The sequence below is a fragment of the Shewanella hanedai genome, from assembly GCF_007197645.1.
GTDB lineage: Bacteria > Pseudomonadota > Gammaproteobacteria > Enterobacterales > Shewanellaceae > Shewanella > Shewanella hanedai.
In genome coordinates, this window is record NZ_VKGK01000034.1 from 1 (window position 1) to 57,671 (window position 57,671).

A 57,671-nucleotide genomic window follows, 5' to 3' on the forward strand; every position below is an offset into this window, starting at 1 on the left:
CTTATCCACTTAAGCACGTACGTGCAATGCCTACCTCGATGTCGACCCGCCGCTAAGCGGGCTCCCCAGTTCAGCGACTTCGTCACTTCTCGCTACAAAGCAGCTGAATGCTGCGCATCCACAGCGCAACTTTTTCGCCCCCATGTGTCCCCTTCGGGGATAATAAAGAGTAGGGCGAATATTGCGATAGCGATGTGCTTATGAGTGCGAAGCTTTAACGTAGCTGGCCATGACAGGCGCCTATTTATTCTCGAAAGAGAAGCGATAAAGCCCGTTGCTAACGCAACGGGCTTTTTTCGTTTTGACTGAACGAACATGAGGAAACTTTCGTAATAGATGGCGATCGTAGCTAATACCAATCAGTATAAGAAGTTGATCTACTCAGAGTGTTTTTTGGCAAACTAATTCAAGGCGAATGGATGACATAATGGTTGTTCCCTTATGAGTTCATTCAACGCAGAACTAGGCAGCCAAAAACACTCCTTACAGGCGAGTTTTAGCGGTTCTGATGCTGTGTTAACGAGCTTAACCGTAGAATAACTATGCTCTTCACTCGTTGCCTTGCCTCAGGACCGCTAAACTCTCGCTGAGCGATCAAATCTTTATACTGATTGGTATAATTCTGATCTACAGAAGGAAGTGGCGGGTAAGAATAAGGAATCCGCTAGACTCCTTCTCTGTTTATGTTCGTTGGTACAGCATGTCGAGATGTGGGATCCCATCTTCTAAATAGACATCTGAGACGGGTTCGAACCCTAATTTTTGATAGAAGGCTTTAAGGTATTCCTGCCCTCCAAGTTGAATATTGTTCTCGGGCCAGTGTTTGTTTGCTAAAGCGATTGCTTGATTCATTAAAGATTTAGCACTTCCGCCACCTCTGGCCTTTTCGGCTACGAGGACGCGGCCGATACTCGAATCTGGATAACTGACACCTGGGGCAAGTACGCGTGCATAAGCGACGATTTTGCCCAGCGGATCTCGACCAATAAGGTGGCGAGTGTCGGGATGTCTATCTTTGTCGTCTAGCTCTGGGTAGGGACAATTCTGTTCGACAATAAAAACGTCTACTCTCAGTTTTAATACGTCGTATAGCTCATCAAGGCTGAGTTGTTTAAACGACAAATCACTCCACTTCATATCTTCCCCTAAGGCATAAAAATTCAGTGTATCACCACTGGGCTATAGCGAAAAGTCACATGAATATGAGATTTTATGAAGCAAAATCAAATTTTATTAAATTAAAAAACGCTAGTGTGCAAAAAAGCTGATAAAGCTGCTAATATTGCAGTCAATTTTTTAGTCTTAATGAGAAAGAGTGAGATGGGAAGAGCATACCAGAACAAGAAAGAATCTATGGCCAAGACGGCAGGACAGAAGACCAGAATTTACTCTCGCTATGGTAAAGAGATCTATGTTTGCGCTAAGAGTGGTGGTTTCGATCCTGACGGTAACCTTTCACTGCGTCATTTGATTGCTAAAGCTAAGAAAGATCAAGTTCCTGCTCACGTTATCGAACGTGCTATCGAGAAAGCTCGAGGCGGTGGTGGTGAGGATTATGAGACTGCCCGTTATGAAGGTTTCGGTCCAGGTGGTTGTATGGTTATCGTCGATTGCCTCACTGACAATGTGAAGCGAACCTTTACTGAAGTACGTCAAGCATTCGTCAAGAACGATGCTAAGTTGGGCGGCCCTGGTACCGTAGGTCATATGTTCGAGCATCAAGCTATTTTTGTCTTCAAAGGTGAAGACGAAGATGAAGTGTTAGAGATGCTAATGATGGCTGATGTTGATGTGACTGACGTTGAGCTTGAAGATGGCATGATCAGTGTTTATGCCCCACACACCGAGTTTTACAAGACTAAAACGGCATTAAGTGAAGCAGATCCTGAAGCTGAATTTGAAGTGGAAGAGATCACTTTCATTCCACAGACGATGACTGAACTTGATGATCCTGAAGTGATTGAGCAGTTTGAAAAGTTCTTAGCCGCACTTGAAGATTGTGATGATGTGCAGAACGTCTACCACAACGCTGAGCTACCAGAAGATTAGTTCGTAGAATCACATTGAACGAATGATATAAGCTCAATCAGGACCAATGGCCTTGATTGAGCTTTTTTATATCGATTAACCTAGCTTGACTACTTTGTAGCTATTTTCTTTGGTGTATCAAGATAGGTATCAAGGAAGTCGACATAGGCTTCTGATGCTGTGATACGGTTATTTTTCTTACGGAAACCGTGCCCTTCATCATCAAAGACGACATACTCTACTGGCACACCATTTTGCTTCACTTTCTCTACCAGCTCATCACTTTCAATCTTAAGTACCCTAGGGTCGTTGGCACCCTGAATAACCATCAGTGGTTTAACGATATTTTGAGCATGGAAGAGTGGAGAGATAGCTCTATGACGTTCTGCATCTGTTGCAGGATCGCCCATCTCATCATACAAGGCTTGTTTAAATGATTCCCACCAAGGTGGAATTGAGTTTAAGGTACGCACCCAGTTAGTGACCCCGAAGATGTCGATGCCGACTTCAAACTCTTCAGGTTCAAATACGAGTGCTGCTGCGGTCATATAACCGCCGTAGCTGCCGCCCATGATGCCTATCTTATCTGCGTCTATCCAATCTAGTGTCTGCAGGTAGTTTTTCCCGTAGATGATGTCTTGTAGGTCATTCTCACCGTGATTTTTATCATCTAAATGGAAGAATGTTTTACCGTAGCCAGAGCTGCCTCTGTTATTGACAGCAAAAACAGCATAGCCATGATTGATCAGGTGTTGGCGCATAGCACTGTAGCCTGTGCGACTCTGACCTCCTGGTCCCCCATGGACAAAGACAACCGCTGGTTTCCTATTTTCAGCGCTCGCACCTTTAGGTTTAAACAGCAATCCTGGGATCTCTAAGCCATCAAAACTCTTAAAGCGAACCACTTCACTTGCCACTAAGTCTTTGGGGTTAATCTGAGGGTTTAAAGCCTGAGTGAGTTGTTTGGCAGAGCCACTGTCCATTTTCCAGACGAAGAGGTTAGAAGGAGAGATGTCTGAGTTAATATAAAATGACAGAGTCTGTTCATCTTTAGAGAAGTTGACGCTACGCAGGTCGCCAGCGGGGAGTTCAGGTAAGGTTAACTCTTTGCCCGTAACAGTGTCTAAGATACTGATGAGTGTACTGGCATCGGCATTGACGCCAGATACTCGATATCTGCCTGATTCAGAGAAATAGACAAAGCTGACATTCCAATCTGCTGCAATCGCTAAACTGTGCTTTTGTGATTCGAGATCATATTGCCAAACTTGCGAAAACTCGCCTTTTGCATCTGTGCCGTAATAGAGCTGCTTACTGTCAGGCGAAAATGTCATTGGGCGGTAGTTTGCTGGGTCTTTATGTTCGCTAATGAGCGTAGGTTTAGCGGAGCGTTTTCTCAAATCAAGTAGGTAGGTATCACTGTCTCTATTTGTGTGTGCTTTGGCTAGTGCGACGAACTGCCCATCTGACGAGACTTCTGCTACTTCAAATCCCTGTACATTTTTAAAAGCCAATGTGCGCTGATAAGTTTTTGCATCGTAACGGTAGAGATCCATAAATTTAGGATCGCGCTCATTGGTCGTTGCATAGAAAAACTGGCCGTCATTAGTAAAATTAACAAAGTTGGCGCGAGTATTATCAGTATTGGTTAGGTCGTTAATTGTGCCATCGGTTTCACGAACGAATAGGTGATAAAGCTCATTACCGCCGTTATCTTGGGTTAGCAATACGCGGTCATCGTTAGGGAACCAAGACACAGGGTAAGTGGTGTCTTTAAAGTCGGTTAGTGCGACTTGTTCGCCAGTGCTTATGTCCATTTTATACAGATTAAAGATCCCACTTTGATCTGAACCGATTAAAATAGAACTTCCATCGGCAGAGAATGATGAACCGAAATAAGTCGTAGTTTCAAAAAAGGTTTTGGCATTGTATTTTGGTACAGACATCGATACTTGAGCTGATTCACTTACTGCAGCACTGCTGACGTTATTTGTTGAGTTTGAACAAGCACTCAGACCTAACCCTAAGGTTACGGCTAGTGCTAGGGCACTCAGATGAAGAGATGTTTTCATATTTCCCTCTTTAATATCCCAAATATTAGTTCGAAATAGTTAGTTAAAATCCATGTATTTTGTTTTATAAATCATTCTTTTCATTAGAGCTCTTTTCAAAACCTCTAACGGTAGAATATAAAATAGACAGACCTAAACTAATCGAAAATGGAGCTAAAGGCGAATGAGTAATATGAAATAAGAGTCGTAGCTTGGAATATGTAAACCTTAAGGCAACAAAAAAGGGCCCCGAAGAGCCCTTTAGTCTTAGTTAATCAATTGAGATGAGAGTGACAGCCTGCAGGGTAGCCATATTCCATCTCAACTGATCATGTTCAGATGACCTAAAGTGCGCGGTCGAAAATGTGGAATTTCTCTATGCCATATGACTTACCTTCTGCATGACAGGTTGCACAAGATTCAGACGTTGGCAATGTGTACCAATCCTCTAGCTTGACGGCATTAATTTCACCGCCTTGTTGGATCATATGATTCTTCGCTGAAGTATCGTTATGACAAGCAAAGCAGTTGGCGGTAATTGGGCTACTCATTACACCGGATATGCCACCATTGTACGCTTTTGATAATAGGTACTGATTCGGAACCGCATCTAGATCGATACCATCTGCGTGGCAAGTTACACAGTTTTCAGCGTTTAATCGATCGGCTGAATTGGCTTCACCATCAGGATCTGTCGCGGTATTACCGACACCCCAGTGCATGCTATGCACCATAGGGCCAAAACCTGGTGCTGAGTTCTTCGCACTACGATCTTGTCCGTTGTTGTGACAGGCTACACAGTCTTTACCACCTTCATTGTAACTGCCATTCTTATGGTAATTAGTCTCGTTGGTATGGCAACTTGTACAGCTGTTTGCGGTCACACTATGACGCCGTTCAAACGCTTGAGTTTTAATGCCATCATGGTCGACGACATCTGAATAACTGGTGAAGGAGACACCGTCATACCCGCCATCATCATCTTGTTGTTTAAAGGTCACGCGTGTACTTGCGGTAAGACCAGCTAAGCGATAATCAGTTTTTAATCCATCAAGGTGCGGATAACAGATCGAACGACTGCCATCGATATTCTCAATGTATTGCTCTGATCCGCGTGGGCTTGGGCGACCTACAAGGGAGTCATCATGATAACCATGGATATAGGCGCCCGCGTATGTCAGGGTTCCATTGGCATATAAGGTAGCGATGTTTAACTGAGATTCACTCTCCTCTTCAGTATTGAACAGAGCGATATCAGTACACCACCCTCCGTCAGGGAAGCTGTCCCACTCTAAGTTTTCATTAATATAAGGTGCAGCCGTTGTTGTGTAGTGATGCTCACGAAGTTCGGCACGAGTCGTCACTTGCTTATGGAATAAGCGGGCGTCTTCACCATTGTTGAAAGCATCAAGCTGCGCAGCTAAACCATTGGCACCAATACCTGCTGCATCATGACAATCTGTACAAGTTGTCATGGAATAAACGGTCGTGATCGGCTTTTCATGGCAGGTGTAACAGTTGGATGGGGCAAAGTCTTTTTCAAAGGTTTGGTGATTGATATGACCAATCTTTTGCATGGTATTTCGCGCGTAACCGCCATCATCACGGGCGATATTGCCATGACATGTCATACAACCTGCAACTAGGTCGGTTTCACCTTCAGGATTAATCGCCGTATAACTCGGATGCTTTAAGTGTGATGCAGCATAATCAGTATGACAAGCGTGGCAGGTCGCAGTTGAGGTGGTATGAATGTCGTCACTCTTTGCGACGACCATATAACGAGATTTAGCAATGTTATCACCGCCACCAACGGCAAGACGGATTAGACCTTCTGTGGCGCCATTGACTGAAGCCATAGGGGCTATAAATTCATAGTGACCCGGTTCTATCTCTGTTAGCGTCGCTCCCTCGCTGGCTTCGCTCGCACTGCCGCCTAATATTGTTCCTTCAAAATCATCACGACTACGACCAATGCCTTTATCGGTTAATTCAGCTACTTCAGCATTGGCTTTTTCAAGGCCTGTAATTAACATCTCTGCTTCATTGGTGATCTCAAATTCAAACTTAACTTTTCCCTCTTCGAGAGTGTGTGAAATCACCTCAACATTTGTCACTTGAGATGAATCTACCGTAGGAGGCTTTGGACTTGTTCCATCCTCCCCGTCACTGCCATCTTTACCATCGCTGCCACAGGCGCTAAGTCCTATGGAACCGGCTACAACTAAGGCTAAATATTGCTTATTTAACACTTTCATCGTCACTCCCAAATATCATTTTTATAATTAAAGTCTCTTGGTCCCCGCAAATAACCTTAACGATTTTAAGTAGATGATAATGAAGAAACACTGGGATTATTGACTCGGGTCAAAGGTTTATTGAGTAAAAATCAGACTGATAACTTACTTTTAAAAGAGTGTTTAACGGCTGGGTACATGCGAGCTATAAAAATATACAAACTAGTAAGGGGTGATGACTTTTTATACATTTGTCTCTATGAATGTACACTGAAATTAAGCTGAAAAAATCATCAGTATCTGAAGTTGATTTTCTAGATAAATATTTAAATTTAATTTAAATATAGAAGGTTAGCGTATGCTGTGCGGGATTATTATGATGTAAAATGAAAGGAGCACCGACTGTTGGTACCCCTTATTGATAAGGGCGTCTTTTATTGAGAAGCTTATTCATTAACTTGGTGTCAGCGCAACTACTTAATCCATTGTGCTAGCAAGGATGAACATTTGTATTGGCTTTACCAAGATACAAACAGTGACATATAAACGCCGATGATCAAATCGATGCAGGTGTTGTAAGCTGGGTATAAGTGATTAGTGGTTCACTAAATCCTTATCGCTTCGCCTGTCTTGAGCTTATAAGTTTATTTGCCTGGTTCTTATTTTACGTACGCAGGCCGATGCTACCTGTTTTTTTACACGGTTAAGTGTATCTCGTGATACCTAAAGGTATGTTGAGAGATTTCAGAATCTTTGTATCGATTCCGAATGCTGTTAGTTTAACCAAAGCTAATTAAATCAAAATTAAATTAAGGTTAATGGATTCTCTGTGAACCGCTTGTACTCTAGTATTCTGTCAATATTGAAGAGGTGAAATTTGTTACGTTATATTGAACCCGTATTTCGTCCGCCATCTGAGTGGAAATCATTAATTCTGCAAGTAACCAATGGTTGTAGTTGGAATCGTTGCACATTTTGCGACATGTATACGGCGCCTCAGAAGCGATTTCGTGCGCAGAAAATAGAGAGCATTTTAGCCGATATAGAGACCGTTGCTGGCACTGGCCAAGATGTCTGTCGGGTTTTCCTTGCTGACGGCGATGCGATGAGTCTGCCATTTGAACGTTTAGAAGCCATCTGTTTATTGATCCGTGAACACTTGCCTAATGTGACGCGAGTGAGCAGTTATTGTTTGCCTAGAAACCTAAAAAATAAGACACCTGAGCAATTGACGAGATTGAGAGAGCTAGGTCTTTCACTGCTTTATATCGGTTGTGAAAGTGGCGATGATGAAGTGCTTAAGAGAATTGATAAGGGTGAGACCTATGCTTCGTCATTAACTGCGTTACAGAAGATTAAAGCGGCGGGAATAAAGTCTTCGGTGATGATATTAAATGGATTAGGTGGCAGTGAGCTTTCAGAGCAACATGCTATTAACTCGGCGCGCTTGATGAATGCCGCACAGCCAGAATATCTGTCGACTTTAGTGGTCACTTTGCCTTTAGGTACTGAGCGGATGGATAAGGCTTATGATGGACAGTTTTCATTGCCAAATCAGGCTGGGCTGTTCAATGAGATGCACACATTGCTTAGCCATCTTACCCTTGAGAAAACCATTTTCCGTTCTGATCATGCATCTAACTATCTCGTTCTTAAAGGTATATTAGGCAAGGATAAGTCGCGGTTAATCTCTGAGGTTGAGCAAGCCATTAACCACCCTTTACAGATTAGCTTGAGAAAGGAGTGGCAAAGAGGGCTTTGAATTAGCTTATTAGGGGGTCATTACTTCTTGCTCTTTGAATCCGCCGACTAACATCAGGCAGTTGTTTTTAAACCATTGCACTAATGGATCTTGGTGGACTCTGGCATGCCAATAAAGGGTACTCTCGACTTCTGGCAGATCGTCATGACTGATAATGGCGAGCTTTTTTTGCCAATAAGGATTTTGGCTAATAATGTCAGAGATAAAAGCAATGTGTTTCCCAGCTAATAGTCCATTGCACAGCACCAACATTGAGCTGGTTGAAAAGCTGACCTTACGGCTTAGATTATTTGCTTGAGCTAACTGGGTTATTTGTGGTTCTGCGGCATTTGAGGCTGAGTATTCAGCCGTATCGAAACTGAATATATCAGCCAAGTTAAGATTGGCTATTTGGTTGATAGAGTGGCTCGGACTCGATGCGATAGAATACTTATCTAGGCTGAAGCGACGCCCATGAATATTGGCAGGTGGCAGCTCTGTACCACCAATACAAAGATCTAACTCTCCTGATTCAAGCATAGAGAACATGTTTTTAGGTTTATGCAGGAATTCCAGCTCAACATTTGGGGCTGCTTGCATGACCATTTCAAGGATTTTAGGGACAAGTTCGGAGGTCATGGCGTCGATAAATGCAATGCGCACGACGCCGTGCACTTCCTTGGGATCGAACGACTTCTGTAAAATGAGTCTGCTACTCATCTCGAGCCATTCCTCTAATCCTGGTCGCAGCAGTTTGGCCTTCTTTGTCGCCTTAATGCCTTGTCCATGTTTAATGAACAGAGGTTCATCGAATAAGCTACGTATCTTCTTCAGGTTTTGACTCATGGCAGGTTGAGATATATCGAGTCGCTCAGCACTTTTAGAAACACTCTCCTCCTTAATTAATACTGCTAGACTGAGCAGTAAATTAAGGTCACAGCCCTGTATTATTTTCAGATCTGAGTGGTTCATGATGTTGTATCACCTAGCTGTTTTATTAAGATTGAGGAGAGCAGTTTTCTGAACCACTTTTGCAGTTCAAGGTTTCGGTTATGTTCGTTCCAACAGCATTTCAATTCAAGTTCTATGGTATCGCCTAACCAGATAAAATCTTCCACCTGATGATGCTCAAAAATTCTGACCGAGTAGTGCGGAAGTAGCATGATAGTGCATGGCGCTGTCATTGCTTGAGTCAGGGTACTTAAGGAGCCTGAGGTCATAGAGTATGAGGCGTCTTCCGCGTTGATTGTTTTGAGCGCGTTAATCATATGAATTTGATTATGCTCTTGATATTGATACCTCAACAGCTTAAATGGGCTCTCCTCTATAATATGATAACCATTATTTAGCATGTCTATATATTCGGGGGCGCTGTTATCTAATGTGACTAATTGCCAAGGATATTTGGCAATGACTTGACTACGGATTGGCTTAGGCACGGAATCATAAAAGCCCACAATTAGATCTAAATGCCCGCGTCTTAGCATTTTAAACCCCTCTGTTTGCTGGGTCATGTATTCAAGTTCAATGCCGGGAGCATGCTGGTCTAATTCAGCAATCAGTTCTGCGATACACATCTGTGCAAGTACATCATTCATCATTACCCTGATTCTGCCTTGCGCTGTGGCAGGATTAAATGTGTCCCCTTCCAAAATAGTGAGCACGCGATTGAGTATCGGCTTTAGCTCCAGTTTTATGGTGTTTGCCTTATTGGTAAGCGTCATGCCATTGTGACTTTTAACAAGTAGGGGATCTTCAAACATCAGACGTAGACGCTTGAGTATCTGACTCATGGCCGATTGAGATAATCCAAGTTCCTTAGCTGACTTAGTAACATGCGCTTCTTTTAGCAATACAGATAGAGCGATGAGCAGGTTGAGATCGCAATCTTTTAGTTGTTCGATTTTATTCTCTAAAGGCATGTCGTCGTTCTAACTCTATGGTGGGGAGTAACGAGTCGACTATAGATGAAATGCTGGCATCGGCAAAGGGGGAGGAAGTAAAAAGGCCTTCCTTGGCCTTTGGGATCACAAACTGGTTTGTTAATCTAAGTAAATTAACTGACAAAATGAGAGTATTACAGGCTGTAATGCTCTCATTCTGTTAAAGGGTCCGTCCTATATCAAGGTGTCTAATCCTTAGACTTAATGACGTGACTTAAGTGTTGAATGCTATTTATCTCTTGAGCTTTAATACCAGAGGATCCAATCCTTAGACGATTCGGGTCCATATTACTCTGATAGTAAATGTGCGCTAACACGATCAATCAAAGGGGCATTCAAGCAAGCTTAAATTGGTCTTAAGATGCAACAACCTGAACTTCACTGGTTAGAGTGATAGTCACGCGACGCTCTAGAGCGTGGTCAGCAAGGGTGTTGCCTTGTGCGCCTTCTGAACCCGTCGCTTTGGTTTCTAATTTCTGAACTTCTACGCCGTGAGTCGTAAGGTAATCTTTTACCTGTTGAACACGAGCTTCAGATAGTTTCTGGTTGTAAGCAGAAGGACCTTGGTTATCTGCCTGACCGTCTAGCATGATCACATCATTGTCATTTAACTTTGAAACGCGGATAACTTCATCGAGCTTAGCTTCAGCTTTGCTGCTTAACTTTGAAGAATCGAATCCGAATAGCACTGCAACACTACTTTGCTGAACTTCAGTTGCATAAACAACTTCTGGAACTGGAGTGATGATAGCTTCTTCTACGACAACAGGGATAACGGCTGGTAGAACAGCTGGTGCAATGTGAGCTGGTTTAACACCGAAACGGTAAACCATTTGTAGACCAACAGTCTGTGCATCCATGTTGGCAGTGTTCCAAGCTGTTTCATCGACGTTAGCGAAACGACGGTACTTAGCTGACACTTCTAAAGCATCGGTGATCTTGTAACCTACACCGGCACCAAAGTAAGGAGCAGTGTCTGTTGCACTGACATATTTATCAGCACTCATCTGGTGAGCTAAATGATATTGGTAAGCACCGGCTTCACCAGTTAAGAACCATTTTTCATTGAGTGGAAGTGTACCCACTAGGCCAAGAGTAAAACCATCTACTTTAATTGATTGAGAACCATCAAGTCCGCCCCACTGATGAGTATCATCATCGGTGCCAAGATCTTGCCAGCCAGCTTCGACTGCGAAATATTTGTTTAATTGATAACCTACTATAGCGTTCCATGCTAAGTCGCTATCATCACCTAAGTGACTAACTGCATCGACTGATTCGTAATTGCTTTGACCTGCACCAGCACCTATATACCAAGTGTTGTCTACGTCAGCAGCGTTTGCGTATGAGAATGTGCTCATTAGTGCGATAGCTAGAATTGATTTTTTCATCTTTGTGCTCCCTATGGAAATTAAAAATCTTTTTTTTCTATGGGGCGTATCTTGATGAGTTTATTGACTTGAATCGAGACTGTATTACTTATAATGATTATTCGTTTTACTTATGTTTATTGTGTGTCTAACGACAACAATTAAAATTGAGTTAGGCTTTATGGATAATTATAGTCACCGATATACCAGTCCATATTCCATTTATTGATGTATTTTAACTAAAGTTAAAACATTAATCTTTATTAATTTAAATGGTTGCAGTGTGTTTCTTGTTCTGGAAGGCTATTTAAAGGAGAACATATGGTGCGATACGTTGAGGATGTTAGTTACATTGATTAATAAGTATTTTGAATTATCGTGGTAATTTGTCATTAGGCAGAACAGAGCGTTGTTAGCTTTGAACTGCCCATTAATACCTTTAACTCTCTATATGGATCTCTCTTACAGGGCAGGGAATCTCAATATTAGCCGCCAATAGAGCCCGATAAATGGCTAGGTTAGCGTGGTATTTATCTTGGTAGTACGTATCAGTAGGTACCCAGTAACGTATGCTTATCTCAATTCCGATACTGTTAAAGTCATTGATACCAATAAGCGGGCTTTGTTCATGATAAACACGAGGGCATTGAGTGACAGCCTCTGTTGCTAAGGCGATGACTTCATCGGGATCTGACTTATAGCTGATATTAAACTTGGTCTCGACCAACTTGTTGGCAAAAGAGTTATGCAGTATCTCACCGACAATGTGTTTATTGGGGATGTTTATCTGTTCTCCCTCTTCATTTATAAGCACTGTCATCCCGAGGTAAATATCCTTCACAACCCCGGTAACGTCTTTAATGCTGATGGTATTGCCGACGACAAAGGGACGAGTGACAATGATGGTGATCCCAGCCGCATAGTTAGAGAGCATTCCCTGTAGGGCTAAGCCAGCCCCTAATGATGCCGCACCTATTGCTGCGACCATAGGCGTAATGCTTATCCCAAGTTTACCGAGACAGACAATACCGACCATGACGATGATCAGTATTCTGAGCAAGTTAGTCACGAAATTACTCAAGGTGATATCGATATCATGCTTTTTCAGTTGGCTGGCAACTAGGTTCGATACCTTGTTAGCGACCCAGAGACCAAGTAGGAAAATGAAAAAAGCGCCTATCAGTTGGAAACTGTATTGAACCAAGAATTCATAGATGATGTTGTACACACCTTGTAGTTGTTGAAGTTCCTGCTCTAGTTGATCTTCCTTCATATCCCGTCCTATTTATGTCTTTTTTGGTATAATGCCATTGAGCTTAGCTTACTGACATTTGTCTCTTTTGGAACTGAAATTTTATAGACAGCTCCTTCTCATGTAATATTGTGCGTGAAGGGGATCATGAATTAACTATTTCGACCATGTGGTTTTATGGAGAGTCGAGTACTCTTGAGGCTATTTTTACTTAACAGGAGATCAAATATGAGAGCGATAATTTTTATTAGCTGTATGTTCCTTGCTAACTTTGCTCAAGCGTCATTTTATGAAGCTGGTGATCAAGTGACCCCAATACAGTTAGAAGATCAATTTGAACAGAAAGTTGAAGTTAATGCCAATACGCTAGCGATACTTTTTAGTCGTGATATGGATGGCGGAGATATCATTAAAGAGGCGTTAACATTACAGATTGCAGATGGCGAGAAGATCCCAGCCACTCAAGTCTATATCGCAGATATTAGTGGTATGCCTTCACTTATCGCTAAATTTGTGGCAATTCCTAAGATGAAAGATCTCCCATTCCCAATTGGACTGGACAGAGAAGGTGAAGTGACTAAGCTGCTTCCTTCTGACGAAGATATGGCAACTTTGATCTTACTCAATAATTTGAAAGTGATAGATGTGCATAACTTTGGCTCAAGTGCCGAGTTAGCCAAGGCTTTACGCTGATAACATCGATTTGATGGTGACATTAAAAATGGGCGCATAAGCGCCCATTTTTGCTGGAGACGCTACTGAGGCTGTATTGACTTGAGAATAGTGTGGAGTTCCTCTTTTACGTGTAACTTTTTCTTTTTAAGCTCTTGAACCTCATTGGTAAAGGCGGTCGAGCTATGTTGTTCTAATTCCTTAATCTCATCATCTAGCGCATTATGTTTGTTAAACACCTTTAGAAAGTGTGCGTCGTCAGTTTTTAACTTAGTGATGAGTGCTCTGTATTCAGGAAACATAAGTTCAACTCCTTGTCTGTTTATTCTCGATTCCTCTTTAAACTAGCGCGATTTTCACACAGGTAATGTGATGTGGATCAACAAAACTCCCATTGTTTTAGAACAATCTATACCTGCTGTAAATACAGTGAAATGACCACAAAACGCGTGCTTAATTAACGTTTTACTCTGAATTATAATTTGATAGAGAACAATCGATTTAGTAACTACATTACAGCAAAGCATTTACCTATTGCCCTTCAAAGTGTGATCAAGTTAACCTTACTGGCTTCGATACTAGGTTAAAGTCGAAAAATAAGAATTTTATAATCTAAATTGAAAGGGGTTTTCACAATGTCAGATGTATTCCATTTAGGACTGACCAAAAAAATGTTGGATGGGGCTAGCCTAGCGATTGTACCGGGCGATCCTGAACGAGTTAAAAGAATCGCTGAGTTAATGGAGGGAGCAACTTTTCTTGCGAGTCACCGTGAATACACAAGTTACTTAGCTTATATCGACGGTAAAGCCGTGGTTATCTGCTCAACAGGTATTGGTGGTCCATCAACGTCTATTGCAGTTGAAGAGTTGGCTCAACTGGGTGTGCGTACCTTCCTACGTGTAGGAACCACAGGGGCAATCCAGCCACATGTTAATGTTGGTGATGTGATCGTGACTCAAGCATCAGTTCGCTTAGATGGTGCCAGCTTGCATTTTGCACCGCTTGAGTTCCCTGCAGTAGCAAACTTCGAATGTACGACAGCAATGGTTGCAGCGAGCCGTGAAGCAGGTCTTGAGCCTCATATCGGTATTACCGCTTCTTCAGATACCTTCTATCCAGGTCAAGAACGTTATGACACGGTATCTGGTCGCGTAACACGTCAGTTTAAAGGTTCTATGCAGGAGTGGCAGGATCTAGGCGTGCTTAACTATGAAATGGAGTCTTCGACGCTATTTACTATGTGTGCTTCTCAAGGTTGGCGTGCGGCATGTGTTGCTGGCGTGATTGTTAACCGTACACAGCAAGAGATCCCAGATGAAGCCATGATGAAGAAAACAGAAGTAAGTGCTATTTCTATCGTGGTTGCAGCTGCTAAGAAGTTGTTGGCCTAGCCTCTACTTTTAAGCTGCTTGCGGTTTGTTTAAAGATTCAAACTTAATATACAGAAGGCGCCCGTAGCGCCTTTTTTATGCCTCAGTTTTAACTAACCCTATTTTTTAACTCGAAAAAATGCCTATTGCTATCCATTTCGAACTGAGCGTTGAGATGGATATGTAGCTAGCTTTACACTTAAATGCGCATTACTTGTGACATATTATGTCGCAAGAATGGCGATCAGCTGATATAGTAGCCATAAGTGCTCAATTTTCAGGGGGAAATATGGAGTTAACGAATCCCATTATTATATGGGGCTGTATTGGACTGGTTTTGATGCTGGCTGAATTGGTGATACCTGGTGGGATAGTGATCTTGCTTGGCGGTGCCTGTTTAGTGGTGGCATCTGCGTTAGGCATAGGTTTGGTCGAAGGAATTGTCCAAAGTCTCACGCTCTGGTTTATCGCCTCTATTGTCTTATTGCTTGGTTTCAGACAAGTGACACAAAAGTTGGTTGGCGGCGACTCTCATGTGGATAACACGGACGAGGAGCTGGATATCTACAATAAAATCGCCTTAGTGAAAGAGACGATTGGGCCAGCCCAACATGCTGGACGTATCGAATTTCAGGGAACCGAATGGTCGGCTCTTGGTGATGGTAGTGAAATTGCTGCTGGTACTCAGGTTAGAATCATTTGTCGTGAAAATATTGGCTTGATTGTCGAACCAGTCAATAGTTCTAAATAAACTCATCTAATTAATGCATCGACTCGTCGGTGCAACAAACAAATAAAGGAAGGGATCTATGTTTGTGTTTACGATATTTGTACTTTTTGTCTTGTTTATTCTCTATAAACTCTTGTTAATTGTGCCTATGCGTGAGGTCAATGTGATCGAACGTCTGGGTAAGTTTCGCGCAGTGTTACAGCCGGGTTTCCATTTCCTCATTCCGTTTTTTGACCGTGTGGCCTACAAGCATGAGATCCGTGAACAGGTGCTTGATGTACCACCCCAGAGCTGTATCTCTAAAGATAACACTCAGCTTGAAGTCGATGGTCTTGTTTATCTTAAAGTGATGGATGGTGAGTTGGCCAGTTATGGTATCGAAAACTACCGTCTTGCTGCGGTTAACCTCGCACAAACCACCATGCGTTCTGAGATTGGTAAGCTCAACTTAAGCCAGACATTTTCTGAGCGTGATAGCCTGAATGAAGCGATAGTGCGCGAGATCGATAAGGCATCAGATCCATGGGGGATCAAGGTATTACGTTACGAAATTAAAAACATAACCCCATCACGTAAGGTGATACACACCCTAGAGAAACAGATGGAAGCTGAGCGTAGTAAACGTGCTGAAATCACCTTAGCGAACGCCGAGAAAGCGGCCATGATTAATCTCTCTGAAGGTGAACGTCAGGAGGCGATTAACATCTCCGAGGGACAGAAACAGAAGCGAATTAACGAAGCTAAAGGTACCGCGTTTGAAATTAGCATTGTCGCTAAGGCAAAAGCTGAAGGGATGGAGTTAGTATCAAGTGCGTTGGCACTTGATGGTGGCAATGAAGCGATGAATATGCAGCTTAAAGAGCAGTTTATTGTGCAAGTTGGCAAGATACTCAATGAAGCTGAAGTGTCAGTCGTTCCGGCTGAAATGGCTAAATTAGAAGGTTTTTTTGAAGGCATGGAGCAGGTAACCCATGCAGTAAGTTCGAATTCAGCAAGAGGAGCTAACTCATGATCGCAGGTGTAGATACAGATCTAATCGTACTGGGTATTTGGGGGCTTATTTTTGCGGTCTTTGTGATTAAGCTATTTCAATCTATCCGCTTAGTGCCGACAAAGTCTGCCTACATTGTTGAGCGTCTAGGGAAATATCATTCAACGTTAGATGCGGGTTTTCATGCCCTAGTCCCCTTTGTCGACAAGGTCGCTTATGTTCATGACCTTAAAGAGGAAACCATTGATGTACCGCCACAGGAGTGTTTCTCCAGTGATGAAGTTAACGTTGAAGTTGATGGCGTTATCTATATCTCAGTGGTTGACCCTGTTAAAGCCAGCTATGGCATTGTTGATTATCGCTATGCCGCGATTCAGCTCGCGCAAACCACGACGCGCTCAGTGATCGGTACGCTAGATCTTGACCGTACTTTTGAAGAGCGTGATGTGATCAGTGCTAAAGTCGTTGAAGTGTTAGATCAAGCTGGCGCCATGTGGGGCATTCGTGTTCACCGCTATGAAATTAAGAACATTACTCCGCCAGAGACGGTCAAAAATGCCATGGAAATGCAAGTGAACGCAGAGCGTGAACGCCGTGCATTACTGGCAAAGAGTGAAGGTGAAAAGCAGAGTAAGATTAATCGTTCTGAAGGTATTAAAGCCGAGATGATTAACCACTCTGAAGGTGAGATGCAAAAGCGCATCAACGAAGCTGAAGGTAAAGGTGAAGAGATCATCACCATCGCAAGAGCGACTGCTGAGTCTATCGAACGTATGGCCACAGTCATTGCCGCGCCGGGTGGCAAAAACGTCGTACGTATGCAACTAGGTGCGCAGTATTTAAAGCAGTTTGATGGCTTGAGTAACAACACCAGTAAAGTGGTGTTACCGGGCAATATGATGGACTTTGAACACTGGATGGACAGCATCGGTCTGGAAGAGGAAAAATAATTCCAACGACAGATAAGTAAACGGTATTTGGGGTAAGTAGCAAGTTAACGTTAGCTGCTACTAACCCTGCTTAATCTCTCTGACTCACGCCAACTCGTATCACTTTCACATCCTCTACGCTATACCACTCCTTACCACTGGCTTTATGCTGATTAAAATTAGTGCTACTTTGCTTGTGCGTTAACAATAATAAAAAAGGATTTTGTATGGCTTTCGACGACAAGTTTCGGCTCAGCAGTCACGCGGTGATTTTCGACAGCGAAAATCAGGTACTTTTGCTCAAAGCCACCTACGGTGGCAAGCATTGGGGATTACCAGGTGGAGCATAATACCAATTATATCAAGTATGTAATCAATTCAGAGTGCCTCAGAGTTTTCAATTCAAGGCGTATTGATGAGGAAATGGTTATTCCCTTTTAAATGAATGCAAAGCAGAAGTGGAAATTCTGAGTCGCTCACATAGTGCGGGTTTCAAAGCACTTTATGCTGCGTTTGGGGCTCTAGATATAGAATAACTATTAGCTTCAAGCCCCTGCCTTGCCTACAGCGCTTTGAACTCCCGCTGAATGGTCAGATACTTAATACAATTGGTATTGGAGAAACCATACATGAAGCCCTGATCCGAGAGTGCCGCGAAGAGTTGGGTTGTGAAGTTGAGATTAGCTATCTCAGTGGTATTTATTATCACAAGGCTTACAACTCTCAGGCTTTTATCTTTCGCTGTGAGATTGCTGATGGCAGTTTAATAACGCTCAGCGATGAGCACTCTGAATATCAATATGAAGTGATTGAAAACCTCTCCGCTGTGCAGCAACAAAGAGTGCGACAGTGCCTAGAGTTTGATGGCCAAGTGGTGAGTGATAAGTTCTAGCTTGAACTGTTTAAGATCGCAAATAGGCGCTTGAGCTCGACTGTTTGCATCATTTCATCCCCAACTCCTCGATTATTGCTGGCCATGCCGTTACTATCTTGCCATTGAAACTTTGGTATAACATTGATTTGGGAAATATATGAGCCTCGAAAGACTAGAAACAGCAACTCGCATGAGCCGTATCGTTAAGCACAATGGCACCATCTACCTATGTGGCCAAGTCTGTAAAGATGCCGAGCAAGGTATCACCGAACAGACTTCAAGCATGCTTGAAAAAGTGGATGCGTTACTCGCTCAAGCGGGCAGTGACAGAGAACACATCTTATCGGCCACTATCTATGTCAAAGACATGTCATATTTTACCGAAATGAATGCAGTTTGGGATGCTTGGGTACCAGAAGGTCACGCACCAGCACGTGCTTGTGTTGCCGCTAAAATGGCGAGAGAAGCCTTGTTAGTTGAAATCTCAGTGGTTGCAGCAGAGAAGGTGGCATAAACAACAATGTTAGTTAGCCTTCGAATGAAGGCTGATTACATTTTTTGGTTTGGTTCATTTGGCTTACTTGGTATTAAGTTGAACATTTAAAAGCCTTATCAGTATTGTTATCTATCACCTGCGGTGGGCGTGTGTGCAGACACTTCTGCGAGACGCCGCAAGCACATCTGACCTCCAGAGATGGAGGAAATGCAGAAAAATGTCTGGAACATTTTCTGCCATGTGGGCTCTATCAAAACAAATAACCTCCCTGTTAAAGTGCCAGTTCGGCATCCCTGCCTCTCGCTCGAAGAGTATCACTTCGCGATACCTCACCCTGTTTTGGAAGCTCGCAGCCGTATTTACACATCAGCATGCTGCAAGCAATAAATAACCTTGCTGCTATGGTATCCAGTAAACCAGCCAAACACCAACCCCGCCCAATGAACCAATCCAAAAGATATTTGAAACTTGTTATCCGACAAGTATCAACCTTTATGTTAGCTCTTTCAATAAGGTTTTAGCGGCTAGCTTTCCTAATTCATTGGCGGCTAGTGGGCTTGCACCGGTTATTAATTTTCTATCTAGGCAGACAGTATTATCCGCTTTGGTGTTAACGATATTAACGCCTAAGTGGGTTAGTTTTTCGCTGAGTCCCCAGAGCATTTTACCTGGTAGATAGCCTATTTTTGGTGTCATATTATCGACTGAATCTGGGAATACAGCCATCTTGTACCCTGCATAATAGAACTCTTTATCATTCAGAGCGGTGGCGATCAGTGAGCTTGGTCCATGACAAAGTGTGATGGTAAATAATTCATTGTCATGAGCCCAGTTCAGGGTTTTGCCTACATTTTCATCTTCAGGAATACCGAGCATGGCGCCATGTCCACCTGGGACAAATACTGCTGCATATGATGTTGAGTCGGGCAACGATGTTTCAACCAAGGTTTGTAGATTTTTTGGCTGTTCAAAACTTGATTTGTACTCATTGTAAATCGCTTTTACATGTTCATCTTTTTCTGGGAAAGCCCACATTTCAAAAACAACGGGCTTGCCAGTTGGGGTTGCTATTTCAAAGTCGAACCCCGCATTTTTAAGGTGCAACATTGGCACTAATGCTTCTACTGGATGGTTGCCAGTAGAGAACTGTTTGCCGTTCTGCATCTCCATGTTTTTGTGTTCAGTGAAAATCACTAAAATCTTCGACTTTTCTCCCTGATATTTATCGTATGTAATGTCTTCAAAATCAGTTTTACTCACCGTAGCCAGTTTTAACGCCAGTTTCGATGGCGAGTAAGATCCATCGGATTCTAATTTCGGCGCAATTCCTAATAATTCTTTAAGCATTGTTATCTCCTTACCGTGATTTACGCTGAAACGCTGATGATGATTTTCCCTTGTGCGCGGCCTGTTTCACTGCGCTCATGAGCTTCTGCCACCTGATCTAATCTAAATTCGCTGTCGATATTGACCTTTAGCTGACCCGCATCGGCAAACTTAGCTAGCTTGGTTAATTGCTCGCTGTTTGGCTGTACAAAACAGAAGAACGCGCTGACACCATGTTGAGTTGCAATGGCTTCATCTGGATTTTGGGTAATAGAAACCAGACGTCCACCTTGCTTCAATGTTTTCCAGCTATTTGCTTGAGTATCACCCCCAATGGTGTCGAATACTACATCAATATCGGTTAACTCTGAGAAGTCTTCCTGACGATAATCGATGGCTTGATCTGCGCCTAAGCGCTTTACCAGCTCAGTGTTTCTTGAAGACGTGGTGGTATAAACATAAGCGCCACGCAGTTTTGCCAACTGGATGGCAAATTGGCCTACTGCACCAGAGCCTGCATGAATGAGCACTCGCTCGCCTGCTTGTAATTTTGCCAGTTCATAGAGTGACTGCCATGCCGTCAGTGCTGCCAATGGAACTCCAGCAGCTTCTTGCCAAGTCAGTGAGTTAGGTTTAAGCGCAACTTCATCAGATGTCACGGTCTGGTATTCTGCATAACTGCCGTTTTTGGCAATATTTGGTCGACTGTATACTGCGTCACCAATTTTGAAGTTAGAGACATTTTCACCTATGGCAGCAACTTCACCGGATACGTCCCAGCCCAAGGTTAATGGCAATGTATGATTAAGTAGTGGTTGCAAGTAGCCTTCTCGAATCTTCCAATCTACTGGATTCACAGAAGCGGATTTTACTTTGATCAGTATTTCATTTTCAGCAGGTGTTGGTATGGCAATGTCATTTAACATTAATACGTTGCGGCCACCAAATTCATTGATTTGTACTGCTTTCATTACGTTGCTCATGATGTCTCTTTTAACGTTTCATTCGGTAAGTTGAGCAAAGAATACACATAAATAGCTTGCTTGATTAGTCATAAAATAGGCACTATATTGATTCCAAAATGGAACCAATGGGCGTGTTATGGCACTTGAAAACGAAAATATGCAGGGATTGGTGCTGTTTTCTCATATAAACAGGCTAGGCAGTTTATCGGCTGCTGCGCGCTTAATGGGAATTAGCCGTTCATCGGTGAGTAAGCAATTAGCGGCGTTAGAAAAGAAAATCGGTTCAAGGTTATTTAATCGAACGACGCGTAAAATTGTGCTTACTGAGGTGGGTCGACAGATCCTTAAAGAGGCGCATAAGGTCGAATTGGCGCTTCAAACAATTGAACATATCAGTGAACATTCTCAGTCGAGAATCGCTGGAGATCTGAAAGTTTCGTGTGCCAGCGCACAGGGTCGGGTTCATCTCATTGGGTTAATCACTCGGTTTATTGCGCTTTACCCTCAAATCAATGTGAATTTGCAGCTGGAAGATCGGTTTGTCGATATGGTTGCCGAGAACATGGATATCTCTATTCGCGTTGGTTATTTGCCAGATTCAAGCTTGATCGCTCGCAAACTCGGTGACTTATCTGGTGTGCTTTGCGCCAGTCCGGAGTATTTAAGCAATGCACCCGTGTTAAAAACACCTTGTGATCTACTGCACCACCGTTGTTTGTTTTATCGCAACTCAAAGCTGGCGATGAACTCTTGGTCATTTATCAGTGAGGAAGGCGAAGAGACTGTGACGGTTTCTGGCCCATTGAGCATCAATGACCCCAGCGTATTGATATCAGCAGCACTTGCACATGCTGGCGTGTTACTTGTTGATAAAGGCTTGCTCGGTGACACCATGCGAGAAGGGAAGTTGGTACCAGTGCTGGAGGGCTATCAACCTCTTGTGAGTTTACCTATTTACATTGTTTATCCCGAAAGAGAATTGATCCCAGCAAAAACCAAAGCACTGGTCGATTTTTTATTGGAAGAGATGCCACATATGCTAAGAGGGGAATAGCGCTTTTTATTTCCATCTCCATATCTCGCGTTTTTGCACGAATGCCGTGCAGCGAAGCGCTTTGTAGTGAGCATGAGTGGCGATACTAATCAGTGTAAGATTCTGAATCTGTGGCGGAGTCAAGATAGCGGGACAATTTATCCTCTCTTACTATTTTCTCCTTTTTAGGTTCTAGGTTGCTCTTCCTGCTATACTGTTTCCTCGATTTTTTGGAGGCAATAATGGACGTATCATCTTTACTCGACGGCCTGAATGATAAACAACGCGAGGCCGTAAGTGCACCGCAATCCAGTATGTTGGTATTGGCGGGCGCTGGCAGTGGTAAGACTCGGGTATTGACCCACAGAATTGCCTGGCTGATGCAAGAGGAACAGCAAAGTCCTTACTCTATTATTGCAGTAACCTTTACTAATAAAGCCGCCGCTGAAATGCGTGAGCGCGTAGAAAAGGTCAGCGGTAGCAATATGAGTCGCATGTGGATCGGTACTTTCCACGGTTTGGCTCATCGTCTTCTGCGTACTCACTATCAAGATGTGAACCTGCCTCAAACATTTCAAATCATCGATTCTGACGATCAGCTAAGGCTGATCAAACGCATTCTAAAAAGCCTTCATCTTGATGAGAAGCAGTATCCGCCTCGTCAGGCTCAAGGTTATATCAATGGTAAGAAAGATCAGGGATTACGTCCTAAGCATATTGATGCTGGTGGTTTCCCGATTGAGCAAACTCTGCTGCAAATTTATCAGGTTTACCAAGAGTCATGCGATCGCGCAGGGCTGGTGGACTTTGCTGAGATCTTACTGCGTGCCCATGAACTTTGGCTGAATAAGCCTCATGTGCTTAAGCATTACCAAGACAGATTTAAAAACATCTTGGTGGACGAGTTCCAGGATACCAACGCGATTCAGTATGCTTGGATCCGCATGTTAGCTGGTGATAACGCTAATGTGATGATTGTTGGTGACGACGATCAGTCAATCTATGGCTGGCGTGGTGCTCAAGTTGAGAATCTACACAAATTCCTCGAAGACTTCCCTAAAGCAGAGACGATTCGATTAGAGCAAAATTATCGTTCGACTGGCCATATCCTAAAGGCATCGAATGCGGTCATCGCGAATAACCCTGAACGCTTGGGTAAGAAGCTATGGACTGAAGATAAAGATGGCGAGCAAATCTCCATTTACTGTGCATTCAACGAAATGGATGAAGCACGCTTTATTGTTGGCCGTATTAATGACTGGCACGACATGGGCGGCGACCTCAGTAAGTGTGCGATTTTGTACCGCTCTAATGCACAATCTCGTGTATTGGAGGAGGCGCTGCTGCATAAGGGATTAGCTTACCGTATCTATGGTGGTTTGCGTTTCTTCGATCGCCAAGAGATTAAAGATGCAATGAGCTATATGCGTCTTATCAATAACAAAGATGATGATGCCGCATTTGAGCGTGTAGTTAACACGCCTCCTCGTGGTATTGGCGGACGTACGTTAGATATTCTCCGTTCAACGGCGCGTCAACAAGAGCTGACTTTGTGGCAGACTTGTGTGCGAGCGATTGAAGAGAAGTTACTTAGCGGCCGTGCGGCAAATGCAGTAAATGGCTTTTTGGATCTGATTGTTGAGATGCAGCAAGACACGGCAGAGATGAGCTTACATAACACCACAGATCATGTGATCCGTGTGTCTGGGCTCAAAGTGATGTACGAAACTGAAAAAGGCGAGAAGGCACGTTCACGTGTTGAAAACCTTGATGAGCTAGTTACAGCCGCGCGCACCTTTATCTTGCCTGAAGAGAGTGAAGATATGGGCGAGCTGAATGCCTTCTTATCTCATGCGGCATTAGAGGCTGGCGAAGGTCAAGCAGATGCATTTACCGATGCTGTGCAGCTAATGACCTTACATTCAGCCAAAGGACTTGAGTTCCCAGTGGTCTTTATGTCTGGTGTTGAAGAGGGGTTATTCCCGAGCCAAATGGCGATGGATGAGGGCGACAGACTCGATGAAGAACGCCGCCTTTGCTATGTGGGCATGACACGTGCGATGGAAAAGCTCTACATCACTTACGCAGAAACTCGTCGTATCTATGGCCGTGAAAATTTTGCCAGTCCATCACGCTTTATCAAGGAGATCCCGACAGAACATGCTGAGGAGATCCGCTTAAAAACGCAAGTGAAAGCACCGGCGCGAGTTAAACCAGCAATGGCGAGAACCACGGTGGTTAACGACTCAGGCTTTAAGCTAGGCCAAGGTGTTAAGCACCCTAAATTTGGTGAGGGTAAAGTTACCGGCACCGAAGGAAGTGGTGCTCAGGGCAGAGTACAAGTTAACTTTGCAGATGTAGGCAGTAAGTGGTTAGTTGTTGCCTATGCAAAACTTGAAACCTGCTAGGAGTGTTTTGGCTGCCTACTTCAGTGTTGAATTAGTTTGCCAAAAAACACTCCAAATAGATCAACCTCTTATATTGATTGGTATTAGAAAGTTTAAAGGCCAAAGAGATTTTTAGGAGAGCCTAGATGAATGTGAAGGATAAAGTAGAGGTCTATTTACGTTTGGCGCGAATGGATCGCCCCATTGGGACTTTGCTGTTGATGTGGCCCTGTTTGATGGCACTGGTGCTGGCCGCTGGTGGCATGCCGGACTTGAAGGTATTAGTGATCTTTATTCTCGGTGTAGTGGTGATGCGCGGCTGTGGCTGTATCATTAACGACTATGCTGATCGTAATTTAGATGCCCATGTTGAGCGTACTAAATCTCGTCCATTAGCGAGTGGAGAGGTGTCAGTCAAAGAGGCGTTAATGCTTTTTGTGGTGATGGGACTGCTGGCATTTGGGCTAGTGTTGATGCTGAATCCTTTGGTGGTACAGCTCTCCTTTGTGGGGATAATACTGACCATTATCTACCCCTTCACTAAGCGCTTCACGAATATGCCGCAGATGTTTCTTGGTGTCGTGTGGAGCTGGTCTATTCCGATGGCCTATGCAGCACAAACCGGTGAAGTGCCGGCAGAAGCTTGGTGGTTATTTGCTGCCAACTGGTGCTGGACAGTCGCTTACGACACTATGTACGCCATGGTCGACAGAGATGATGACCTCAAAGTTGGGATTAAATCGACTGCAATTCTTTTTGGCAAATATGATCGCCAGATCATTGCGCTATTTCAGTTTGCTGCACTCGGATGCTTCATCACTGCGGGCTGGGCTGCCGACCGTGGTCTGGTTTACGCTCTGGGCATTATTACCTTTATCGGTTTCAGTTTATATCAACAGAAACTTATCTATGGTCGTGAACGTGCTCCCTGCTTTAAAGCCTTTCTCAATAACAACTGGGCGGGCTTGAGTCTGTTTATCGCCCTTGGTGTTGATTACATTATCTAGTCTTTAGCGCTGTAAAGGATGTTGAGCTGGTTTGCTCAATATCCTTCTATCTCTCCTTTCTCTTCCTCTTCTTTTTCTGCATTTCCAAGTCGCTTGGCTATATATACCTAGCTAGCGAATACAATTCATGTCAATTGCTATAACATAGTCTCAACATGTATTCGCAAGGAGCCTTTATGAGGCGTAGCGTAAAGTTCAGGCTTATCTTTTTAATGAGTGCCATAGCAAGTTATTGGCTAGGCTTTCAATTTCTTCCCCAGAATTTAGAAACAGACAACAGCAAGCATCTGCTGATTGGTTTCTCAGTGCTCTATTTTGTCCTACTTCCTCTTCTCTACTGGTTTTGCATCATCAAGGTGGGTGAACAAAAGCTATGGAAAATGCTGCTCATATTTAGCCTGAGTAGTCTGATGGCCCGGCTTAGCTTTCCGGTTGAAGTGGCGTCTTATTTCGAGTTTATCGCCTGGATGCGCTACCCAATTATCGCGGTGTTACTGGTCATTCAGCTGTTCTTGATGGTCAGTATTGTCAAGGGGTTATGGCAAGCACGTAGTTTGTCCGGCGACCCTAGAGTGCATATTCTCGATACGTTTCAAGAGCAGGATGATAAAAAGCGTTCACTGGCATTAGTGATGGCATCTGAACCTGCCAGTTGGTATTACGCCATTCCTTATCTGTCGCGTAACCATACGGCTGCTATTACTGCTCTACGGTTACGTTCTGCCTCCATTTGGATTTGGCTTTTGATGATAGTATCAACCCTTGTATCTGCGGGTTTAGCTTACTATTTTATTGAGCCTTGGAGTGAAATCGTCGCAATTATTGTGTCGAGTATTATTAGTTATAGCTTGGTGATGGTTACTGCTAACTATCGAATTTCGAAAAACTACTCACTGTATCGTCATCAAGATAAGCTGATTATTAACAACAGTGTTTGGGGTTTTATATCGATTAAATTTGCCGATATAGCGGATGTTGAACTCGGTGAATACAATAGAAAAGAAGACAAAGAGGGCCTACACCTAGGTTATGGTGATACTAGCAATATCAAATTGACCTTTACTCAACCGATGACATATTTTGGCGGTTTAGGCCAGCTGACCGAGCAGGTCGATATGATTGATATGCAGGTATCGGAGCCTCAGCTCGTGCTTGAGTGTATTCAAGCATATCAAGCGAGTGATGCTGAGCATTCCAGCTCAGAGACGCTATCTGACTGTGAGTCCGCTGACATGCCTGTTCAACTAGATTCAAGTCCCCAAGCATGAAGGCATTGATTTCTTGCTTTGTATTGAAGCGTTACAGAATCTAAATCTATTTTCATATCACCGACACCTTATAAATACCTAAGGCGAGTATAATGTCCCCTGGATTTTTAAGGTGCTGTGATCACGGTTATAGTGCCTATGTGTTACCTATTTTGTCGGGGGACAAATGAAATATTTTCAAATTAGCTTAATATCTATGATGGTGACCGCCTTTGGTGCCAATGCTGCGGGAATGAACATGGAGGTGAGTCAGCCATATACCAATACTCATCTCTCATCAGGTTCAGGTGCTGTGGTAAACGATGGCAATATTCTGGTGGTTGGTGATGACATGGAGTGGTTATTTTCGGTTGATAAAGATTATCAGATCGTTGATCGATACTCTTTGTCTGCAAGTAAAACGCCTGCAGAAGGGCGGATGAAGAAGAAAATCAAACCTGACTTCGAATCTATGACCAAGCTTAAATACCAAGGTCAGGAATGCTATTTGGTATTGGGTTCTGGTAGCAAAAAAGGTAAGCGTGAGAAGGCGATATTGATGGCTGCTGGCGATCACAGTAAGCAAATATTGTCCTTGAGTCCTTTATACCAATCCTTATACGACGCCTCAGGTATGTCAGGTATGTCAGGTAAGCAAAAACTGAATATCGAAGGTGTAGCAAGCAGCGATGATATGGCTTATCTGTTCAATCGGGGTAACGAAGGAAAGAATATCGTCTTTTCTATAAAGTTAGATCAGATGATGGACTTCATCAGTGGCAAGAGTGACAGCTTAACTTCACTTAGCGCCGTTGATATTGAACTGCCCTCTATTAAGGGTTTTGATGCGACCCTTTCTGGTGCAGATTTCTGGCCAGAAGCCAACAGCATAGTATATTCAGCTTCAGTTGAAGGCACTGACACTGCAGTGGGAGACGGTAAAGTACTTGGAAGTTTCATTGGTGTATTACCTGCCGATAAACTGACAGGGAATATCAAGGTGCTGGATCTGACTCAGAGCGCACAACAGCTGACTCATAATGGCCAAGCTGTTATCACCAAGGTTGAGTCTGTCGCCATCGACACGTCCAATCAACACGGTGTACAGGGGTATCTTGTCAGTGATAACGATGATGGCACAAGCCAGTTCTTCAGTTTCACAATAAAGGCTGATTAACACTTTCTAATTTGATTTAGCTTATTTGGTTTTTCTGGTTATTTCTAGGTTAATTTTGACTTTTACAACTTTGTTTTTGGAGAATGAATGAAAAAAGTATTGTTTCTATGCAGTAAGAATAGACTGAGGAGTCCAACGGCTGAAGCTATCTTTAGCCATGTTGAAGGCTGGGAGGTGTATTCGGCTGGTATCTAACGATGCGGAGGTGCATGTCAGTGTCGAAGATATACAGTGGGCTGATTATATCTTTGTCATGGAGAAGGCTCATAAAAAGAAGTTGAGCAGTAAGTTCGCTAGGGTTATTAGAGATCAAAAAGTCATCTCGTTGGATATTCCAGATGATTACGAATTTATGGATGACAGGCTGATTGAGATACTGCAATAAAAGGTGCCAGATCTCGTCAAGTAACCTGCATAGTACCTATGCCTGCTCTTGAGCCAATGGGGGTTGAGTGATTGAATTCATCTCAGTGAAACTTCCTTTTTAATCAAATTTATAGATAGCGACACTATATTTTCATCATGTTTTTAATTAGACAGCATTTAGTTGGTTAGTCTAATTTATTTTATTAAAATATTAAGTTGTAAAGTCGATAAATAGAAGTATTTATCTTTGTTATATTATTATCATAAAGTAATACATTTGATTTTATTGTCGAACAGTAGCATCTGATAATTATAATTTTGGCAAGTGATTAATAATAAATATAATAACATTTAGATGGTTTTTTCATTATTAATTTAAGCTTCTATTGTGTTTTATTTAATCGTTGCGAAAGTTTCTAGGTAACAATACTAGCAGTAAATTAATTGTTAATGATAAAAGGATAAAATTAGTGCTTAACATTATTGTTGAGAATTAATCATCATTATTCAATTAAATGTTTGTTTCTATGTGACTTTGGTTTGGTTGTGGTATTGATAAGATGAAATTATGTTAGTGATAACTAACCATTATATAATACTCGTTTATATCCTGAATATACAACTAAACCAATAAAATGCAACTGATTATTAATTAACTTAGAAGGAAGCTAGGTATGAAGTTTAATCATAAAGTAATAATCTTTAGTTGTGCAGGAATATATATGCCTCTGTTGTTTGGTTCTGGAATGGCGAGTGCAGATACATCCTTAGTGAATACATCTTTAATCAATAAATCGGAGGTCATGGAAGTATCAGCACCCAAAAATGTCGGTGCTTTAATTAACAAGCAGTTAAACATGGATCAGGCTACGCCAATGGAATGGCCTGAATATGTTGATACCAAAGGGGCTCATGAAGAGAGTATCTCTGTTGGTTCAGGTTTTGGGGACAGTCAACTGGCACCCACGGGAGCCAATGATGATGCCAAAGCTCTCTACCCTGAAGCTTGGCAAGCCTTGGAAGATATGATAATTACTGAGGAATACACTACCAGTGATTATGATGCTAAATCTTCTGCCAAACCTGATCTGTATACAGGTTATCCGGCAAATAAATACTCACAATCTTGGAAATATCACCCATGGAGAACCATGGGGAAGCTCTATTTCAATACCCCTAGTGGTGGAAGTAGCTATTGCAGTGCGTCAATGTTGAAAAATAACGTACTGGTGACAGCTGCTCACTGTGTGTATAGCCGTGGAAGTGGTTGGCATTCTAATTTGGTATTTGCGCCGGGAGAAAGATACGGCAATAAACCTTATGGCCAATATAATTGGGGCGGAGCGATTGTTCTAACTAACTGGATTAATGTCGGCAGTCGCCAATATGATCTCGCGTTAGTGCGGTTAAGTGGTAACCCTAATGGTATGGTCGGCAATCTGGGATATGCTTATGGGCAAGCTTTCGAGCAAAGCTTATTTTCATTTGGTTACCCAGGTAATTTGGGCTCAGGCCAATACAGTAATACTTGTGCTGCTGAGTCATTTAAAGATGATACTGACGCAATTGGTATGGGCTGTAATATGACTTATGGTGCCAGTGGTGGGCCTTGGGTTAGATCGTGGTCTCCATATGTATCAGGCGGAAACCAGGTTAACTCTGTGGTCAGTGGGCCATCCAGAAGAGGCACTTTTGGTAAGAGTATTGTTGGTCCACGATTTACCAGCAATAACTTCAAAGTACTTTGTACTAGCTATGGTTGCCTGTAAGTTGATTGTTTGAAAATGCTCAAGTAAGAATAATGTCAGGGTGTTTTTTTGCTGGCATTACGGGGTTACGAGAAACGCATGATTAACCATGTTTGTGTTTTTACTTGTAACCCCGAATTGGTATGAAGATACATGCAGAGGTTTTACTCCGCATGCAGATTCAGACAAGAATTAATCTGTGAACAGTGCTAGAAAAGTCTTTGACGGCATAAAATAAAGCCCGCCAGTTTGTGCATCCACAAAGTCTAATAAACGGTCATAATCGCCATTTTCATCGGCATAGATCATCTGTGTCAGTGACGTTTTGATGATTTCAGGCGTAGAGGCAAACCCGACAAAAAATGTGCCGTGCTCTTTGGCATTACCCCAAGGACGATTCTGTCTAAGCATTTTGATTTCAACGTCATCAATTTCTACTTTACTCTTGGCATTGTGTGCCCAAGCAGGTTTAACATCATCATCGAGTTCAATATTGTCCATTTTAGTTCGGCCAATAACTTGCTCTTGGTATTCGGTGTGCTGTGCTTCCCACTTATCGAGGTGATCGACATAACGTTGCACAGTGAGGTAGCTGCCGCCTTGGTGGATATCGATATCTTCACAAACTAATACTGCTTCAACACGCTCGTCACCGACAGGGTTCTCAGTGCCATCAACAAAATCAATCATGTCGCGGTTATCGAGATACTTATACCCTTGAATATCTTCAATCAGTTCAGCAATAGCAGCAAGGTCTCGAACGATAAGTTTCGCCGCTTGAAAATTGAGATCCATGCGATTGGATTTGATCATGAAAAAGATATCGCCAGGTGTGGCAGGGAAACTTCTCTTCCCATCTTGCATCGGCGTGAACGGTTGTAGTTGTGCTGGGATAGCTGTGTCAGGAAACAGCGGTGCCCATGCATTGGCAGAGAAACCTACGCTAATGGAAAGGTCGGCGTCGAGATCTTTTTGATTGATGGATTTGGTGATGACATCAAGCTTAGCGAGCGCGGCGCCTATGTGTTCGCTGGGTGAAGGGCTTTTATCTGTCCCAGAGAGCACAAAGGTCATGTATTCGGCGTGTACGGTAGGGTTGGATAACACACCTGCTTGCGCCAAGTTACTTAAAGCTGTCATTGTCTGCTCCTGTAGAAGAAAATAAGGTAAAGCTGATTTTTAACCATCATATTATATCTGGTTTAATCAGGTTGTGATATTTAATAACTATTGGGTCAGAGTTGGAATAATCGCGATTAAATATCTTTAATAAACAAAAAAGCACTTCAATCGAAGTGCCTTCCAGTCTTTTCAAAAACGTTAGTTTTTAACGAGCTTAGCTAGATCTGCTGGGCGGTAATATACCGACTTGAGTACTTTGCCTTGGCGAACCACTTTACCAGCCATGTCGACGTCTTTAGCGCATTTGGCGATGATAAATTCACCCTTCTGGCTACCGACAATCTCGACGCCTTGCTTGGCATAAAACTCGATGGTTTCAGCGAGCTCTTTCTCATTGCGACAGACCTTACTCATGTTGCTTGAGTGGACTTCATCCCAACAAGTTAAAAAGTCTATTTCACGATTTTTAGCGACATTTAGCAGAAGATCGATGACATAGCTGATTTCAATACGATCATTAACCTGTGAAGCGCCAAGGTGAACCAAACGGCCCATCAGTACATAAACAGAATCGACAATGGCATCTGCTTGTTCGATACGCGTGTCGGCTTCAGCAAGCTCGGTTAACTCTTCAATCGCAAGTGACGTATGCAATGTGTCAGCTTTATCATCCAATGTCGTTTCATCTTCGCTGGGCAGATCGAAAGTCGAGCGGAATTGAAGTATGTCACGGTAAAGGTGATCGTAAAGTGACTGAGTCAGTGCAGTTAGTTTCATGAGTAGACCTTGAGGTTTTAGCTTATGTTCGAATAATTGAATTGCGGTAATTCTAATTTAATGGGGCTGTAAAAGAAACTTATGCGGCTAAGTTATCGAGATTAGATGTTAAACGTTTACTTACTACCAAGGGCGTCAACGATTAATTGAAATACCGTATTGATAACGCCATTAGTGACATCTTGTGAGCTAGTTTGCTCATCTCTGTTCGAAGGGTGGGTATCGGCCTGTCTTTGCTCCGTTGCTTCTCTGGTTGCCTGACCGAACACTGTGGCGGAGTTGGCTACTTTTGTACTTGAGCATGCGCTCAATTACAGGGTTAGCAGGGTTATTACTAATATTTTATAGCGGTTATCCATCTCGTTAAATCCACCTAAAAAGTCATTCCTGAGAATAAAATATACCGTAATAGCTGCGGTTGCAACGAACCGATATTCGCGGTGCTCAATAGCGTTAACTTTTGCTCATTTATTTAACAACGAATTGAAAATTAGCTTTCAGTGATGTTCATCTCACCCAAACCGAAATATTTTACACGATACCCACTACAAACTTTATCTCTGATTAGTGAATAATTAGCCGCCTTTTGGACTCAATATTGAATTTATAGTCTGCAATGGCATCTTGACTGCTTCTGTTGGTATTTTCCTCCTGTCATCGCCTGTAGACGCACTTGTTAACTTTATGTAAGGATGATCGACTGTGACGCAATTGAAAAGCCATCGATGAATGGTATTTGTGCTGCTAAATAACCTGAAATCGGGATAAGCGATGAATCATCCTTCGTCAGGTTAAATAAGAACAATAACAAGGAAAATGCGATGACCTCAGAAACTGATCCTCAGCAATCAGCACCTCATCCGCAACAAGACTCGAATTCTACTCAAGGCCCTAATGGTCCTGAGACAAAGCATAAGCAACCTAGCTTATTAGATGCCCTGCTCCCCATTATTGCCCTCGTGGTGATGCTGACTGGCGCCGTTTATCTCTTCTCTTCAGACAGCTCATCGGGCGCTAATCAGATCGCGCTAATCATGGCGGCCTGCGTTGCGTTGATCGTTGGCGTGAAAAATGGTTACACCTGGAAAGAGATGGAGGAGGGGATTGTTTTCAGTGTCTCCATGGCCACGGGGGCGCTGCTAATACTCTTTACGGTCGGTTCTTTGATTGGTACTTGGATACTGTCGGGCACCGTACCTACGATGATTTACTATGGCATGAAGATCTTAAACCCTGAATATTTCTACGCGGCGTCATGTCTATTATGTGCCGTGGTTGCTATCAGTATTGGCAGTTCATGGACGGTTGCGGGCACCTTAGGTATCGCACTTATTGGTGTGGCTGGTGCCATGGGACTGAATGTTGAAATTACCGCGGGTGCGATTATTAGTGGGGCGTATTTTGGCGATAAAATGTCGCCGATGTCTGATACTACTAACCTAGCCCCAGCTGTTGCCGGAACCGATCTGTTTAGCCATATACGACACATGGCATGGACGACTACGCCGAGTATTATTATCGCACTGATTGGATTTCTACTCTTGGGCTTTAATACTGAAATCCCTGCAACGGGTGCTGAATTAGCTAAAACTATGGCCGTGCTGCAGACTCAGTTTTCACCTGGAGTACATCTGCTCATCCCTTTGTTGGTGGTACTGGTTTTAGCGTATAAAAAGATGCCAGCTTTTCCTACTGTGATTGTCGGAACGTTGGCTGGCGCTGTTTGTGCTGCTTTGTTCCAGTTTGATAATGTGATCAAGTTTGTTGGCGATCCGAGTCTGCTACCTTCAGTCGCGTTAATCAAAGGGATCTGGATTGCCATGTTTGATGGTTATACCGCCAACACGGGTAATGCGATGATCGACAGCTTGTTAAGCCGAGGTGGCATGGGCAGCATGATCAATACCGTATGGTTGATTCTATGTGCCATGGCATTTGGTGGTGTGATGGAGCGAACAGGCTTACTGCAGCGAATTTTACAGAGCATGTTGGTGTTTGTGAAATCCAGCAGCAGCTTGATTTTGACCACCCTTGTTAGTTGTATTGGTGCTAACTTGATCACCGCAGATCAGTTTATTGCCATCATTTTACCGGGCCGGATGCTCAAGGTTGAATACAACAAATATGGGTTAGCACCGGTGAACCTAAGCCGTGCATTAGAAGATTCTGCCACTATTACCAGCCCGCTAGTGCCTTGGAATACCTGTGGTGCATATATGGCCAGTACCTTAGGCGTTGCGACGATTGCGTATCTACCTTATGCCTTTTTTAATCTGGTTTGTCCGCTAATTAGTGCAAGCTACGCGTATTTTGACTTCAAAATACTCAAGCTGGAAGATATGGATGACGCTGAATTAGCAACGAGCTAAATACCAGTTCGATTAGACCGTCATTGGCAGCAATGATGGTCTAACGATTTATTGAATATTACAACTTTCCCCTTATGCAGAACTCACTTCAAAAACTCACTTTCTTCATAGCGATACAGATAGATATCACTGTTGCTGTGCTCTTTGGTTATCCATCTCATCAATGAGCTGCACAAAGCTGGCTTCTAGTTTTAGTGCATTAAAGTTTGGATCTAGCACGACGAGATTTTTTTCCAGTAAGCCCTGATTGATCGCTTGGATAAGGTAGCGGTAACTCTTGCTGTGTTCACTGTTTTTGGCGTAGATTTGCGCTAATGCCAAACTGTCACTGGCTCTGTCTGAGCCTTGTGCCAATTCATGTTTAAACTTGGTCTCAAGATGAGCCAGTTGTTCGTCTGAATGCTCACTACTGGCGAGATAATAGAGTAGCTCACCTTTGATTCTCACTTGACGGTTATCAGATTGGATCAGTTTATCTGTCAATGTCCTTGCCTGTTCTAGCTCCCCCAGATAGAGATGTGTTCTTGCCAGTCCTTCAACGAATGCAAGTTGCCCTGGGTAGCGTGTGAGCAAGTTCTGATAATGGGTCTTAGCTTGGGAGAACAGGCCTTGTTGCAATAAGCTGGCACCTTGAGTGTTATTGGCCAGTAGTGAGTCAGGTTGCAGTTTCAGTGCTTTGTTTAGCCAATTATCTGCCTTGGTATATTGGCCAAGGGCAAATAAGATCTGTGCCTTATGTAGCATGCTGACACTATTACTTGGATTGGCATCCAGAGCCTTGTCTATCCAGTGAAGCGCTTGCTTAAGTTGGCCCATCTCTCGGTAAATAAAACCTAAATTAGACATGGCTTCGTTGTAGTTAACCCGCTTCTGTACCGCTTTTAAGTTTGCTGATATCGCCTTCGTTAACCAGCCACGATTGTAATAAGCCAATCCCAGTGATTTATACCCCTGAGCAAGGTTGGGATCTAACGCGATCGCTTTATAGGCGGCATCGATCGCAAGTTGCTGCCATTTGGCTGGACCATTGAATTGAAATACCCCCTGACTATAAGCATCCGATAATCCTGCGTAGGCTTTGGCCATATTGGGATTGATCTCTATGGCGGAGTTAAAGAGTTCAATGGCGAGTTTGTTATCTTCAGCTCGATATCGGTGGTAGTAATCTAGGCCATTTTCATAGAGTACATTATCAAATCCACTGCTGATTTTTGCTGCCAAGGTTTCCGATATCGAAGTGGGTATTGTGTGGGTCGAAGAGTAGAGAATAGCGATACAAGTCAGCACGCTAAGGATACAAGCCAAGCTGAGCGAGGTGATCTTCCAATAGAGCGGGTAGCTGCTGCCATTTGCGGGTGAAACATGGGTATCGGTTGCCAGATCAAGCCTAATGGACAGGCTGGGATCTGGGATCGCGGTGACTTCGACATGTGGCAAGAGACGATAACCTCGCCCGCGAATGGCTTCAATGTAGGTGGGTGAGGCGGCGTTGTCATCCAATACTCGACGAAGGAGCTTTACCCGCTGTTTAAGGGTTTCATCTCCAACGACGATCTCCGGCCAGATCTGTTCGATCAAGGCTTGCTGGCTCACGATCCCTGGCGCCGAGTGGCATAACACGCACAGCAGGCGATAGCTGAGCCAAGGCAGTTTGACCTCATGGGTTTGGAGACGAACTAACGTACCCAGTTGGGTATTGAGCTCGAGATCGGCAAATTGGTAGCGGTAATTGATAGCTGCCTCCTGCATCCACTATTTGTTGTTTTTATCTACGATTGCATCTGTTAACCCTCACTTTACCTCGCCTTCACCAAACTTCAACAGCTTTCACCAATCTTCACCAACTCTTACTGAAGCTTTCACCTTAGCTTCAAGCACGCCAAGAGAGTGGGGTATAGCTTAAGAGGACGAATAACTAAAAGAAGAATAGCAATGAACAGTAGAGCGGAGTTAATCGAAGGACGTAAAGATACAGATAAAAGATCTGAGGTGAATTTAGCGCATCCCAAAGGGCTTTATGTATGCTTTTTTACCGAGATGTGGGAGCGTTTTAGTTTCTATGGTTTAAAAGCCTTGCTGATTTTCTACCTGACTGATCACTTTCTGTTTAGCGATCTGGAAGCGGCAAACATATTCGGAAATTACTTTGCACTGGTTTATGCCTTACCTCTTGTGGGCGGAGTGTTGGCCGATCGCTACCTGGGAGGTAAGCGTGCGGTTACTTTTGGAGCCATCTTGCTCTGTTTAGGCCATTTCGGGATGGCGTTTGAAGGTCAGCCAGCCTATATAGATAACTTGGGCAATAAGATAGAGAGCACTGGGTTATCCATGTTTTACCTGTCACTGTCTTTCATCATTGTGGGTGTTGGTTTTTTAAAACCTAATATCTCCACCATAGTAGGCAAGCTTTATGATAAAAATGATCCTAGAAAAGACGCTGGATTTACCCTTTTTTATATGGGTATTAACTTGGGTGCTGCACTGGCTGCTATCGTTTGTGGCTACGTAGGATTCACTTATGGTTGGTCCTATGGCTTTGCTTTGGCTGGCTTCGGAATGTTATTTGGTTTAGTGATCTTTCTGGTTGGACAGCCCTATCTAAAAGGGTGCGCCGATACACCGAATATTCAATTGTTAACCCAGCCTATGTGGTGGCGTCTTACTCGAGAGCATCTGATCTACGCGTTTGCGATAGTGATGGTACTGCTGGTGGCACTGATCATTGGCGATCATCAAGTGGTAGGCAGCCTGCTGACTCTTAGCTTTGTGGCGATGGGCGTCTGGTTGGTTTGGTACTGTATTAATGAGGTATCTGTTGAGGTTAAACAGAAACTCTATGCGGCAGTTACCTTGGTGATGATGTCCACGGTCTTCTTTCTCTGTTTCTTGCAGTCGGGCAGTTCGATGAACCTATTTGCTGATCGTATTACAGATAGAGTTGTGTTGGGTGTCGAGATACCCGCCCCAATGTTTCAATCTCTCAATGCCATTTTCATTATTCTACTGGCGCCTATTTTTGCAAAAACCTGGCAGTGGATGATCCAAAAAGGGATCGCGCCAAGTACACCAATGAAGTTTGCCTTAGGCTTAATTCAGGTGGGGTTAGGCTTCTTAGCTTTGGTGGTGGGGCTGGCATTTGCTGATGGTAATGAACAGGTTGCCGTAGGTTGGTTAGTACTTGCTTACTTATTGCACACCACGGGAGAATTATGCATCTCTCCCATTGGGTTATCGATGATCACTAAGTTGTCAGCCACAAAAATTGTCGGATTGATGATGGGTCTGTGGTTTTTAGGTTCGGCCATTGCTGAGTATATTGCCGCATTCCTTGCTGGCAACAATTCAGCGGAGCAGTTGGGGATATCGCAACATCAAAGCTTCACTCTGTTGTATACCGATATCATGTGGATTGCATTTGCGGGGGCGGCATTAACGCTACTACTGAGACCTTTACTTAAGCGCTGGATGTGGGATGTTGATTAATGAAAAAACTCCCTAGAACCTACTAAGTAGATTTCAGGGAGGTTAGTTAACCTGAACAACATTTTAAATCAGCACGTTAATTCATTGTCCATTTTGTCATTACAAGCGACTCACATCCACTCTGAGTGTATCGAGATGAGTCGCCAGTGTTGGTGTGACTTGTTCATCGACTCGACCACCTAAGTGCTTAGCGAAAAACTGTTCCATAGCGAGAATATAGGCCAGCTTGTTATCACGTTTACGAAAGCCATGACCTTCATCTTTTGCCAGAATATATTCAACAGGAAGCTGATGCTGATACATCACTCTGGCGATATTATCTGACTCAATCTGGGTCACTCTCGGATCATTAGCACCTTGAACCAACATCAAGGGAGCCTTGATGTTATCGACGAAGTTGATTGGAGAGCGAGCCAACATATCGACTCTGTCTGTTGCTATCTCAGGATCACCTACTGCGCTGTAAAATTGTCCAAGATAGGGGCGGAAATGAGGTGGAAATGATTCCAGTAAGGTGATTAAGCTCGATGGTCCAACATAGGAGATCACTGCCTGATACAGATCGGGCGTAAATGCCGCGCCAGCGAGTGCTGCGTAGCCACCATAAGATGCGCCCATTATGCCTAAACGTTGCTTATCGGCGATGCCTTGGCTGACTAAGTAGTTGGCTCCGTCGGTCAAATCGTGCTGCATACTGCCAGTGCCCCAGTTTTTGTTACCAGCATTGAGGAAGCGTTTACCAAAACCTGTTGATGCACGAAAATTTGGCTGCAGCACTGCGTATCCACGATTTGCCAACAGTTGTGCTATTGGATTGAAATAGCCTGAACTTAAGGTCCAGTAGTCTCTTGCCCAAGGGCCGCCATGGGGAAGAATAATGGTTGGCAAATTGCTGCTTTGTCCCTTAGGTAGGGTTAAATATGCTTGAATCGTGATGCCATCTCTCGATTGGTAAGAGATAGATTGTCGCTTAGACAACAGCTCAGGTGCGATAATCGCTTCTTGTTGTAGCAGTAAACTGACTTCACCTGTGTCAGCGGTATACCGATAGTCACTGCCCATATCCACATCGCTGGCGACATGGAGTTGCCATTGGCCTGTTTTTTCATTTCTGTCGGTTATGGTGATCTCGACATCTTGCGTGAAGTGATCATTTATCTTCGCCCAATGCTGAGCAAAAGTGTTGTTTAGGGGATAAGTGCGTAATCGTCCGCCGTAATAGGAGACAGCTAGAGGCTCGCCTTTATCATTAAATAGCACTTCAGAAACATCAGATTCATTGTCGGGATCTTTATGCACCGTGGTGATCTTGCCGTCTGTCATATCCAGACGCAGCAACTCTTGTTTATCTCTGCCGTCGATATCAGCGCTGATATATGCTTGATTGTTTTCTGCGTCAAAGTTCAAAATATTAATACTTTCCCCAAACTTTGTTTTGATCAAGCTCGTCCACTTTCCGTTTAGATTGGCAAAGAGATCGCTGGTATTGTCGGGATTACTGCTGGTGCCCAGTACGGGCTCGCCTTGCTTATTGATCTCTATTTGGGAGAACCCATATGTGTTGGCAAAGATGTTGGTGAGCTTGCCTGAGTCGATATCCAGACGATAGATATCCAATTGTTCAGGGTTGTCATGATTCGCCATCAATATTAAGGATTCGGGATGATCTTTTGGTTGGCTGAGTAGGTAATACTGCACTTCATTATTATTGGTGAGCGCTGTCACTTCAGCGACGGGTTTTAGCAGGCTCATATCCAGTGAGAGTTTGTATACCTGAGTATTTTCATTACCGCCTGTATCTTTAAGGAAGAAAATGTCATTGGTGTCACTTGACCAGCGAAAGCTGCTGATGGGCTCTTTTGAAGTGGTGATAGCAAAAGCTGCATCGAGCTTAGCACCTGCAGGCATAAGGTAGATATTTTTCGCGCCTTGATATTCTTTAGAGAACGCCAACCATTGACCATCGCTGGATGCGGTGAGGTTACTGACGTCTTGCTCATTAAAGAATGACTCAACTGGGATTAATTGGGCTTGCTGTACCTGCTGACTTTGAGCGGCTGGCGTCTGTTTCTGTGCACAACCAGTGAGTAATAAGCTGCCTGCAATGGCAGTCCATAACAAGGTGGGTATTATTTTTTTCGTTAGCATTGTTTCATCCTTTTAATGGTCACTGATAGCGAGAATATAGCGGATATCATGGCTAAAAGTTCTGGCTGTCTAAATTGTTAATTAATTTATTACATAAAATAATTATTGTAAAACGATAATTAAATATTAAATTACAACTAAATGTTTCTGTCTGATACAATTGGCGAACTCATGACGAAGGAATGGATAACAATGAACCCCAATATGAAACAGTTGATGAAGCTCAGTGGATTTTTTAGAGTATTTGTCTTAATCGCGACAGCCGTTGTTGTGGTTTATCTGGGTTATAGCTACCTCATCGAAGGAGAGATCCGTTTTTCGACTAGTCATCTTTTTCTCGAGGCTTGGCATGATGAAAGAGCCAGTAAAGGCATACTACTAGCGATTCAGATACCGCTTTTTCTCACTCTGCTTATTGGTGTGTATTGGTTGCAAAAATTGCTTAGTTATTATCAGCAAGGATTGTTTTTTGGTCGTGAGTCCATGCATTGTTATCTGTGGTTGATATGGCTAAAAGTGTTCGATTTTGTGTTGGAAATGGTGCAACCACTTGTGACGGGTTTTTACCACAGGTCGATTTTTAAAGAGAGTAGCATTGAGTTACCGATAGATTTTGGTGACTTCACCACCATTTTATTGATGTTAATTATTGTTTACTTACTCAAAGCGGCGAAAGAGATTGAAGAAGAAAACAGAGAGTTTATCTAGGGCCATATGTCGATGGAAATAATCGTTAATTTAGATGTGATGATGGCGGTACGTAAGGTGAGTTCTAAAGAGCTCGCCAAGGAGATAGGCATTACCGAAGCGAACCTGTCTCTGTTAAAGCGGGGTAAGGTTAAAGGGGTACGTTTTGAAACTTTGGCGAGTATTTGCCGTTATCTTAAATGCCAGCCGGGAGATATTCTAGAGTATCGTCCGATAGAGGATTAATACCAATCAGTATAAAGATTTGATCGCTCAGCGAGAGTTTAGCGGTCCTGAGGCAAGGTCATTAATTGCTCCTGCATTAATGACATTCACCACATCCATGTGGTTTGCAACGAGTGAAAAGCATAGTTAAACTAGGGTTAAGCTCCTTTTTGTTCCTTAAGAGTCACAGCATCAGAACCGCTAAAACTCGCCTGTAAGGAGTGTTTTTGGCTGCCTATTTCTGCGTTGAATGAACTCATAAGGGAACAACCATTATGTCATCCATTCGCCTTGAATTAGTTTGCCAAAAAACACTCTGAGTAGATCAACTTCTTATACTGATTGGTATAACGTTGGTTTTTATAGGAGGGAAGTGAAAAAAATCCGTCCGGCGAAAAGGGGAACATGCCCGGACGGGAGCAATTTGGTTATGCATAAATAGATATGTGCAATAGTTGCAAAGGGAAGTGACATCATTGGTCATGTCACTTGTGGTGGTTAAGGTATGAATTTGAAATAGGTTTTTAATCGTTATCGATGAGCATACTTAGCGATAAGCTTTTCCAAATAAGGTTGTACCTCTGCATCTCCCCAATCTAGGTATCCTCTTAAGAATCCGATTAAGTTTCCAGAACCATCGAAGAAGTAAGTCGCCGGAACTACGTTAGCAGGCATAACACGGTCGATGCTCTTGTCGGGGTCTAGCCAGGTTTGGTAATCAGCGAACCCATGACGCTCTAGAAATGGCGCCACCTTTTCACTTTCTTCGTCAATCGACAGAGGCAGTATTACAAGATCCTTGTCTGCATTCACTAGACGGATATGCTCCATTTGCGGGATCTCCTTGATGCAGGGGGCGCACCACGTCGCCCACAGATTGACCATCACCAATTTCCCCTTGAACTGCTTGAGCTTGATGGACTCTCCGTGGGTGTCTTTAAAGCTAACGTTAGGCACCTTTCTTGCCGAACTCATCTCAATAAAGCGAGACATTATCATCGGCTTTTCGATCTGCTCTCCTGTGTTATAAACCTTTTCCGTCGGTATCGATGCATTGGCAGCGCTTGCGATCAGTAAGAGCATACCCGACAGTATGAGACTCATCGCTAATAAGGTTTTCTCCATGACTGTTTTACCGGTTGTGTTACTCATTCTTTGTGTCCTGTTGTGAGGATATTAATGTCGATGATTCAGCCCTTGATGAGACGATAAGCTCGGGGCGAATGAAAAAATAGACCCCACCTATGGCCAGCAGTACCAGCAAAAGAGGCGCTAACCAGAGAAAGGCGGTGCCTGAGTTAAGACTTGGCAGATAACGCATCTTTTCGCCGTAACGCTGCACCATAAAGTCGATAATGGTCTGTTTAGAGTTCCCTTGTTCTAGCATCAGGAATATCTGCCCTTTCAATTCACTCGCTATGCGGCTCTGAGAATCGAATAGGTTTTGATTCGGTGATGTTGGACAGCGTAGCTCTTTGGCAATCTCAAAGCCCAATTCTCTGATCTCAACTTTATTGTAATGAGTCGGAGTCCCCAGACTGTTGCTCTGGATACTGTCTGCCATCACATTGCCTGAAAAAACTAGCAGGGCGAAAATTGAGGCAAGGATGAGCAGACAGTACAGAGCCATTTTGGTCATTGAAGATGGGATAGAAGTTTTCAGTGTGCGGTTCATTGGATCGCCTCTGAACGTTGAAGAGCTCTTACCTGCTCTGTTGCATTGCTTGTTGCTCTGCGCGGCGTCATGACCAAGATAATGCCGGAGAACATCATGAAAATGGCCCCAATCCAGATCCAGCTAACAAAAGGTTTATAGCCGATGCGGATAAGGTATTCATTGTCACTTAGGGCATCACCACTTTTGAGCTGTTGACCCATAGAGATATAAAGATCGCCTAAGATGCTGGAGTGGATCCCCGCGGCTGATAATTCCATCGCATTGCTTTTAAACGTCTGCCTTTGAGGGTAGATGTAGGTGACGAATTCTTCATCGGCATCGAGTACCTTTATTTGTGCTTGAATGGCAGTATAACTGCTGCTTTCAACTGCCTGAGTCTCTTCGTAAACAAAGGTATAACCAGCGAGGGTTTTCCCCTGTCCAGGTCCCATGCGTAGTAACTCCTCCTGCTCAAAGTTAGAGACATAAGTGGCACCAAGCACCGAGAGTGCAACGCCGACATGGGCAATACACATGGCATAAAAACGTCTATTTGAATGCTTCTCCTCAGTGTGATTCTTGTTTCTTGAGGAGCGGTTCTTAATGGCTAATCCCGTCGCGGTAACGATCCATAAAACAGAGAAACACCCGATGAATAACCAGAGATTAAAACTAGGCTGGCTAACCAAAGTGATCACCAAGGCTACAGCGATACACAAAGCGAGTAGCAAGAGTTGGCTGCGAATACTGCTGGTGGTATTTTGCCATGCTTGCAGAGGTGCAAAGCCCATTAACAGGAAGATAAGGGCCGCAATTGGGATGAAAATACTATTAAAGTAGGGCGCACCCACTGAGATAGTGCTGCCCGTTAATACTTCAAACATTAACGGGTAGCAGGTACCTAACAGCACTGACAGTGCGGCGGTAACGAGCAGAAGATTACCCAAAAGTAGCAAGGTCTCTTTTGAACGCAGTGTGAAATCGACCTTGATTGTTTGTTGACTGGTTTTACTGGCAAATAGCGCCATTGCAGAACCAGCAAACAAGATAAGCAGTACCAGAATTGACATGCCACGGGTGGGATCTGAGGCAAAAGCGTGCACCGATTGAACGACTCCCGATCTGACTAAAAAGCTGCCGAGAAGACTCAGTGAAAAAGCCAGTATGCAAAGAAATATAGTCGTTGAGCCAAAGATGCCGCGACGGTAAGTCATCGTGATGGAGTGCATCATTGCAGTGGCCACAAGCCATGGAATAAAGGAGGCGTTTTCTACTGGATCCCAGAACCACCAACCGCCCCAACCCAGTTCATTGTAGGCCCACCAAGATCCAAAGGCGTTACCGCCCGTGAGAAACACCCAAGCCATGATTGCCCAAGGGCGAAGATGCTTAGCGTACTCTTGTGTCAGGCCACCACATAGCAGTGCTGATACAGCGCCGGCAAAACAAATTGTGAGACCAACATAGCCGAGAAATAGCAGCGGTGGGTGAATGATTAAGCCAATATCTTGCAAGATAGGGTTAAGGTCTCTGCCTTGAATAGGAAACTCGGGTAACAGCCTGGCAAATGGATTCGAGGTAAACAGTAAGAACAGCGAAAAGCCCAAGATCACTAAGGCTAATATGGCCATCATCTGCTGATGAAAGCGGCCCCTTTGAGCTGTTTTCTTTGTGTAGATAAGTGCCGCCCAAGCTGAGATAGCGAACACCCAGAACAACATAGAGCCTTCATGGGAGCCCCATACTGCCGCAACTTTATAGAGGGCGGCGAGTTCAGTGTTTGAGTGGTTGGCAACATAGGCAACAGAAAAATCATCGGTTAAAAAGCTGTAAGCTAAGCTGATAATTGAACTTAATAGTGCAATAAATATTAAATAAATAAGCGGTTTGCTATAGCTTGTTAAATAATCGCTGTCTGTTTTAATGCCAACTATTGTAATAATAGATAAGATTAACGATAGGCAGCTTGCAGCAATTAATAAGGTTAGTCCTATCTCAGGTATCATTTTCTTGTCTTAATAAAAAACTTATTGTTTAGAACGATAAGCTATTCATTTATCTCTTTCTGAGACAAAGATCATAGTCACTCTTCTTTTGTTCCGCTTTAATCATTTTTGACATCTTAAGCCCGCCTTTTACAGCTTTTTAGATCTAAAAACTGAACTTTTACAACTGAGTAATTTAATTTTTATATTTTCAAGCTATTGAAAATAAAGTTTATTTTATTTTTTACATTTACTGATATCTAATGCGTTTCCTTTTGTGCTCTAGCGCAGGTTTCTGATGGTTTTTTTATGAAAAATAGACCCTGCTCAGTTGTTTATGTGGTTCGGTGAACGGTTAGATTTGTAGGACCACATTTGAAATTACGACTTACTAATAATGCGAAAAGCAAAATTTAAAATCAGCTGATGAACCTGATTTATAAATAAGTAAGTTTGAGTTTCAAGTGTGTTGAATTAAAAAAATACGATAAAGAATCGAAACAATCTAAATAATAAAATAAATGATAAGTAGGAGTGAGTGATGAAACGATGGAAACACAAGGTAGCCTTAGGTGTGCTGTTTTGTTTAGGTGCCATTGCTAATGTGAACGCTGCTGGTGATAAGTACAACAGCATTCCAGAAATGGGTAAGTCGGCAAAAGAGTCGATGGCAGATTACCAAGGCACTGTGGAGCGAACTGGTGTTAGATCCTTGCAAGATTATATTGTGCAAGAAGATGAGCTGTTCGATTTCCTTTTCCAAAACCACCCAGTATTTAAGTATCACGAAGAGGGTAACCTGATTGGTGATTACCATATCAGTGACCGTGGTGAAGAATATCTCGATACTGGTGGAAGCCAGGCATACAGTAAGCGTGTGGGTCGTCCAAGCGCTATTCAGTATCGCCTAGGTGCTAAATCAACACTCGATTTTCCAAACAACTTTGTTGGCCCTGAAAAGTGTGGCGAATGTCATGCGCTTCAATATGAGAAATGGCAGCGTTCGCGTCACGCTAACGTCGTTCGTTTCCCAAGTGAAATTACCGATAAAGAAGTGCCAAACGGTGATCTAAATGCCAAACTTTACGGCAGTGACGCGTCTATGTTACCAGATGGTATCCGCGCTGATGACGTATATGCCATCATTGGTACTCCTCGTACAAAATACGGTTTCCTAGATAACTATCTAGTGCGTGGTACTTACCACATCCGTGACGGTTTGTTATCTGAAGGCACCGGTAAAATGGTCGCTGGTGGTAACCAGTTCTCTCGCGGTTGGGCTGAATGGTTAACGCCTGAAATGGCAAAGAAGATCAACAAGTCAATTCCTGAGTTCCCAACAAAATTGGAAGACTTTGGTCCATCAGCATCTCACCAGTGGGGCATGACTTCATACGGCGCTAAGTATGAAAAAGAGATGCTGTTCCAGCCAGGTAGTTCTTACTGTGAAATGTGTCATACCTATAAGTTTGACTTCAAATCTAAAGACGAATTCTTCGATGCACTTGGTGATGCCAAGAAGCTACAAGACCATACCATCAGTAAAGGTATCGCTTGTGAAGAGTGTCATGGCGCGGGTGGTCACTTAGATGGCGGCACCGGTGGTATGGAGTCTAACTGTGAGCGTTGTCATCAGAGATTCTTCTTTGTTGATGAGCTAGCAGACACCGAGAAAGGCCAAGAGAAGATGGAATACGCCTTTGGCGTGTACTTCAAGTCTGCTTGTCCATCTTGTGGTACTGAAGGTTCACAGATGTTTGCCTCTGCTCACTACGAGAAAGGTATGCGTTGTACGACTTGTCACGATCCTCATGAAGTAACTGACGGTGATTTCCTATCAGGTTTCTCAAAGCCATTGCTTAAGAAAGACTGTAAGGATTGTCATGAAGCGCAAACTTTGATCACTGACAACACTGATACTCATAACAAGCAAACATGTCAAAGCTGTCACATGCCTAACATGGGCAGTTGTGAGAACTTTGCCGCGATTCAGTTCCCGGATATGGCTGGTTTCGATGCGGTTCGCCGTTCACACATGTGGAAAATCGATATTCACCCAGAACGTAAGACTCTTAACCCACCTGAAGGTCAGCCTCGCGATTCTTCTGTGAAGGGTTGGACTGTGGCTAAGAACGAAGAAGACCATAACTACCTAGATCTTATGTGGTCATGTGCTCGTACCGCTATTTCAGACAAAGATGTGGTTGATAACAAAGGTTGTCACAGCCCATTCCAGTCTGAGCTAGAAACCGGTCTTCACTATGACGACCAGATGGAAATCTACGGCGAAGTGATGAAGTGGCAGAAGCCGATTAAGGAAGTTCACGCTGATGTTGTTGTTGCGCTAGAGCGTATCGACAAGCTGCTTGAAGTGACTAAGTTGTCTACTGAAGATAAGACTCAAGTACTTATGCTAGCTGAGAAGGCGCAGGAAACTGTCAACCTAATTCAGAAAGATGGTTCATGGGGTGTACATGGTTTCCGTTATAGCCAGAAGCGTCTCGACGCAGCTCAGACTTACGTAACCCAAGCTCAAAATATCTTAGATGGCAGTGGTTATTCAGCAAAAGCTAACTAATCCACACTAAGTTAACCCGTTTCGCCTCCAGCTCCCTCGCGGTTTGAGAGATCTGGATGGCGAAGCAAATGAGAGACATACAATGAAAAATGCATTTGGAAAATTGGTTATCTCTTTGACCTTACTTGTACTTCCTATGACGGGTTTTGCGGGCGGTGGTTCTGAAATGGCACCGGCTAAGTACCAAGATATCCAGTTCAATCATATCAATATGAGGGAAGCGGAAACGTTAGTGGGTAAGGAGGGAGTCCATTTCTTCGATGTGAATACCTTGGAGCTCTGGGCCGAAGGGTATATTCCAGGTGCTATCTATTTCAATGTTAAAGATTGGAAAAAATTACTGCCTGCAGACAAGGATGCCGTCATGGTTTTTTACTGCGCTAATCGCCTTTGCAATGCCAGCGAAATAGCCGCAAGAGCCGTGATGAAGTTGGGTTATACCGGTGTTCGTCAGATGCCAGAAGGTATCTACGGGTGGCGTTTATCCGGTCGTGTGACCGAAAAGCCATAGCCAGTATTGTTAGCCAATAAAATATAAAAATTATAATTAGATCAAGATACTAAAAACTTAAGCAATAACTCAGAGAATACATTCATGAAAAAATTTACCCGAAATACATTAGCTGTTGTGACCAGTTTTTCACTTTTTATCTCTGCACACAGCTTGGCAAATAACGAACCTACCACCGATCTACAAAAAGAGTCTTACAGCATAGGCGCATCGGTTGGTAACTACATCTCAAATCAGATTTTCAGTCAGACCCAAATGGGTGCTGAAGTTGATGTTGATATGGTTGTACAAGGAGCGATTGATGCCCTTAAAGGTCAGCAGAAATTTACTGATGAAGAGGTATTAACTTACCTCAATAAGCGCGCTGAATTCTTAAACGCTGTGCGCACCGCAGAGATAGAGAAGATTGCTCAGAAGAGCATGGCCGACGGCCAAGCGTATCTGGAGACAAACAAGAGTAACTCAGATGTGGTCGTGACTAAATCTGGTTTGCAGTACCAAGTATTAAAGCAAGGCGAGGGACGTATTCCTAACCCTGAAGATGTCGTGACCGTTAACTACAAAGGTTTCTTAGTCGATGGCACACAATTTGATGACTCTTATGAGCGCGGTGAGCCAAATCGCTTCGCACTTATCAGTGTGATTGCAGGTTGGCAAGAAGGGATCACCTTGATGCCTGAAGGATCTATCTACAAGTTTGCGATTCCTGCTGCTCTTGCTTACGGCAACGACACTGTCGGCATGATCCCACCTAGCTCAACATTAGTGTTTGAAGTTGAGCTGGTAAAAGTGGAAGAGCCAGGTGAAAACGCTCATGGTATGGGGCTTAGTGGTATGGGAATGGGCGGCATGATGGGCGGAAAAGGTAGCCCGCACTAGTCCAACTTTCACTATCGTTAATACGTTTTAAGAGAATCATTATGAACAGTCTTGCCGTCGGTATTGGGATCTCCTTAAGTGTGTTTATCGCACTTATTTGGCGACATCATCTCCAATCTGCTCACCTTCTGCTTAACGAGTCTGCTACTGGCGATGAAGGTCATCGTTACACGCCATTCTCGCTAAGTGAGATCAAGGTACCGGTGGCACTATCGATGGTTTTCTTACTATTTTGTGTGAGCCTTTACGCCCAAATCGGGCGTTTTGGTGAATGGGATAAAGGAGTCGTAGATGAAAATATTGATTATCTGATCGCTGCAGATATCAATAAGAACGCACGTACAGTCAGCGAACAACCCAACAATGAAATTGCATTATTAAATTTAGCTCAATCCTATGCTGCTGGTGGCCTCTATGTTGATTCTATCAACTCCCTCGATGAGCTGATTGCCCTAACTGGAGAGGATGCAGCGATTCTGGGAATGAAAGCGACCGCCATGTACTACCGAGATAATCGAAGCTTGAGTCTGGAGACTGAGTTGGTACTGGCAAGGGCGATAGCACTGGATAAATTCGAATTTCAATCTCGGCTATTAATTGCAACCCATGCTTACCTTAACGGTCAGTTTGAGCAGGCTATTGAGCAGTGGCAACTCTTGTTACAAAGCGATAGTCAGAGCTTCAATCGAGCTTCAATTAATAATGCGATTTTTAGAGCAGAGCAAAAAATAGCTAACCGATCATAGGCCCAAACTGAGCATAAGCCTAAAGAGATGTCAGTGAAATAAATAAAATAGATCAGCAAGATAGCTGATAGATGGAGGATGCTGTGAGTGAAAATCTAGAGAGACGGAGGTTCCTTAAGTGCTTAGGAGCCAGCTCTTTGATACTAGCGCCCTTAGGGTGCAGTTCGGTCAAAGAAGAGTCAGATGCAAATAAACCCCACTATGTCATGGTGTTCGATCAGAACAAGTGTACTGGATGTGGTGAGTGTAAGGATGCGTGTAATCTGGCCAACAATTTACCAGCCGGTAAATCAAGGCTATTGATGGAGCAGCAGTCTGGTGGAGTTGTCGGAGAGGTATGTCCGCATTGTGGTAAGACTGAGTGTGATTGCGAGCGTAAATATGTTCGTGTGTCATGCCAGCAATGTAAGAACGCCCCTTGTGTCACGGTATGCCCAACAGGTGCAGCTCACAGAGATGAGAAGACCGGTATTGTGACCATGGACGCAGCCAAATGTGCTGGTTGCAAGTATTGTATTGGCGCTTGCCCATACGATGCACGTTTTATCAATAAAGAGACCGATGTTGCTGATAACTGTGATTTTTGTTTGCACAGCAAGTTAGCTATTGGTGAGCTGCCAGCGTGTGTGCAGCAGTGTCGTTACGATGCGTTGATCTTTGGTGATGCAAACGATCCAGACTCCTACGTCAGTAAACTGCTTAGAGTGAAAGACTCTGTGCGGATGAAGCCTGGTTTTGGTACTGAGCCAAGTCTTAGATACATACCTATTGTTAAGTTGGGAGTATAGAGATGGACGGAAGTATTGAGTTTACTATGGGACTCTCTGATGGCATTGCCTGGCCTTGGCCTATCGCTGTGTACCTGTTTTTTGCAGGTATCTCTGGCGGCGCATTAGCCACGGCACTGTTTGTTCGCTTCTATAAAAATCAGACTGAAAATACACCTTTTTATAAGGCTGCAGCCTTGATCTCTTTGGTCACGATCAGCTTAGGTATGTTGTGCTTAGTACTAGATTTGACTAACCCACTCTTCTTCTGGCGAATTTTGGTTTACTACAACTTTAATTCGGTGATGTCGATTGGTGTTATCGCACTCTCTTTTTATATTCCACTGGTGGCAATCATTGCACTGCTGGCATTAGAAGAGGAGGTGCGTCAGTACCCACAGCTTAAGATGTTGCTTCCAGTGATTGAGAAATTGAAAAATTTCCGCCGCCCAATGGAGATCTCTGTATTGGTATTGGCCTTATCGGTCTGTGCTTACACTGGTTTCTTGATCTCGGCGTTGGTTCGTTTTCCTATCATCAACACCTCTGTACTACCTGCACTGTTTATCGCGTCGGGGATGTCAGGGGGTGCGGCGTCTGCAAAGATGTTAGCGGTATCGATGTTTAAGGAAGATCTACATAGCCCAGATATGAAACTGCTTCATGGCGCTGAGTGGCCGATTATGTTTTCTGAAGCGCTGTTTATCTTCATGATCGCCATGTCGCTATTTACGGGCAACGAAGGGATGCAAAGTGCGTTTGCTGCTTTTCATACTGGTACTTGGTCATGGGTATTTTGGTTGGGTGTTATTGGTATCGGTTTTGCTGGTCCTCTGCTGCTTAATTTTGCTACCAGCCATAAGTTCAGTCATTCAGCCAAGGCGTTTTATGCCTCAGGTTTGTGTGCGGTAAGCGGCATGATGTGCCTGCGTATGTTTATCCTTTATGCCGGGCAACAATACGGTATATAGGCGATATAAGGTTCTATTACTCCGTCCCTGCAAGGAAAGTAATAGAAGCTAATGGGTAAAAGTATGACTCACACTCCTATCGGTTAATCCCTGCAAGGTACCGATAGGGTGCTGAGTTATCTGCTTTTAGTTATCTACCATTTTAAATCTGAGTTCTGTATGAAAAAGCTAATCTGCCTCTTGTTACTTATCCCCTCTCTTATGGCGTGCAGCCAAGATAACAGTGCTCCTGAGCAAGTGTTGGTGCAATCAATCGGCGAACATGAACGTTGTCACCTGTGTGGCATGATGATCACTAAATATCCTGGTCCAAAGGGAACACTGCAACTTAAGAACACTGATATTTCACCTAAGTTTTGTTCGACTCGCGACATGTTTAATTTTGCCCTACAACCAGAGAATCAACGCCAAATTAGTCACTTGATGGTGCACGATATCGGCACTACAGATTGGGAAAAGCCCAATGACAGCGCATTTATTGATGCCACTAAAGCTTGGTATGTCTATGGCACAAGCCGAAAGGCGGTGATGGGATCTGCGGTCGCCTCTTTTGCAACCAAAGAGAGTGCGCAAACTTTTGCTGAAGAGTTTGGTGGTGTCGTGCTCCAGTATAAGCAGATCACGTTAGGGCTGCTGGCCGGAGAGTAAGCATGAAGTGCATGAGTGTATGGGGTGGATTGTTGCTGTTCTCGGGTTTTGTTCAGGCTGAGATTATCCATGTCGACACAACCGATACACTCATCATGCAACTGCAACAGGCTCAGCCTTATGACCAATTAATCTTGGCCAGCGGTTTATACCAAGGCCAATTTATTGTCGACAAGCCACTCTCAATCATCGGGGCAAATGACAGCGAGGTGATTGTTGATGCCAGCGGCGTCGGCAGTGCGATTACGGTGTCCGCATCTGATGTCGAAATCTCTGGTTTACGCATACGTAATTGGGGTAACGATCATTATGAGCAGGACTCAGGGGTCCGATTACTTGAAGGGGCCAATGACGCCCAAATTAGCGGGAATCAATTTCGAGGCGACGGTTTTGGGATCAGCGCAGATTCCCTCAGTGATATCAATATTGTCGCTAATACCATTGTCGGTAATGCCGAGCTATTTACCTTGGACAGGGGCGATGGCATCTACTTACTCAATGTCCTCTCTCCTACCGTGTCAGGCAATATCATTTCCCATGTACGTGATGGGGTCTATATCGAAACAGGCCGTCTAAGCCGCGTGTTCGATAACCAATTTTCAAGGCTTCAGTACGGCATCCACTATATGTATTCCAAAGAGGATGAAGTCTTTAATAATGTTAGCCGTTATGTTGACGGCGGTTATGCCTTGATGAGTTCAAAGTTAATCCACCTGCATCACAATCGAGTCAGTCAGGCGTTGGATTTTGGTGTGCTGCTGAACATGACCTCTCTTTCGCTGGTGGAGTCCAATGAGTCTGAGTGGGCAGTGAATCCGAGTGAGAATGTGGAGCTTGGCCGAGAGGGAAAGGGCATCTTTATCTATGGTGCCAAGGACAACCTAGTGTGGAACAACCTGTTTGCTGATAATGATATTGGCATTTATATGGCGATGGGCGGCGAGGGGAATCGCATCTTTGAGAACCGCTTTATCAGTAATCAAGCGCAGGTGAAATATGTGGGTGAAGCGCTGCTTGAGTGGAGCCATAACGGCCGTGGAAACTACTGGAGTAGCTTTACTGGTTGGTCGGGATCTGACGCCAATGTGAGTCATCAAGCTTACCGTCCAAATGATAATTTAGATCGCCTATTTTGGCTTTATCCTGAAGCGAACTTCTTGATGGGCAGTCCCATTGTAATGTTACTTAAGTGGGCGCAAAGCGAGTTTGATATCGTCGAAGAGACGGGCATTATCGACAGCTTTCCACTATTAAAACCAAGCAGACACTCGGGATTAATCAGGGCGGTTGCTCCCCATGTAGCACAAGAGAAAACACGCTCTTCTGGTGGAACTTTTTATGGAAAATAATGCGGTATGTGTGAATGAGGTGACTCACCATTTTGGTGATTTTACCGCGTTAAAACAGATGAGCTTTGCTGTAAAACAGGGACAAACAATGGCGCTCTTAGGCCACAATGGCGCAGGTAAGTCGACCCTGATAAAAATCATTCTTGGCCTGATAAAACCTGATATTGGTGAGGTATCACTGATGGGAGGTGCAAATGAGGGCTCAAGTAGCATGTCATCGCAGGGCGTACCTGTTCGATTGGGTTATCTGCCTGAGAATGTGAGCTTTTACGATAAGTTAACCGGTGAGGAGATCTTACATTATTTCGCTGCCCTAAAAGGCGTGAGCAAAGCCAAAGTTGCCACACTTATCGAAGAGTTTGGTTTAGATTACGCCAAAGACAGACAACTGAAAACTTACTCTAAGGGGATGAAACAACGGCTAGGTTTTGCCCAGGCGATCTTGTCTGAACCCGACATACTCTTATTGGATGAACCAACCGTGGGTTTAGACCCCCATGCATCTCAATTTCTCTACAGTAAAATAGCAGCGTTGAAGCAAACGGGCTGTGCGGTGATTGTTTGCACCCACGAACTCTCCTTAATTGAGCCTCATATTGATACCGCTATGATCGTGGCCAAAGGTGAGCGCTTGGCGTTGGGAAGCTTGGCACAACTTCGGGCACTGAGCGGCTTAAAGATTCAGCTTAAATGTGAAGGCTTGGCCGACCTTGCTGAAAAGGAACCGCTTCTATCTCGTCTTTATCGTCATGATGCCCTCTACTTCGATAGAGAACAGCAAGACCAAGTGGTGCGTTGCCTCACCTCTCAATATGGCAAGTTTGGTTTCTCAATAATGGAGCCGGGGTTGGCAGAGATCTATCGCCACTTTATGGCTGAATCAGAATCGTCTCATCAGGCGCTTGCTTTAACACCATCACTTAATGCTCAGTCGAAAACATCATTAAAAGCTCGTTTATTTAGCCCGTTTTTTGGAATGAAAAATGTTTAATACCTCTTTACCTCTTTTACGTCGCTCTCCAGTACTGATTATTGCAGCAAAGGAGATTAAGGACAGTTTTCGAAACCGTTGGATAAGCTTTATTTCACTGATTTTCATCATACTATCCTTTAGTGTCACCTTTGCTGGGAGTGCGATAACCGGCACGTTAGCATTTCCTGAACTGAATAATTTAATCACCAGTTTATCGACGATTGCGGTGTTTATTATCCCATTGGCGGCTATTTTACTCAGCTACGATGCATTTGTTGGTGAGGATGAATCCGGCACCTTATTATTGTTGCTCTCATATCCATTGACGCGGTCTCAGATCATTTTGGGCAAACTTATCGGTCATGGTTCTGTGATGTTGCTTAGCTCCTCCATCGCCTTTGGCGGTACAGGTGTGCTGTTAGTGTTATTGGGGGAAGACTATGGCGCCATTGAGACCATGTTGGTCTTCACGCAATTTATTTTAAGCAGCTTTCTGCTGGCGCTCACCTTTATTTTAATTGGTTATCTGGTGAGTCTGCGTGCAACAGAGAAAGCTAGAGCGGTAGGTAGCTTACTGTTTGTCTGGTTTCTGTTTGTACTTCTCTACGATCTGTTGCTGTTAGCCGTGCTGGTGGCGGATCTTAGCTTTATGAATCAGACCGTGATTAATCTTCTGATCGCTCTGAATCCAACCGACCTTTACCGCGCGGTAAATATCATGGCAATCGGCGCTCAAGGTGGCCTCTCTTTGTTCAGTGAAACGTCTTGGGCTTTAGAGGGCTTATATTGCTCTATGTTCGTTTGGATTTGTGTATTGATGGTGATAGCAAATCATCTGTTTAGGCGCAAACCTTTATAGCTAAATTTATGATCTATTTTGATTTTTATCAGTAAGCAGGACGATGGGGCTTAACCCATTGGATTTTTACGAGAGTGAGTTCACGTATGTGAGAATAAGCAGTAAAACAGCTTAATTATAAGTTTGATTTGCTGAAGTAATCACAGTATCTTGCGCATTCAAATATCATTATTCGTATTCACAATTATTCAACCCTTCTTCACGTTCAATATATCTGATTAATTGACAATGAGGAGGGGGATAAAGAGGTGTAAGGTGTTAAAAGTTACCCCTTATTTGGAATTAGACTGTGAAGCTAACCATCTCGTCGATCATGCCAATCGAACGACGATAGGGCTCACATTTTCCGAATCTGCTGTCCTTTCCCACCTGATTTCTGCGCCGGATGCAATCTGTGATAAAGATGTGCTGCTACAGGTTGGATGGCCTGATCGTGTGGTGGCTGCCACCTCGCTGACTCAGTGTGTCAGCACCCTAAGAAAGAAGCTTGAACCCTATCCTGAAGTGCAGCTTAAAACTGTGGCTAGACGTGGTTATCAGCTGCATATCTCATTAAAATCTCATGTGAAAATGTTGGCTGTTAATGATGCTGCATCGATAAAAACAGCCCTGTTTGATGTGTCATTAATGGTTAAGGTTGGCGGGATTATTGTGCTGTTATCGCTGGTGCTATTGGCATGGCTTAACAGTAACAATTACACCGTGATGCAAGAAGCTGGGAAATGGCAGGCTGATAAGCAGATCCCACTGAACATTGGTGGTACCAAAGAGAGCATTCAGCTTATCTACCCAACAGGGGAAGACAGGCTTCATCCCTCCATGTGGCAGAAGCATATTGCCCCTGAAACAAATCATATTCCCGGTATTGAGAGCTTTAATGCTTATGCGCTTACCGATGGCGAACATTACTCCTTTGCCAGTTGTGAGACTGATAGTGATGGGCATTGTATTCGTGATCAAATGATTAACCTTACCGCTATTGATCTAACGCCTGCAGGCTTAGACATGAAGCAATTCATAGCCTTAAGTCGAACCATGGAGAAACGCATCCGTTATAACCGAGTGCTAATTCCTCCTTACGTAATATTCCAAGAGAAAGAGCAGAAGAAAGCCGTAGAGCCAGAATTTATTGAGCACCACTATCATGGTGATATCTATTTTCCCGTGGCAGATGAGCTGTTAGTCCGCGCTGATGTAGGGTTATCTCTGGTTTATGAAGGTGAGAATACCGGTAAGTTTTACTCTTCTACCTGCATTACAGATGAAGACTGCTTAACTACGCCGATAAAATATCAAATTCGTGGCGATTTCGAGCAGTATAAAGAGACCATCGATAACCTTGATGTGGATGTTTTTCATGTCAAAGTGACCCAAAAAGATCTCATTAAACCCGATACCGTCAGCGCCTCAGCGATGCATTTTTATCGCGAGATTAGAAAGCATAATATTCGTGATGACGAACTGTTCTTCTATCGCATCCATAAAGATAAGCAAACTGCAGTTTGGATCGTGCCGCTGATGGGGAACATCATCGTCTGGACTAAATATGAGAAGGTTGAGTTATAAAAGAAGATTCTAGGTTCTAGGCGCTAGAACATTGACTTCAGTCTACTAGCAGGGCTGCCTTCGGTCTGTTTTAAAGTGCCATTTGAGAATGAAATTTGGTTACATGAGCCGTCATCCTGAACTTGTTTCAGGATCTAGCTTGAAACTTTTAGTGGAGTTGGTATTGGATTGAGCTATTGAAGGCGTAGCTTTATGAATCAATTAAAAGAGACTGCAAACTTGTTATCCAGCAAGTTAATCAGTCTCTTATAGACAGCGTTTATCTACTTGATAAACGCAAACGCATCACCGTAAAGATGAGCTTCTTCTACCCCGATACTGCGGAACACTTCACGTGCAGCGCCAACCATATCGAAACGTCCAGCAATGTAGATGTCATAACCATTTAAGCTAACGTAGTCGGCCTTGATTTGGGCTAATAGATTGGCTTTCTTGCCTTTCCAATCTCCACCCGCTTCTTCCAGTACTGGGACGAAATGTAACCATGGATGTGCTTCATGCCATTCACGAGCGATAGACTCGTAGTACATCGCATCGACATTACGGCAACCCCAGTAAAGAGTGGTTGGGATTTTTTGATCTAAAGCTATCTGGTGTTCAACAATACTCTTGATGTAAGAGAAGCCTGTGCCGCCAGCAATTAATAGTCTTGGACGAGTACTGTCATGACGCAGATGTGCGTCACCACCCGGTACTTCTATCTCCATACTCGTACCATTAGCTAGGCACTCTTTCATACGCTCTACAACCTGCATAGGGTAGCTTTCGCTGACGGCTGCGCCTATGTGTAGCTCGATATGTTCTGCATCTGGTGCTGATGCGATAGAGAATGGACGCTTGTCCTTTTCACCCATAACGACACACAGGTACTGACCAGCTTTAAAGTCGAAAGCGGTTTCAGGCTTAAGAATGATTTGGTAAACCGCATCATTAAATGGGGTAACTTTCTCTATCTGACAACGAATAGTGTTCATCTAACTTCCTTTTGTTACCTCTCTTTGGAGGCTTAATAGATACGTATTTATAGAATTATAGGGTAGGCGGTTAATCTATGCCTAAGTCGGCCCAGATCTGATCTACTTTATCTTTGACCGCAGGGTCCATCACGATAGGGGTTCCCCATTCTCGGTCGGTTTCGCCTGGCCACTTATTGGTTGCATCCATACCCATTTTTGAACCTAGTCCGGCAACCGGAGAGGCAAAGTCGAGGTAATCGATAGGGGTGTTTTCTATCATTACAGTATCACGCTTAGGGTCCATTCGAGTGGTAATGGCCCAGATGACATCGTTCCAATCACGGCAGTTAACATCTTCGTCGACGACAACAATAAACTTGGTGTACATAAACTGACGTAGGAAGGACCAAGCCCCCATCATCACGCGCTTAGCATGACCTGGGTATTGCTTGCGTATTGAGATGACCGCCAT

51 protein-coding genes and 1 pseudogene (1 of these 52 running past the window's edge) are annotated in these 57,671 nt (G+C 43.7%); 33 read left to right on the forward strand and 19 right to left on the reverse strand.

What is annotated here, in order from left to right; all coding sequences use genetic code 11:
* Positions 1-681: 681 nt before the first annotated feature.
* Positions 682-1,137, reverse strand: coding sequence for a GNAT family N-acetyltransferase (locus FN961_RS20830; protein WP_144042097.1), 456 nt, complete (start codon positions 1,135-1,137; stop codon positions 682-684).
* Between the two features lie 183 nt (positions 1,138-1,320).
* Between FN961_RS20830 and FN961_RS20835 the strand changes: the two genes are divergently transcribed.
* A complete protein-coding gene (locus FN961_RS20835) occupies positions 1,321-2,049 on the forward strand; it encodes a YebC/PmpR family DNA-binding transcriptional regulator (protein ID WP_144042098.1) in 729 nt (242 codons plus the stop codon).
* Positions 2,050-2,138: 89 nt separating this feature from the next.
* On the opposite strand, the gene FN961_RS20840 is transcribed toward FN961_RS20835, so the two are convergent.
* Both FN961_RS20840 and FN961_RS20845 read right to left on the reverse strand, forming a co-directional pair.
* Positions 2,139-4,100: a S9 family peptidase gene (locus tag FN961_RS20840; protein WP_144042099.1), complete on the reverse strand. Its 1,962-nt coding sequence runs from the start codon at positions 4,098-4,100 to the stop codon at positions 2,139-2,141.
* Between the two features lie 323 nt (positions 4,101-4,423).
* Positions 4,424-6,337: a multiheme c-type cytochrome gene (locus FN961_RS20845; RefSeq protein ID WP_144042100.1), complete on the reverse strand. Its 1,914-nt coding sequence runs from the start codon at positions 6,335-6,337 to the stop codon at positions 4,424-4,426.
* An 856-nt stretch (positions 6,338-7,193) separates the two neighbouring features.
* Here FN961_RS20845 and FN961_RS20850 point away from each other — a divergent pair.
* Complete coding sequence (locus tag FN961_RS20850) at positions 7,194-8,078, forward strand: radical SAM protein (RefSeq protein WP_144042101.1); 885 nt, start codon at positions 7,194-7,196, stop codon at positions 8,076-8,078.
* Between the two features lie 9 nt (positions 8,079-8,087).
* Here the strand turns inward: FN961_RS20850 and FN961_RS20855 are convergent, their stop codons facing one another.
* The 4 genes from FN961_RS20855 to FN961_RS20870 all read right to left on the reverse strand — a co-directional run bounded on the left by FN961_RS20855 (position 8,088) and on the right by FN961_RS20870 (position 12,643).
* A complete protein-coding gene (locus FN961_RS20855) occupies positions 8,088-9,029 on the reverse strand; it encodes a LysR family transcriptional regulator (RefSeq protein ID WP_144042102.1) in 942 nt (313 codons plus the stop codon).
* Positions 9,026-9,979, reverse strand: a complete 954-nt coding sequence (locus FN961_RS20860) for a LysR family transcriptional regulator (RefSeq protein ID WP_144042103.1) — start codon at positions 9,977-9,979, stop codon at positions 9,026-9,028. Before FN961_RS20860 ends, FN961_RS20855 begins: the two co-directional genes overlap by 4 nt.
* 377 nt (positions 9,980-10,356) lie before the next feature.
* On the reverse strand, positions 10,357-11,391 hold the full coding sequence (locus FN961_RS20865; protein ID WP_144042104.1) for an outer membrane beta-barrel protein: 1,035 nt from the start codon (positions 11,389-11,391) through the stop codon (positions 10,357-10,359).
* Between the two features lie 418 nt (positions 11,392-11,809).
* A complete protein-coding gene (locus FN961_RS20870; RefSeq protein WP_144042105.1) occupies positions 11,810-12,643 on the reverse strand; it encodes a mechanosensitive ion channel family protein in 834 nt (277 codons plus the stop codon).
* Between the two features lie 207 nt (positions 12,644-12,850).
* Here FN961_RS20870 and FN961_RS20875 point away from each other — a divergent pair, with 207 nt between their 5' ends.
* Positions 12,851-13,315, forward strand: a complete 465-nt coding sequence (locus FN961_RS20875; protein WP_144042106.1) for a hypothetical protein — start codon at positions 12,851-12,853, stop codon at positions 13,313-13,315.
* 62 nt (positions 13,316-13,377) lie between these two features.
* Here FN961_RS20875 and FN961_RS20880 read toward each other — a convergent pair whose 3' ends face one another.
* The gene (locus FN961_RS20880; protein ID WP_144042107.1) at positions 13,378-13,596 is read right to left on the reverse strand and encodes an HP1242/YdcH family protein; all 219 of its coding nucleotides are present in this window, start codon (positions 13,594-13,596) and stop codon (positions 13,378-13,380) included.
* A gap of 333 nt (positions 13,597-13,929) precedes the next feature.
* Between FN961_RS20880 and udp the strand changes: the two genes are divergently transcribed.
* From udp to FN961_RS20915, 7 genes and pseudogenes are all read left to right on the forward strand, one after another.
* On the forward strand, positions 13,930-14,688 hold the full coding sequence (udp, locus tag FN961_RS20885; protein WP_144042108.1) for a uridine phosphorylase: 759 nt from the start codon (positions 13,930-13,932) through the stop codon (positions 14,686-14,688).
* 268 nt (positions 14,689-14,956) lie between these two features.
* Positions 14,957-15,418 (forward strand): NfeD family protein, encoded by a 462-nt coding sequence (locus tag FN961_RS20890; protein WP_144042109.1) that lies wholly within the window; start codon positions 14,957-14,959, stop codon positions 15,416-15,418.
* Between the two features lie 58 nt (positions 15,419-15,476).
* Positions 15,477-16,409 (forward strand): SPFH domain-containing protein, encoded by a 933-nt coding sequence (locus FN961_RS20895; RefSeq protein ID WP_144042110.1) that lies wholly within the window; start codon positions 15,477-15,479, stop codon positions 16,407-16,409.
* The gene (locus FN961_RS20900) at positions 16,406-17,338 is read left to right on the forward strand and encodes an SPFH domain-containing protein (protein ID WP_144042111.1); all 933 of its coding nucleotides are present in this window, start codon (positions 16,406-16,408) and stop codon (positions 17,336-17,338) included. Before FN961_RS20895 ends, FN961_RS20900 begins: the two co-directional genes overlap by 4 nt.
* Positions 17,339-17,544: 206 nt before the next feature.
* Positions 17,545-17,667, forward strand: coding sequence for an NUDIX hydrolase (locus tag FN961_RS20905; RefSeq protein ID WP_373293461.1), 123 nt, complete (start codon positions 17,545-17,547; stop codon positions 17,665-17,667).
* A gap of 266 nt (positions 17,668-17,933) precedes the next feature.
* Positions 17,934-18,209 (forward strand): annotated as a pseudogene (locus tag FN961_RS20910) (NUDIX hydrolase); the annotation flags it as partial.
* 139 nt (positions 18,210-18,348) lie between these two features.
* Entirely contained in the window at positions 18,349-18,705 is a 357-nt protein-coding gene (locus tag FN961_RS20915; RefSeq protein ID WP_144042112.1) for a RidA family protein, read from the forward strand.
* Positions 18,706-19,179: 474 nt separating this feature from the next.
* On the opposite strand, the gene hchA is transcribed toward FN961_RS20915, so the two are convergent.
* Together hchA and FN961_RS20925 are read right to left on the reverse strand one after the other, a co-directional pair.
* Positions 19,180-20,034, reverse strand: coding sequence for a glyoxalase III HchA (gene hchA / locus FN961_RS20920; RefSeq protein ID WP_144042113.1), 855 nt, complete (start codon positions 20,032-20,034; stop codon positions 19,180-19,182).
* A 20-nt stretch (positions 20,035-20,054) separates the two neighbouring features.
* Positions 20,055-20,996 carry an NADP-dependent oxidoreductase gene (locus FN961_RS20925; protein WP_144042114.1) on the reverse strand — a complete coding sequence of 314 codons (942 nt, stop codon included), beginning with the start codon at positions 20,994-20,996 and terminating at the stop codon, positions 20,055-20,057.
* A 118-nt stretch (positions 20,997-21,114) separates the two neighbouring features.
* Between FN961_RS20925 and FN961_RS20930 the strand changes: the two genes are divergently transcribed.
* The 8 genes from FN961_RS20930 (at position 21,115) to FN961_RS20960 (ending at position 29,964) form a co-directional block, all read left to right on the forward strand.
* Positions 21,115-22,032 (forward strand): LysR family transcriptional regulator, encoded by a 918-nt coding sequence (locus tag FN961_RS20930; RefSeq protein WP_144042115.1) that lies wholly within the window; start codon positions 21,115-21,117, stop codon positions 22,030-22,032.
* Positions 22,033-22,253: 221 nt separating this feature from the next.
* On the forward strand, positions 22,254-24,419 hold the full coding sequence (gene uvrD / locus FN961_RS20935) for a DNA helicase II (protein WP_144042116.1): 2,166 nt from the start codon (positions 22,254-22,256) through the stop codon (positions 24,417-24,419).
* Positions 24,420-24,544: 125 nt separating this feature from the next.
* Positions 24,545-25,405, forward strand: a complete 861-nt coding sequence (gene ubiA, locus FN961_RS20940) for a 4-hydroxybenzoate octaprenyltransferase (RefSeq protein ID WP_144042117.1) — start codon at positions 24,545-24,547, stop codon at positions 25,403-25,405.
* A 176-nt stretch (positions 25,406-25,581) separates the two neighbouring features.
* Complete coding sequence (locus FN961_RS20945; protein ID WP_144042118.1) at positions 25,582-26,673, forward strand: hypothetical protein; 1,092 nt, start codon at positions 25,582-25,584, stop codon at positions 26,671-26,673.
* 166 nt (positions 26,674-26,839) lie between these two features.
* Complete coding sequence (locus FN961_RS20950) at positions 26,840-27,829, forward strand: DUF6929 family protein (RefSeq protein WP_144042119.1); 990 nt, start codon at positions 26,840-26,842, stop codon at positions 27,827-27,829.
* Between the two features lie 87 nt (positions 27,830-27,916).
* Positions 27,917-28,024 (forward strand): arsenate reductase/protein-tyrosine-phosphatase family protein, encoded by a 108-nt coding sequence (locus tag FN961_RS26090; RefSeq protein WP_229814764.1) that lies wholly within the window; start codon positions 27,917-27,919, stop codon positions 28,022-28,024.
* A 10-nt stretch (positions 28,025-28,034) separates the two neighbouring features.
* Positions 28,035-28,214 carry a hypothetical protein gene (locus FN961_RS26095; protein WP_229814763.1) on the forward strand — a complete coding sequence of 60 codons (180 nt, stop codon included), beginning with the start codon at positions 28,035-28,037 and terminating at the stop codon, positions 28,212-28,214.
* Between the two features lie 655 nt (positions 28,215-28,869).
* The gene (locus FN961_RS20960; protein ID WP_144042120.1) at positions 28,870-29,964 is read left to right on the forward strand and encodes a trypsin-like serine peptidase; all 1,095 of its coding nucleotides are present in this window, start codon (positions 28,870-28,872) and stop codon (positions 29,962-29,964) included.
* A gap of 171 nt (positions 29,965-30,135) precedes the next feature.
* On the opposite strand, the gene FN961_RS20965 is transcribed toward FN961_RS20960, so the two are convergent.
* Both FN961_RS20965 and FN961_RS20970 read right to left on the reverse strand, forming a co-directional pair.
* Positions 30,136-31,083, reverse strand: a complete 948-nt coding sequence (locus FN961_RS20965) for a Dyp-type peroxidase (protein WP_144042121.1) — start codon at positions 31,081-31,083, stop codon at positions 30,136-30,138.
* A gap of 180 nt (positions 31,084-31,263) precedes the next feature.
* Complete coding sequence (locus FN961_RS20970; protein WP_144042122.1) at positions 31,264-31,842, reverse strand: nucleoside triphosphate pyrophosphohydrolase family protein; 579 nt, start codon at positions 31,840-31,842, stop codon at positions 31,264-31,266.
* An 821-nt stretch (positions 31,843-32,663) separates the two neighbouring features.
* On the opposite strand from FN961_RS20970, the gene nhaC reads away from it, so the two are divergent.
* Positions 32,664-34,211, forward strand: coding sequence for a Na+/H+ antiporter NhaC (gene nhaC / locus FN961_RS20975; RefSeq protein ID WP_144042123.1), 1,548 nt, complete (start codon positions 32,664-32,666; stop codon positions 34,209-34,211).
* 126 nt (positions 34,212-34,337) lie between these two features.
* Here the strand turns inward: nhaC and FN961_RS20980 are convergent, their stop codons facing one another.
* Positions 34,338-35,960, reverse strand: coding sequence for a tetratricopeptide repeat protein (locus FN961_RS20980; RefSeq protein WP_229814762.1), 1,623 nt, complete (start codon positions 35,958-35,960; stop codon positions 34,338-34,340).
* Between the two features lie 183 nt (positions 35,961-36,143).
* On the opposite strand from FN961_RS20980, the gene FN961_RS20985 reads away from it, so the two are divergent.
* Positions 36,144-37,694, forward strand: a complete 1,551-nt coding sequence (locus tag FN961_RS20985; protein ID WP_144042124.1) for a peptide MFS transporter — start codon at positions 36,144-36,146, stop codon at positions 37,692-37,694.
* Between the two features lie 99 nt (positions 37,695-37,793).
* On the opposite strand, the gene FN961_RS20990 is transcribed toward FN961_RS20985, so the two are convergent.
* A complete protein-coding gene (locus FN961_RS20990; RefSeq protein ID WP_144042125.1) occupies positions 37,794-39,842 on the reverse strand; it encodes a S9 family peptidase in 2,049 nt (682 codons plus the stop codon).
* Between the two features lie 192 nt (positions 39,843-40,034).
* Here FN961_RS20990 and FN961_RS20995 point away from each other — a divergent pair, with 192 nt between their 5' ends.
* Positions 40,035-40,550: a DUF2975 domain-containing protein gene (locus FN961_RS20995; protein WP_144042126.1), complete on the forward strand. Its 516-nt coding sequence runs from the start codon at positions 40,035-40,037 to the stop codon at positions 40,548-40,550.
* Positions 40,551-40,562: 12 nt separating this feature from the next.
* On the forward strand, positions 40,563-40,775 hold the full coding sequence (locus FN961_RS21000) for a helix-turn-helix domain-containing protein (RefSeq protein ID WP_144042127.1): 213 nt from the start codon (positions 40,563-40,565) through the stop codon (positions 40,773-40,775).
* A gap of 510 nt (positions 40,776-41,285) precedes the next feature.
* Here FN961_RS21000 and FN961_RS21010 read toward each other — a convergent pair.
* The 3 genes from FN961_RS21010 to FN961_RS21020 form a co-directional block, all read right to left on the reverse strand.
* Positions 41,286-41,837 (reverse strand): TlpA family protein disulfide reductase, encoded by a 552-nt coding sequence (locus tag FN961_RS21010; protein WP_373293463.1) that lies wholly within the window; start codon positions 41,835-41,837, stop codon positions 41,286-41,288.
* A gap of 61 nt (positions 41,838-41,898) precedes the next feature.
* Positions 41,899-42,429, reverse strand: a complete 531-nt coding sequence (locus tag FN961_RS21015) for a cytochrome c-type biogenesis protein (RefSeq protein ID WP_229814761.1) — start codon at positions 42,427-42,429, stop codon at positions 41,899-41,901.
* A complete protein-coding gene (locus FN961_RS21020) occupies positions 42,426-44,417 on the reverse strand; it encodes a heme lyase CcmF/NrfE family subunit (protein WP_144042128.1) in 1,992 nt (663 codons plus the stop codon). The genes FN961_RS21015 and FN961_RS21020 overlap by 4 nt, the downstream gene beginning before the upstream one ends.
* A gap of 520 nt (positions 44,418-44,937) precedes the next feature.
* On the opposite strand from FN961_RS21020, the gene FN961_RS21025 reads away from it, so the two are divergent.
* The 11 genes from FN961_RS21025 (at position 44,938) to FN961_RS21075 (ending at position 56,243) form a co-directional block, all read left to right on the forward strand.
* Entirely contained in the window at positions 44,938-46,974 is a 2,037-nt protein-coding gene (locus FN961_RS21025) for a cytochrome c3 family protein (protein WP_144042129.1), read from the forward strand.
* A 136-nt stretch (positions 46,975-47,110) separates the two neighbouring features.
* Positions 47,111-47,485: a rhodanese-like domain-containing protein gene (locus tag FN961_RS21030; RefSeq protein ID WP_373293462.1), complete on the forward strand. Its 375-nt coding sequence runs from the start codon at positions 47,111-47,113 to the stop codon at positions 47,483-47,485.
* Positions 47,486-47,569: 84 nt separating this feature from the next.
* Positions 47,570-48,364, forward strand: a complete 795-nt coding sequence (locus tag FN961_RS21035; protein ID WP_144042131.1) for an FKBP-type peptidyl-prolyl cis-trans isomerase — start codon at positions 47,570-47,572, stop codon at positions 48,362-48,364.
* A 41-nt stretch (positions 48,365-48,405) separates the two neighbouring features.
* Positions 48,406-49,110 carry a tetratricopeptide repeat protein gene (locus FN961_RS21040; protein WP_144042132.1) on the forward strand — a complete coding sequence of 235 codons (705 nt, stop codon included), beginning with the start codon at positions 48,406-48,408 and terminating at the stop codon, positions 49,108-49,110.
* An 83-nt stretch (positions 49,111-49,193) separates the two neighbouring features.
* Positions 49,194-49,898, forward strand: a complete 705-nt coding sequence (locus FN961_RS21045) for a 4Fe-4S dicluster domain-containing protein (protein WP_144042133.1) — start codon at positions 49,194-49,196, stop codon at positions 49,896-49,898.
* A gap of 2 nt (positions 49,899-49,900) precedes the next feature.
* On the forward strand, positions 49,901-50,848 hold the full coding sequence (gene nrfD / locus FN961_RS21050; RefSeq protein ID WP_144042134.1) for an NrfD/PsrC family molybdoenzyme membrane anchor subunit: 948 nt from the start codon (positions 49,901-49,903) through the stop codon (positions 50,846-50,848).
* Between the two features lie 159 nt (positions 50,849-51,007).
* Positions 51,008-51,496, forward strand: a complete 489-nt coding sequence (locus FN961_RS21055) for a nitrous oxide reductase accessory protein NosL (RefSeq protein ID WP_144042135.1) — start codon at positions 51,008-51,010, stop codon at positions 51,494-51,496.
* 2 nt (positions 51,497-51,498) lie between these two features.
* Positions 51,499-52,845 carry a nitrous oxide reductase family maturation protein NosD gene (gene nosD / locus FN961_RS21060; RefSeq protein WP_229814760.1) on the forward strand — a complete coding sequence of 449 codons (1,347 nt, stop codon included), beginning with the start codon at positions 51,499-51,501 and terminating at the stop codon, positions 52,843-52,845.
* Entirely contained in the window at positions 52,835-53,836 is a 1,002-nt protein-coding gene (locus FN961_RS21065; RefSeq protein ID WP_144042136.1) for an ABC transporter ATP-binding protein, read from the forward strand. Before nosD ends, FN961_RS21065 begins: the two co-directional genes overlap by 11 nt.
* On the forward strand, positions 53,829-54,677 hold the full coding sequence (locus FN961_RS21070; protein WP_144042137.1) for an ABC transporter permease: 849 nt from the start codon (positions 53,829-53,831) through the stop codon (positions 54,675-54,677). The genes FN961_RS21065 and FN961_RS21070 overlap by 8 nt, the downstream gene beginning before the upstream one ends.
* A gap of 255 nt (positions 54,678-54,932) precedes the next feature.
* The gene (locus FN961_RS21075) at positions 54,933-56,243 is read left to right on the forward strand and encodes a winged helix-turn-helix domain-containing protein (RefSeq protein ID WP_144042138.1); all 1,311 of its coding nucleotides are present in this window, start codon (positions 54,933-54,935) and stop codon (positions 56,241-56,243) included.
* Positions 56,244-56,506: 263 nt separating this feature from the next.
* Here FN961_RS21075 and fre read toward each other — a convergent pair whose 3' ends face one another.
* Both fre and ubiD read right to left on the reverse strand, forming a co-directional pair.
* Positions 56,507-57,217: an NAD(P)H-flavin reductase gene (fre, locus tag FN961_RS21080; protein WP_144042139.1), complete on the reverse strand. Its 711-nt coding sequence runs from the start codon at positions 57,215-57,217 to the stop codon at positions 56,507-56,509.
* 70 nt (positions 57,218-57,287) lie between these two features.
* A protein-coding gene (gene ubiD / locus FN961_RS21085) for a 4-hydroxy-3-polyprenylbenzoate decarboxylase (protein WP_144042140.1) crosses the window boundary here: on the reverse strand, positions 57,288-57,671 show its end. The gene runs 1,083 nt beyond the window's last position; 384 of the gene's 1,467 nt are visible here — the last part of the coding sequence; its start codon lies off the right edge, out of view; it ends in the stop codon at positions 57,288-57,290.

Bases quoted from the DNA above. Each gene is read 5' to 3' on its own strand.
- FN961_RS20830 (WP_144042097.1), bottom strand. From the start codon at position 1,137: ATGAAGTGGAGTGATTTGTCGTTTAAACAACTCAGCCTTGATGAGCTA.
- FN961_RS20835 (WP_144042098.1), top strand. From the start codon at position 1,321: ATGGGAAGAGCATACCAGAACAAGAAAGAATCTATGGCCAAGACGGCA.
- FN961_RS20840 (WP_144042099.1), bottom strand. From the start codon at position 4,100: ATGAAAACATCTCTTCATCTGAGTGCCCTAGCACTAGCCGTAACCTTA.
- FN961_RS20845 (WP_144042100.1), bottom strand. From the start codon at position 6,337: ATGAAAGTGTTAAATAAGCAATATTTAGCCTTAGTTGTAGCCGGTTCC.
- FN961_RS20855 (WP_144042102.1), bottom strand. From the start codon at position 9,029: ATGAACCACTCAGATCTGAAAATAATACAGGGCTGTGACCTTAATTTA.
- FN961_RS20860 (WP_144042103.1), bottom strand. From the start codon at position 9,979: ATGCCTTTAGAGAATAAAATCGAACAACTAAAAGATTGCGATCTCAAC.
- FN961_RS20865 (WP_144042104.1), bottom strand. From the start codon at position 11,391: ATGAAAAAATCAATTCTAGCTATCGCACTAATGAGCACATTCTCATAC.
- FN961_RS20870 (WP_144042105.1), bottom strand. From the start codon at position 12,643: ATGAAGGAAGATCAACTAGAGCAGGAACTTCAACAACTACAAGGTGTG.
- FN961_RS20875 (WP_144042106.1), top strand. From the start codon at position 12,851: ATGAGAGCGATAATTTTTATTAGCTGTATGTTCCTTGCTAACTTTGCT.
- FN961_RS20880 (WP_144042107.1), bottom strand. From the start codon at position 13,596: ATGTTTCCTGAATACAGAGCACTCATCACTAAGTTAAAAACTGACGAC.
- udp (WP_144042108.1), top strand. From the start codon at position 13,930: ATGTCAGATGTATTCCATTTAGGACTGACCAAAAAAATGTTGGATGGG.
- FN961_RS20890 (WP_144042109.1), top strand. From the start codon at position 14,957: ATGGAGTTAACGAATCCCATTATTATATGGGGCTGTATTGGACTGGTT.
- FN961_RS20895 (WP_144042110.1), top strand. From the start codon at position 15,477: ATGTTTGTGTTTACGATATTTGTACTTTTTGTCTTGTTTATTCTCTAT.
- FN961_RS20900 (WP_144042111.1), top strand. From the start codon at position 16,406: ATGATCGCAGGTGTAGATACAGATCTAATCGTACTGGGTATTTGGGGG.
- FN961_RS20905 (WP_373293461.1), top strand. From the start codon at position 17,545: ATGGCTTTCGACGACAAGTTTCGGCTCAGCAGTCACGCGGTGATTTTC.
- FN961_RS20915 (WP_144042112.1), top strand. From the start codon at position 18,349: ATGAGCCTCGAAAGACTAGAAACAGCAACTCGCATGAGCCGTATCGTT.
- hchA (WP_144042113.1), bottom strand. From the start codon at position 20,034: ATGCTTAAAGAATTATTAGGAATTGCGCCGAAATTAGAATCCGATGGA.
- FN961_RS20925 (WP_144042114.1), bottom strand. From the start codon at position 20,996: ATGAGCAACGTAATGAAAGCAGTACAAATCAATGAATTTGGTGGCCGC.
- FN961_RS20930 (WP_144042115.1), top strand. From the start codon at position 21,115: ATGGCACTTGAAAACGAAAATATGCAGGGATTGGTGCTGTTTTCTCAT.
- uvrD (WP_144042116.1), top strand. From the start codon at position 22,254: ATGGACGTATCATCTTTACTCGACGGCCTGAATGATAAACAACGCGAG.
- ubiA (WP_144042117.1), top strand. From the start codon at position 24,545: ATGAATGTGAAGGATAAAGTAGAGGTCTATTTACGTTTGGCGCGAATG.
- FN961_RS20945 (WP_144042118.1), top strand. From the start codon at position 25,582: ATGAGGCGTAGCGTAAAGTTCAGGCTTATCTTTTTAATGAGTGCCATA.
- FN961_RS20950 (WP_144042119.1), top strand. From the start codon at position 26,840: ATGAAATATTTTCAAATTAGCTTAATATCTATGATGGTGACCGCCTTT.
- FN961_RS26090 (WP_229814764.1), top strand. From the start codon at position 27,917: ATGAAAAAAGTATTGTTTCTATGCAGTAAGAATAGACTGAGGAGTCCA.
- FN961_RS20960 (WP_144042120.1), top strand. From the start codon at position 28,870: ATGAAGTTTAATCATAAAGTAATAATCTTTAGTTGTGCAGGAATATAT.
- FN961_RS20965 (WP_144042121.1), bottom strand. From the start codon at position 31,083: ATGACAGCTTTAAGTAACTTGGCGCAAGCAGGTGTGTTATCCAACCCT.
- FN961_RS20970 (WP_144042122.1), bottom strand. From the start codon at position 31,842: ATGAAACTAACTGCACTGACTCAGTCACTTTACGATCACCTTTACCGT.
- nhaC (WP_144042123.1), top strand. From the start codon at position 32,664: ATGACCTCAGAAACTGATCCTCAGCAATCAGCACCTCATCCGCAACAA.
- FN961_RS20980 (WP_229814762.1), bottom strand. From the start codon at position 35,960: ATGCAGGAGGCAGCTATCAATTACCGCTACCAATTTGCCGATCTCGAG.
- FN961_RS20985 (WP_144042124.1), top strand. From the start codon at position 36,144: ATGAACAGTAGAGCGGAGTTAATCGAAGGACGTAAAGATACAGATAAA.
- FN961_RS20990 (WP_144042125.1), bottom strand. From the start codon at position 39,842: ATGCTAACGAAAAAAATAATACCCACCTTGTTATGGACTGCCATTGCA.
- FN961_RS20995 (WP_144042126.1), top strand. From the start codon at position 40,035: ATGAACCCCAATATGAAACAGTTGATGAAGCTCAGTGGATTTTTTAGA.
- FN961_RS21000 (WP_144042127.1), top strand. From the start codon at position 40,563: ATGGAAATAATCGTTAATTTAGATGTGATGATGGCGGTACGTAAGGTG.
- FN961_RS21010 (WP_373293463.1), bottom strand. From the start codon at position 41,837: ATGCTCTTACTGATCGCAAGCGCTGCCAATGCATCGATACCGACGGAA.
- FN961_RS21015 (WP_229814761.1), bottom strand. From the start codon at position 42,429: ATGAACCGCACACTGAAAACTTCTATCCCATCTTCAATGACCAAAATG.
- FN961_RS21020 (WP_144042128.1), bottom strand. From the start codon at position 44,417: ATGATACCTGAGATAGGACTAACCTTATTAATTGCTGCAAGCTGCCTA.
- FN961_RS21025 (WP_144042129.1), top strand. From the start codon at position 44,938: ATGAAACGATGGAAACACAAGGTAGCCTTAGGTGTGCTGTTTTGTTTA.
- FN961_RS21030 (WP_373293462.1), top strand. From the start codon at position 47,111: ATGACGGGTTTTGCGGGCGGTGGTTCTGAAATGGCACCGGCTAAGTAC.
- FN961_RS21035 (WP_144042131.1), top strand. From the start codon at position 47,570: ATGAAAAAATTTACCCGAAATACATTAGCTGTTGTGACCAGTTTTTCA.
- FN961_RS21040 (WP_144042132.1), top strand. From the start codon at position 48,406: ATGAACAGTCTTGCCGTCGGTATTGGGATCTCCTTAAGTGTGTTTATC.
- nrfD (WP_144042134.1), top strand. From the start codon at position 49,901: ATGGACGGAAGTATTGAGTTTACTATGGGACTCTCTGATGGCATTGCC.
- FN961_RS21055 (WP_144042135.1), top strand. From the start codon at position 51,008: ATGAAAAAGCTAATCTGCCTCTTGTTACTTATCCCCTCTCTTATGGCG.
- nosD (WP_229814760.1), top strand. From the start codon at position 51,499: ATGAAGTGCATGAGTGTATGGGGTGGATTGTTGCTGTTCTCGGGTTTT.
- FN961_RS21065 (WP_144042136.1), top strand. From the start codon at position 52,835: ATGGAAAATAATGCGGTATGTGTGAATGAGGTGACTCACCATTTTGGT.
- FN961_RS21070 (WP_144042137.1), top strand. From the start codon at position 53,829: ATGTTTAATACCTCTTTACCTCTTTTACGTCGCTCTCCAGTACTGATT.
- fre (WP_144042139.1), bottom strand. From the start codon at position 57,217: ATGAACACTATTCGTTGTCAGATAGAGAAAGTTACCCCATTTAATGAT.